The sequence below is a fragment of the Comamonas sp. Z1 genome, from assembly GCF_008121555.1.
GTDB classification, from domain to species: Bacteria; Pseudomonadota; Gammaproteobacteria; order Burkholderiales; family Burkholderiaceae_C; genus Comamonas; species Comamonas thiooxydans.
This window is the reverse complement of the sequence record NZ_VOQT01000019.1, coordinates 1-57,671: the sequence shown is the minus strand read 5'-3', so window position 1 is coordinate 57,671 and position 57,671 is coordinate 1. Positions and strand designations below refer to the sequence as shown.

The following is a 57,671-nucleotide window of genomic DNA, read 5'->3' as shown; positions in this document are numbered from 1 at the left end:
GGACTGAATTTCCGTGATGTGATGTACCTTATGGGTCTGCTGCCAGACGAGGCCGTGGAAAATGGATTTGCTGGTGCCAGCTTGGGGCTGGAGTTTTCCGGCGTGGTTAGCCGCGTGGGTGACAAAGTGCGTGAGTTGCAAGTGGGTGATGCTGTCATGGGTTTTGGCGCATCCTGCTTTGCCAGCCATGTGGTTACACCGGCACATGCAGTGGCTAATATGCCAGCGCACTGGTCTTTCGAGGCCGCCGCTACTGTCCCCACTGTCTTTCTCACCGTCTACTACGCATTCAAGCAGTTGGCCGATCTCCAACCTGGCGAGCGCGTTCTGATTCATGGCGCTGCCGGTGGTGTAGGTATCGCTGCTATCCAGCTGGCACGCCACTTGGGGGCTAAGATTTATGCCACAGCTGGTAGTGACGAAAAGCGTGACTTTGTGCATCTCCTCGGTGCAGACCATGTCTTCGACTCGCGCAGCCTGTCATTTGCCGAAGATGTGATGACAGCTACCGGTGGCCAAGGCGTGGATGTGGTACTGAATTCACTGGCCGGTGAGGCCATGCGCCGCAGCCTTGATGTGCTCAAACCTTTTGGACGCTTCCTTGAGTTGGGTAAACGTGACTTCTTTGAGAACACCCCGGTGGGGTTACGCCCATTCCGTAACAACATCAGCTATTTTGGTATCGATGCCGACCAACTGATGAACGGGCGCCCGCAACTCGCAGCACGCTTGTTCAAGGAGGTTATGGCCTTGTTTCATGAACAGGTGCTGACGCCGCTGCCGTTGCGCAGTTTCAGCGCTAATCGTGTGGTGGATGCTTTCAGACTCATGCAGCAGGCACGTCATATCGGAAAGATCGTGGTGTCTCTCGATGTGTTGCCACAGCTCAGCGCTGCCGATCCTGCTCAGTCCTCATCGACATTATTCAATGATGGTGATTGTTGGCTTGTCACCGGAGGCTTATCCGGTTTTGGCCTCGAATCTGCACGTTGGCTTGTCGGCCAGGGTGTGCGCAATCTGGTGTTGGTTGGTCGCCGGGGCACACAGACCCCAGGTGCACAAGACGCCGTCGATGCGTTGACTGCTCAGGGGATTCGCGTGCTTGCTGCGGCCTGTGATGTGGCTGACGCAGCGGCACTGGCAGCGCTATTGCAATCACTTCCGGAAGATATGCCTGCGTTGACCGGTGTGTTACATGCGGCGGCGACTTTCGACGACCGCCTGTTGCACAACTTGGATGCGCAAAGTATGGAAAGCGTGCTGACGGCCAAATTGCAGGGTGCTTGGAATTTGCATTGTGCAACCGCAACCCAGCCTCTACGCCATTTCGTCTTGTATTCATCCATCACCACGGCTATCGGCAATCCGGGTCAGGGCAACTACGTGGCTGCAAATGCGGGGCTGGAAGCGCTTGCAGCATTGCGCAAGCGCAATGGCCAGCCTGCGACTTGCATGGCTTGGGGGCCTATTGGGGATGCAGGCTATCTGGAGCGTAACCAGGCGATCAAAGATGGTTTGGCGCAGAGATTGGGTAAGCCCCCGATTGCTGCAGCCGATGCACTGACCCAACTGGGTCAGGCATTGCGCTCAGATCACGCCATCGTTATGCCTGCTGATTTTGACTGGAATGTATTAGCAAGGTTGCTGCCCTCATCTACAGGCAGTCGTTTCACCATGCTCAATCGTTTGCGCGAAGAGAATTCTTCTGGTGTTGATACCACAGACATCGGAGCGCTACTGGCGAGCAAAACGCCACAAGAGGCAGCTGCCATTGTGAGCGAGATGGTGACGCAGGAGGTGGCTCAGGTGCTGTGCATACCGGCAGCAGGCATTAAGCCGCAGGCGTCGCTGCACGACCTGGGGATGGACTCGCTAATGGCTGTTGAGCTTGCATTGGGGCTTGAGCAACGCTTTGGCATACAGCTTCCGGTCATGATGCTGAACGACTCGCCTTCTGTTAGCAACGTGACTGCGCGCATCGTGGAAAAACTGGTGGATGGAGATACTGCAAACGAACCATCAACGCAGCAGGAAAGCCAGCTTGCCTTCGTGACCGCTGCACTTCAACAGCACGGCGAAGGCATGACCACCGAACAACTCCAAGCTCTGGCGCAAGAAACGCAAATGCTTGCCCAAAAGGGCGCGGCGCTTATTCCATGAACAAGTCTCCACTGGCCCGACAGGCCAAAACACAGCTAATCGATCGCATTCTTGGGCGTAAGACCAGTGCTGCTCAGCAGCCCGTAGTCGCGACAAGGTTCGCGATGCACTCATCGGTAAACCCCGCTTTTACCCGGTTTGATCGCCATCCTGGCTACGAAAAAATGCTGGTCCCGAAAGCGGTGGCCAATCGACTGGGACTGGACAACCCATTCTTCCGCATTCACGATGGTATGGCTGGTGCTACGAGTCGTATTGCTGGGAATGAGTTCATTAACTTCTCCAGCTACAACTACTTGAGCCTCTCAGGGCACCCTGATGTGAACCAGGCTGCTAAGGATGCCATTGACCATTACGGTACATCAGCATCGGCCAGTCGCCTAGTGGCAGGCGAGCGCCCAATACAACGAGAACTGGAACAAGCCTTGGCAGAGGTTTATGGCGTTGAAGACAGCATTGTGTTTGTCAGCGGTCACGCTACCAATGTCAGCACCATTGGCTACTTGTTCGGCCCTAAAGATTTGGTGCTGCACGACAGCTTGAGCCATAACAGTGTGCTGCAGGGCATTGCACTTTCCGGTGCTGCAAGGCGTCCGTTTGCGCACAACGACCTGGCAGCACTGGAGCAGATACTCATCGAGAGCCGCAGACATTATGAGCGGGTGCTTATCGTGGTTGAAGGCCATTACAGCATGGATGGGGACATCCCAGATTTACCATCACTGATTGACATCAAACGCAGGCACCAGGCATTTCTGATGGTCGATGAAGCCCATTCGCTAGGGGTTTTAGGCGCAAGTGGCAAGGGGCTGCACGAACACTACGGCGTGGATGGCCGCGATGTGGACATCTGGATGGGCACGCTCTCTAAAACGCTGGCGGGCTGCGGTGGTTATATCGCTGGAGAGCGTGCACTGGTGGAGCTCCTTAAATATGCAGCGCCTGGATTTGTCTACAGCGTCGGTATAGCTCCCAGCTTGGCTGCAGCATCACTTGCAGCTCTTCGTGTCATGCAAAAGCAGCCAGAGCGCGTGCAAAAACTACGCAGTAACACACATTTTTTTCTGCAACAGGCGCGTGCAGCTGGCCTAGATGTTGGCATGTCCCAAGGTCATTCCATCATTCCTTTGATGATGGGCAGCTCCGTCAAGGCCGCGCGTCTTTCCAGCCAGCTCTTTGAGCACGGCATCAATGTCCAACCCATTCTTCATCCAGCTGTCGAAGAGAAAGCCGCCAGATTGCGATTCTTTCTCAGTACTGAGCACAGCCAGGCGCAAATGGAATTCAGTATTCAAACCATCAAAGAATTGACTTCATGACTGCTCTTACCTTGATTCCAGTTGTACTTTGTGGTGGTGCAGGCTCTCGCCTTTGGCCTGTATCGCGTGAAACACATCCCAAGCCATTCATCCGGCTTGGTGATGGGCAAAGTTTGCTGCAAAAAGCTTTCCTGCGTGGCGCTCAACTACCAGGGGTGGCCGAGGTTCTGACGGTGACCAACCGCGAGCTGCTGTTCAAAACGAAAGATGAATATCGCGAAGTTAATTCAAATCGACTGGCAACCTCGTTCATTCTTGAGCCCTTTGGTAGAAACACTGCTGCAGCGATTGCGGCGGCTACCCTGCACGTGTCGAAGATGTATGGTGAAGAAGCCATCATGCTGGTGCTAGCAGCCGACCATCTGATTGCGGATCAGAAGGCTTTCTCCTCAGCGGTTGCTGAGGCAACTATGCTGGCGCGTCAACAAAAATTAGTGACGTTTGGTATCCAGCCGGATGCGCCTGAAACAGGTTACGGTTATCTTGAAGTCGATGGTCACGACGTATTGCGCTTTGTTGAAAAACCCTCACTGGAAAAAGCGCGTGAATACATGGACTCTGGACGCTTTCTGTGGAATTCCGGCATGTTCTGCTTTCAAGCGGGCACTATGCTGCAGGCATTGGAGGCGCATTGCCCTGAAATTCTTTCTAAAACCCAGCAATGTGTTGAGCAGTCCCGTAAAGTTGAAGGCGACGGTGTTGTTGAGCAAGAGCTGGATGCAGCTACATTTGCGGAGGTTCCAGATGACTCTATTGACTATGCAGTCATGGAGCGCGCTTCCCACGTCGCAGTTGTGCCTTGCTCCATCGGCTGGAGCGATATTGGATCTTGGGACGCACTTGGTGATCTGATAGCGCCCGATGCGCATGGCAATCGCATTAAAGGCGATACGCTCTTGCACGATGTTTCCAACTGCTTTATCCAGAGCAGCCAGCGCATGATCGGTGCGGTTGGCGTCGACAACCTAGTGATTGTCGATACTCCCGATGCGTTATTGGTTGCAGACAGAGAGCGCTCACAGGATGTCAAGGTCCTTTACAAAGAGCTGAAAGCGCAAGGCCACGACGCTCATAAACACCACCTGACTGTACATCGTCCATGGGGTACCTATACGGTTCTAGAAGAAGATCCACAATATAAAATCAAACGTATCGAAGTGAAACCGGGTGAGTCTTTGTCGTTGCAGATGCATCACCATCGCAGCGAGCATTGGATTGTCGTGAGCGGCATTGCCAGAGTGGTCAATGGGGATCAGGAATTCTTCGTCAGAACCAACGAATCTACCTATATTCCTGCAGGCCATACACATCGTTTGGAAAACCCGGGTGTGCTGGATTTGGTTTTGATCGAAGTCCAAAGCGGTCAATACCTTGGCGAGGACGACATTGTCCGTTTTGAAGATATTTATGGACGCGTCTTAGAGTCGCAGACATAAGCCAGAAAATCGCTGGTATGCGATGGAGATGATGTGCGAAGCCGCACGCGGTACAAAGTCACGACAAGGTCAAGCAGCGATGTATTAAGCCTTGTAATTGCGTTTATGAACGTCCCGAGTCCTCTTCATTCAGTGGCGCAAGGCCCGAGCTGTAATGCGCGGGTCTTGCTTGCCGCATACCCTACAACATCATTAAAAACACAGTAATTTGCGCGCCTCAATCAGGGCGCGCAACGAGGAATATCTTTTGGAAATGTCAACCCCCCCAGGCTCAAATGGGGCCCCCAATGCCATGGGGAAGTCCTTGAAACATCGCCTTTCCCGCATCAACCGACTTTTTCTTTTGACAGTTGCTGCGCCCACTGTCGTTGCAACCGTCTATTTCGGTTTGATGGCTTCGGATGTGTATGTCTCTGAAAGCCGTATTGTGGTGCGTAGCCCGGAAAAGCAGGTCGCTACTGGACTTGGCGCTTTGCTCAAAGGTGCGGGATTTTCTCGTGCCCAAGATGACAGCTACACCGTGCGCGACTATGTACTTTCTCGCGATGCGCTCAAGGAAATTGACGATGCACTTGCCGTGGGTAAGGCATTTTCCAGCACCTCAGTCGATCGAGTGAGTCGCTTTGGTGGCTTGGACTTCGATACCAGTTTTGAGGCATTGCATCGCTATTTCCAGAAAAAAGTCGACGTTCAGCAAGACTCTGCCTCCTCGATCACCACACTTACGGTGCGCGCTTATGCCGCGCAGGATGCGCAAAATATTAACCAGAAATTGCTAGAGCTGAGCGAAGGTTTGGTCAACCGCCTCAACGAACGTGGCCGCCAGGATTTGATTCGCTCTGCCGCAGTCGAAGTTGCCGAGGCTGAAAAGAAATCCAAAGCAGCGGCGCTGGCGCTTTCAGAGTATCGCAACGCAAAGGGTGTCGTAGACCCCGAAAGACAGGCTACGGTGCAATTACAGCAAGTGGCTAAGTTGCAAGATGAGCTTATCATCACTAAAACGCAGCTGGCTCAGCTTAGAACCTTTACGCCGCAAAATCCGCAAATTCCGGCTCTGGAAAAGCGGGCAAGCACCTTGCAGGCCGAAATGGAAGTTGAAAACATCAAGGTCGCCGGCGGTGAGCGCTCATTAGCGAACAAGGCAGCAGAATTCCAGCGCCTGGCATTGGAGCGTGAATTTGCCGACAAACAGCTGGCCACTGCGTTGGCATCGCTGGAGCAGGCGCGCAACGAAGCACAGCGCAAGCAGGTGTACATCGAGCGCATCGCCCAGCCCAGCCTGCCCGATATCGCGCTGGAGCCGCGGCGTCTGCGCAGCATTCTTGCAACCTTTGTACTGGGCCTGGTGGCGTGGGGTGTTTTGAGCATGCTGCTGGCTGGCGTGCGCGAGCATCAGGATTGAAGGAGTAAACGTTGGCTGACTCTCAACGCCCTTCACACTCTTCCTTGGCTGCCTCCTGGGCCATCCAGCGCCGGGTCATTGGTGCGCTGTTGATGCGCGAAGTGATCACTCGTTATGGGCGTCACAACATTGGTTTTTTGTGGCTGTTTGTTGAGCCCATGATGTTTACCTTGGGCGTGACTGCACTGTGGACTCTGGCCGGCGCAGCTCATGGCTCCAACCTCCCCATTACCGCCTTTGCCCTGACGGGCTATTCCAGCGTATTGCTATGGCGCAATATGCCTGGCCGATGCATTGGCTCGGTTGGCCCCAACTTGGCGCTGATGTACCACCGCCATGTGAAAGTGGTGGATATCTTTGCCGCACGCCTGCTGCTGGAAGCTGCGGGTGCAACTATTTCATTCATGGTGCTGAGCCTGCTCTTTATTGCTTTAGGTCTGATCAGCCCACCGGAAGACATTGGCAAGGTGTTGCTTGCCTGGTTCATGCTTGCCTGGTTTGGTTTTGCATTGGCAACACTTATGGGGGCTCTGAGCGAGCAATCAGAAATCGTGGACAAACTGTGGCATCCCGCCTCATATCTGCTCTTTCCGCTGTCTGGTGCAGCCTTCATGGTGGATGCACTTCCAACGGCCGCACAAGATCTGGTGCTACTGCTGCCCATGGTGCATGGCGTTGAGTTGCTGCGCGAAGGCTATTTCGGTTCCTCCTTCAAAGCGCACTATGACATCGGTTATATGGCGGTATTTTGCGCGGTACTGACACTGCTGGGTCTTGCAAAACTGCGTCAAATCAGCCGCACGGTGATGCCAGAATGATTCATATCGAGCATGTCACTAAGCGCTATGCCACACGCCATGGCGACGTCACAGTGCTTGACGACGTTAACCTGACCATTCGCCCCGGTGAAAAGGTCGGCATTCTGGGGCGCAACGGTGCCGGCAAGTCCACCATCATCCGGCTGATCAGCGGCGCGGAACGACCGAGCTCTGGCCTGATCCGGCGTGAAATGAGTGTGTCCTGGCCGCTGGCATTTGGCGGCGCCTTTCAGGGCTCGCTGACCGGGCTGGACAATCTACGCTTTATCTGCCGGGTATATGGCAAAAGCACCGAAGACAGAATTGCCTACGTGCAGGAGTTTTCAGAGCTCGGCCGCTATCTGCGCGAACCTGTCAAAACTTATTCCGCCGGCATGCGCGCCCGTCTGGCTTTTGCCATCAGCATGGTGGTGGAGTTTGACTGCTTTTTGATCGACGAAATCGTGGCCGTGGGTGACAGCCGTTTTCATGAGAAATGCCGCGTTGAGTTGTTTGAAAAGCGCAAAGACCGGGCCATGATCATCGTCTCTCATGACCCTGGCTATGTGCGTGAGCACTGCGACCGTGCGGCCGTGTTGGTCCGAGGCAAACTCACCACGTTTGACCACGTGGATGAGGCTTTCGCGTTTTATCAAAACCACGCCGCAGAATGAAAGCGCTTGCTTGGCAAATGCCCGCATGGGCGCTCACGCTCCTGCCCGTGCGACTCGCCCGGCAATGCCTGAATGAGCGTGCTTCAACAGCGGCAACGGCAACGGCAACGGCAACGGCACACACGCCGGCACGGCAGTTGTTGGTTGATGTGTCCGTCATTCACCAAAGCGACGCACGCACGGGCATTCAGCGCGTGGTGCGGGCGCTGCTACTGCAGCTATTGATGGCACCGCCAGCAGGCTATTGCGTGCGCCCCATTTTTGCCACGCGGCAGCACGGCTACCGCTATGCCGCCCCTGACTTTCTTGACCCCACGCCTCAAGCACCAGGCGCTGCGCTGCTGCCGATGCAGGCGGACGCGAGGGGGGGCGTGAGGGCAGACGTGCAAGCCGGGTGCGGCGACCTATTCTTGGGCCTAGACCTTGCCGCCCATCTGCTGCCCCGCCACCAGGCCCAGGTGCTGCGCTGGAAAAGAAGCGGCGTCAAAATGCACGTTGTGGTGTATGACCTGTTGCCCCTGCAGCACCCAGAATGGTTCAACCCCAAAACCGCCCGCAACTTCAAACGCTGGATCAAGTGGCTGGCCGTGCATGCCGACAGTGCCATTTGCATTTCCGAGACCGTCAAGATTGAACTGCACGCCTGGCTGAACACCCGCTTTGGCATGCCGCCCACCGCCTTGTCCACCAGCACCATCGTCTTGGGGGCGGATATTGACGCCAGCGCGCCCAGCGGCGGCCTGCCGGCGGACGCCTTAGGGGTGCTGGAGCGTCTGCGCGGCACCTCCGCCGTGTTGATGGTCGGCACGCTGGAGCCGCGCAAGGGCCACGACCAGGCGCTGGCTGCATTTGAGCTGCTTTGGCAACAGGGCAACACATCGCTATTAGTCATCGTCGGCCGCCCGGGCTGGAAAACCCAGGCACTGCAAGAAAAACTGCGCCGCCATCCACAGGCAGGCCAGCGGCTTTTCTGGCTGGAAGACGTCAGCGATGAATACCTGGCACAGCTCTATGACGCATGCAGCGGTGTTCTGGTGGCGTCTCGAGGCGAGGGGTTTGGTCTGCCCTTGGTTGAAGCCGTCCAGCATGGCAAGCTGGTTTTGGCGCGCAAGATTTCAGTGTTTCAAGAACTCAATCTTGCAGGTGTTACCTACTTCCACGGCGAATCAGCAAACGATCTTGCCACTGCGATTGTCAATTGGCTACAGCCTGCTTGGGGTGCACCTGTTTTAGGGTCACAAAGTCTCGCTAGGCCATTGTTCCCAACATGGCAGCTTTCCGCTATCCAGCTGTTGCATACCTTGGGCTTGCAACAACAACTGCCAGAGCCCCATCACAACGCTGTTGCCCTCAAGGCAGACATCTGCACTTCCTGCCCCGTGGGATCGATCGCATGAATATCACTTCGTACGCGCAAAATTTTGAGGACGTCATGCTATGGCGAGCACTGGGCCATATTGAGCGAGGCTTGTATATCGATGTAGGTGCCCAGGACCCAGTCATCGACTCTGTCAGTCTTGCATTCCATGAGCACGGCTGGCAAGGCATTCATGTGGAGCCCACACCACACTATGCTGCACTGCTCAGGCAGAAGAGGCCCGGTGACAAGGTTATCCAGGCTGCAGTTGGATCAGACTCAGCCGTACTGCATTTTTTTGAAATACTGGATACAGGCATTTCAACGGCAGATGCAGAGATAGCAGCGCAGCATCGCGCACGTGGCTTCGACGTGCGCGAAACCAATGTGCCTTGCATTCCCCTCTCTGCCGTTTTTCAACTATGTGCAGAGCAAGAAATACACTGGCTCAAGATAGACGTAGAAGGTTTTGAGCAGCAAGTGCTGTCAAGCTGGGGCACGTCAACGGCGCGGCCTTGGGTTGTAGTGGTGGAAAGCACGCTACCGCTCACACAGATCGACACCCACCAAAGTTGGGAATCCATACTGGTTGGCTATGGCTATACCTCGGTTTATTTTGACGGCCTGAACCGGTATTACGTTTCAGAGACACATTCAGAACTGAAAGCTGCTTTCGCTGCGCCCCCCAATGTTTTTGACGGCTTTGCCCTCAATGGCACCGCCAGCGCCCCCTTTCATCAACTCATTGCGGCACGCTATCAAGAAAAGATCAGCGAGGCTGAAAAGCAGCTCGCCGCATTGGCACTCAGCCACAGCGAGCAAGAACGTACGATGCAAGAGCATCAAGCCGAGCGGGAGCAGGCGCTGCAGCAAAAACTGCAGGCCCTGCAAGCACAGCTGGATCGCCTGCAGCAAGAACGTGCAGCGCGTGAAACGCTGCTGCACGCGCAAAACAGCCAGTCACGCCAGGAGCTGGAAAGGCTTTTGCGCCAACTCGTGGAGCGCGAGCAGGAAGTGGCAGCACAACTGCTCCAAACCCAGCAACAGGCCGAGCGCGAAAAAACAGAGCTGGCCCACCGGCACGCAGAACATGCCACGGCTCTGCAGCAGCAGTACGCCGAGCTGGAGCAGGCGCTGCAGCAAAAACTGCAGGCCCTGGAAGAACAGCTGGATCGCCTGCAGCAAGAACGTGCAGCGCGTGAAACGCTGCTGCATGAACAAAACAGCCACTCACGCCTGGAGCTGGAAAGGCTGTTGCGCCAACTCGTTCAGCGCGAACAGCAAGTGGCAGCACAACTGCTCCAAACCCAGCAACAGGCCGAGCGCGAAAAAACAGAGCTGGCCCACCGGCACGCAGAACATGCCACGGCTCTGCAGCAGCAGTACGCCGAGCGGGAGCAGGCGCTGCAGCAAAAACTGCAGGCACTACAAGAGCAACTACTCCAAGCCCAGCAGCACGCAGAGCAGCAAAGGACAGAGTTGTCACACATGCACAGTGAGCAAGAACGTGAAATGCGCGATGAATTTACGCTCAAGACACTCAGTTGGATGGAAGAGAAAAAGGCTAATGAACAGGTGCAGTTGGCTTTGCGAGAAGAATTTAGGGAAAAAGAGCAAGAGCTGATCGAAGTAATAAATAGACAGCGTGAATTTCAAGAGTCTTTTATCAATTCTCAGCGTCAGTTAGAAGAGCTGCGCGATGATTTTAAATTAAAAGAGATTTTCATAAAAAATAAATATGAGATTAAAATAAAGGCGATACAAGAAGAATTAAATAAAGTCAATTCTGATATTTTTTCATTGGAATATCGACACGTTCAGCAGGTTAACTTCTTCGTCAATGAGCTTCAGCGTTTGAAATCAAGAAATTCAAATCTCAATCGAATAAAACGTGAGTCTTTACTTGAAGTTTTAGGGTTGATGAGTTCCAATTTTTCTGAGGTTGTTACGCATCAGACGATAGAGCTTATTTCTTCGACGGCTAATGTAAATTTTTGGAAACACGAACATTTAATGGATTTGCCTATGTACGCAAAGAACAATTATCAACCAACCTTTGAGTTAAATCAGAGTGGCGTTTATCATGTGAATGATTTTCTAAAACTTTATGATAGAAATTTTGTTAAGGCTGCTTATCAGGCTATCCTGAATAGAGATCCAGATGCAGAAGGTGAGGATCATTATGTTTCTAAGGTTCGTAGTGGAGTAAGTAAGCTATATATTATTGAGAATATATTAAAATCCCCAGAAGCTGGTTCTAGAAAAATCAGAATTTGCGGATTTCGTTCGCAATTAATTTTTTTGAAGATATGTGATTTTCCTATTGTAGGGAATTTTATGTCTGGGGTTATATTTTTTCTTGGTATAAAAAGCTATTTAAAAGATTTAAGGGCAATGGAGAATCATATTGTCAGAGTAGCGGAAGAGACTCAGGCTTTGCATGAGTTCAATATTAAAAAATTAGAAAATCTGATCAATAAATGAGTTATATTATATGAATATAATTACTTTGAGTACATACCCTATAGCTATGCCTCAGCATGGTGGTCAACATCGATTGTTTAATATAGTTGAGTTTTATAGATCTGCTGGCCATAATGTACAAGCGATAGGGGTATTAGGAAGTTCTCAATATTCTGAAGAGCCTGGATTTGTTAATTATCCTGGCGAGAAGCCTTTCCTTCAGTTCATAGAAAATCCATTTCTTATGGAAGATTGGGCGATTGGTGAGCTCTTTTATAAGAATAATAAATATTTCGAGGAATTGGCATCATGCATTTCTATGGATGTAGATGTTATTCACGTGGAGCAGCCTTGGCTTTTTCGATTTGCCCAGCGTTATGTTTCATCTGTTAATAAGAAAATAAAGATAGTATATGGATCTCAAAATATTGAGCACCAGCTAAAAAGAAAAATATTAAGCAACTATCTTTCTCGAGAAGAGGTTGTTAATGGTGAAAATTTGGTTTTGAATTGTGAGTTGAATGCAATTAAATCTGCAGATGGGGTTTATTGCGTATCTCAACATGATGCAGATTGGGTGCGAGAGAATACATCAGTTACATGTCTAATAGTCGCGAACGGAGTTCAAGATAGGATTGGTACAATTGAAGGAATAAAGAAGGCAAATAATTTTAGTGGGAACCATAAGTTTGGATTATATTGCGCGAGTGCACATTTGCCGAATGTAGTTGGTTTTGTTGATATGTTTTCTGCTGGAATAGGGTGTCTATCGCCTGATGAAAGAATATTGCTGGCTGGTGGTGTTGGTCCAAGTTTACAAGGCTATGAAAAGGCAAAGAGTATTGCTGGTTTTAATAAGTTTGTTGTTGCATCTGGAATGGTTGATGAGGAGTGCTTACAAGGATTTATTGAGACAGCTCATGCCATTATATTGCCAATCACCCAAGGTAGCGGAACAAACCTTAAAACAGCTGAAGCTCTTTGGAGTGGAAAGCATATAGTTGCAACAAGTACAGCGATGCGAGGATTTGAAAATTTCTCTAGCTCTTGTGGAGTTCACGTAACAGATAATCCATCTGATTTTCAGCATTCTATTAGGAGGGTAATGAGCGAGCCTCCTCTGATTTTGTCCAAAGAGTCTCGAGCAGAGCGTGAGGTTGTTTTGTGGGAAAATACGCTTCTGCCTCTCAAAAAAATGTTATTCGAAGTTCAAGGTATATTATGAGTGCTAAACTAAAAAATGATGATTTTGTAGTTTGGATGAATGTGACTACGAGTGCTAATTGGAATCGGCCGCCAGTTGGAATAGTGCGCGTTGAACAGGCTTTGTGCGAAGAGCTTGGGAAGATTTTTGGAGAAGATAAATTCAAACAGTGTATCTGGCAGGATGGACAATTTGTCGAATGGATTCCATTAAAAAATAGTGAAAAATCAAAATTTGAAAAAGCTGCAGACGTAATTCTGCCAAAACTAGCATCGTTTGATGTTGGGCGCTCGTTCTTGATGCGCGCATTGAGGATGTTTGAAAAAGACAGCTTTAATAATACAGTTAATCTGTCAATTCCAATTGATAAGGTGAGGAGTTATGGTCCAAGATCTGGCGATGTTTTAATATCTGTTGGATTGGATTGGGATGGAGCATACTCTTCAAGTTTTTATAATTTGTCAAAAAAAAATGGAGTTCATGTATTAACCTGTTGTTATGACTTGATACCTGTTTTATTTCCACAATATTGTGTGGGGGATGTCTCTAACAGGTTTAAAGAGTACTTCAATATGCTGACATGGGGGTCAGCAGGGGTTTTATGTATCTCAAAACAAACAGAAGCAGATTTTCTGAATCTGTGTCATGAAATTGGGGCGCCTAAAAAACCTACTTGCATTATTCCTTTAGGGGATAATGTGCCAGATGGGACGGGTGTGGCCTCTTTGGATGTTCAGGAAGTTGTCGCTCAACCATTCATTCTTTTTGTGTCAACTATCGAGCGTAGAAAAAATCATGAAGTCTTGTATAGGGCATATCATCTACTGTGCCGGGCAGGACATGCAAAAAAATTACCGAAGCTAGTTTTTGTCGGAATGCCTGGTTGGGGGGTTAGCGATTTACTCAAAGATATCGAATTGGACCCGTTGACGCGAAATTTGATTGTTCAACTAAATCATGTTTCTGACGCGGATCTTAATACGTTATACAAAAGTGCCTACTTTTGTCTTTACCCGTCTTTTTATGAGGGTTGGGGATTGCCCGTTGGGGAGGCTCTTGCTTTTGGCAAGGCGTTATTGGTTTCTGATCAAGGGTCTTTGCCAGAAGTTGGCGGTGATTTGGTACAGTATATTTCACCGTGGAGTCCTGAGGCATGGGCAGAAGCTATTATTGATTTTGTTGATCATCCGGAGAAAATAAAAATAATTGAAGAACGGGTTAGAAATAATTATAAAATCAGAAAATGGTCTGATACGGCAAAATCGGTTTTTGATTTTACGCAAAATGTTTTGTCAATGGCGAGTAAAGGCGCTATTGAACTTTTTCCTGGGTATGATCTTAGCACTCAAGCGGGTATTCATGTTGGGGCCAATCTTCAAAGCACGGGCGAAGGTGGGTATTTGATGTTTGGTCCTCATCGATCACTGCGGCCCGGCACATACATGGTTGAGATATTTGATAATCGCGAAATGCGTTCTGGTGGGCAAATAACTATTGATATGGTTGCAAATCAAGGTTCCTCAGTATTTTGGAGTGGAGGGATTTCTGTCAATCCAGGCGATTCTGCTGAGGATGCTCCGTTGGTTACATTTGAAGTCAATATTGATGAATATGTGAATGATTATGAAATTCGATGCATCGTTGATAATTCAATTGTTTCTTTGAAAAAGATTAATATTATCCCAATTTAAATAGGAGAGCTAAAAATGAAAACGGCAATCATTACAGGTATTACCGGCCAAGACGGCGCTTATCTCGCCGAACTTCTGCTCGAAAAGGGCTACAAGGTGTATGGCACCTACCGCCGCACAAGCTCCGTAAATTTCTGGCGCATTGAAGAACTGGGTATTGTAAAGAGCCCCCATCTGCATTTGGTGGAATATGACCTGACCGATTTGTCGGCCAGCATTCGCCTGCTGCAGACTACGGGGGCTACCGAGGTTTACAACCTGGCTGCGCAGAGTTTTGTGGGCGTATCGTTTGAGCAGCCGCTGACCACCGCAGAGATTACGGGTATTGGCGCGGTGAACTTGTTGGAAGCCATCCGCATCGTCAATCCCAAGGCGCGCTTCTACCAAGCCAGCACGTCCGAAATGTTTGGCAAGGTGCAGGCCATTCCGCAGATTGAAAGCACGCCTTTCTACCCGCGCAGTCCTTATGGCGTGGCCAAGCTCTACGCCCACTGGATGACGGTGAATTACCGTGAAAGCTATGGCATCTTCGGCAGCAGTGGTATTTTGTTCAATCACGAAAGTCCGTTGCGTGGGCGCGAGTTTGTGACCCGCAAGATCACCGATAGCGTTGCCAAGATCAAGCTGGGGCAGATCGATTGCATGGAGCTTGGCAACCTGGATGCCAAGCGTGACTGGGGCTTTGCCAAGGAATATGTGGAGGGTATGTGGCGCATGCTGCAGGCCGATGAGCCAGACACCTTTGTGCTGGCCACCAACCGCACGGAAACTGTGCGCGACTTTGTGCAGATGGCGTTCAAGGGCGCTGGCATTGAGGTGGAATTCAAGGGCCAGGCCGAAGGCGAAACCGCTGTCGACACCGCTACCGGCAAGACCGTGATGCGCATCAACCCCAAGTTCTATCGCCCGGCGGAGGTGGAGCTGCTGATCGGCAACCCCGAGCGCGCCAAGGCCAAACTGGGCTGGGCACCGACAACCACGCTGGAACAACTGTGCCAGATGATGGTGGAAGCCGATATCCGCCGCAACCAGGCTGGCTTCTCGTTCTAAGTCTCTCTCTCCCCAGTCCCGTCATGGGCAGGGAACGATGCGCTTTGCCGCGGTCAATGCGATTGGCATGCACGGGCCGCGGCGGCTTGACGTGGGGCATTGAATAAAGAGGCGAGGATGGCTCTTCGTCACTCCCTTGCTGCCCCACTTTGTGTTCATTTTTCAACGGATCAAAGCCCTTAAGGACATGAGTTTTCGCAAAAAAGCCTTCCCTGGAAGACTGATTTTTGATCACTTGCCCAAAACCGCTGGGCAGGCCATTAATGCCTGGATGGTGGAGGAACTGGGGGCAGGATGCGTAACGACCAACCTGATTGGCGATCATTCCGACCTGATTTGCCAGTATGGTGGCCTGTATTCGGTGATCAGCGCGCACGTCGGTTTTAAGGATGGCGAAGGTCTGGACCCGCGCTATCAATATATGACGCTGTTTCGCGACCCTGTGGACAGGGTGGTTTCGTGGTTGTTCTTTGTCATCAACAACCATGATGATGTCCAGCTTCCTGGCTTAAGGCAGGCCGCCATCCAATTCCTTCAGGAAGAAGAAAATTCTCTTGCTGATTATGTTGAAAATGCCTATGTGAAGCATTTTTGTGGCATTGAAGGCAATGGCGCGGAAAGCGACGATCAAAAAATTGCCAATTCGCTTGCAGTGATCAAAAAATATGATGTGGTGGGCCTTTATGACGACATGCCGCAGTTTCTGGCCGAAGCGGCCGCACTGATAGGGGTACCTGAGCCGAAAAAACTGGGCAAAGTGAATGTCACCACGCAGCGCCCCCAGGTCGATGAAATCACACCGGCATTGCGGGAGCGCATTATCGCTTTGAACTCACTGGATATACGTCTTTTTGAAGAGGTTGTTGCCTGGAAAAAGTCTCTTCCCCAAAAATCAAGCTCCACCAGCGTGCCTCCGATCACCGAATCGCTGTGGACAAAGCGCGAGCCTTTGCCTGGCCGGGCGCTCACAACCACCGATGTAGTCGTTGCCGCGCCATCATTGCGTGAAGGCTTCAGCATTGCCCATGGCCAATTGGTGACGCTGGAGATGGATATTTTTCTGGCGCGGGAAATACATGACCTCGAAATGGGCATCCATATCTTCGATGTCCATCGACGATTGGTATTTGGAATCAACAACACCTTGCTGGGGCAGTCGCATCGCGCGGTCTCTGGTGGCGCTTACCAAGTCAGCCACCATATCATCGCCAATCTTCCCGCCGGAAGGTACACAGCGGGGTTCGCTTTTGCTGAGCGATTGCCCGAGGGCGTCAAGGAGCTTTTCTGGCGTGACGCGATGTGTGAATTCGAGGTTTCGCGCCCCGCTGGCAAAATCTTTGCAGGAAATGTATGCCTGCCCGCTGGGATCAGCTTCCGTCCCGCATTAGGCGCCACAGCGCGTGCACTGGCAGAAATTGTCGTCACGCAGCATGCGGGCTGCTTGCTGGCCCCCCAGTCTTTACCGCCGCTGACGGCCGGGGCAGTGACCAGCATTGATATTGAAGTGCGCAATCACAGTGACCAGGCCTGGGTCGGGGATGATTTTCGTCCCATCAGCCTCTCTTACCACTGGTTGAATACATCGGGAGAGGAGGTGTTGTTCGATGGTTTACGCACCGCCCTTCCAGCCGGCGGCATTGCCGCCCATACGTCGCGCCATGCGAGCATGCAGGTTCAAGCACCGCTTGAAGCGGGGGCCTATATTTTGGTGCTGACGCTTGTTCAGGAGGGAATTGCATGGTTTGAAAGCAAGGGATTTGAAATGGGTCAGCTTTCCATTGAGGTCGTCCATGCATAAATCGACAAACGTAGTTTGGCATCAGGCAACCGTCACCCGCAGCAGGCGCGAAAAGCTTAATTCGCACAAGAGCGTGCTTTTATGGTTTACCGGGCTTTCTGGCTCGGGAAAGTCAACGCTCGCCCATGCCGTAGAAGAGCGCTTGCATGTCGCGAAGCGGCACACTTTTGTTCTCGACGGCGACAACGTGCGCCATGGCCTGTGCGGTGATCTTGGTTTCTCTGACCATGACCGCATCGAGAATATTCGCCGTATTGGTGAAACTGCCAAATTGTTCCTCGAAGCGGGGGTCATCACACTCACGGCATTCATTTCGCCCTTCAGGACCGATCGTGAGCGCGCAAGATCCATCTTCCCTCATGGTGATTTTCTCGAAATTTTTTGCAATTGCCCCTTGACGGTTTGCGAAACGAGGGATGTCAAGGGTCTGTATGCAAAAGCCAGGTCAGGGCAGATCAAGAATTTCACCGGCATTTCTTCGCCATATGAAGCGCCTGAAGCTCCAGAGTTGCAAATTGATACTAGCCTTTTGACCCTGGATGAATCGGTAGATGCTGTGTGCGATTTGTTGCGTTCGCGCGGAATCATTGAATTTGATCAGGCCTTTGCTCCGGAAACCTGCTGAAAGCGTGTCGGCTATCTCTTGATAGCGGCGACAATCGGGATTTAGCGTTCGCTCCCTAGGTTGCTGGTGTCACGCTAGGAACAAAAGTATGAGGTAGATCAATGAGCAGAATTTTGGTGACTGGAGCGAACGGCTTCACCGGCCGTTACCTTGCAGCGGCGCTGCAGGATGCGGGCCATGAAGTGCATGGCTTGGTGCATAAATCCGTTGTTTCGGGCAAGGTGCCGGGGGTCAGTGCATTGCATGTGGCCGATTTGTCCGATGCCGCAAGGCTGGCTGCGGTGGTGAATGAGGTGCAGCCCGATAAGGTGGCCCACCTTGCCGCCATTGCTTTTGTGGCGCATGGCGATATAGAAGCCATCTACCGCACCAATCTGGTGGGCACGCGCCATCTGCTGGAGGCGTTGGCCCAAAGCAATGCACCGCTCGATGCGGTTTTGCTGGCCAGCAGCGCCAATGTGTACGGCAACTCGGTGGGCGGCGTGCTGGACGAAAACACCCCGCCCGCGCCAGCCAACGACTATGCCGTGAGCAAGCTGGCGATGGAGTATGCCGCGCGCCTGTATGCGGGCCGCCTGCCGCTCATCACGGTGCGGCCTTTCAACTACACCGGCGTGGGGCAGGCAGAGAGCTTTCTGATTCCAAAGATCGTCAACCATGTGCGCAGGCGTGCCCCGCTGATTGAACTGGGCAACCTGGATGTGGCGCGTGATTTTTCTGACGTGCGCAATGTCGTGCAGCTGTACCGGCGGCTGCTTGAGGTGCCGGCTGCCGTGGGGCAGACTTTCAATGTGTGCTCGGGCCAGGCATGGTCTTTGAACGACGTGCTGGCCATGGTGCGCGAGATTTCAGGGCAAGACTTTGAAGTACGTGTGAATCCGGCTTTTGTGCGGCAAAACGAGGTCAAGACGCTGCTGGGCAGCCGGGGCAGGCTGGATGCGGTGGTGGGGGCGGTGCCCGAGATCGCGCTGCGCGACACCCTGCGCTGGATGCTGGAGGCGTGACGTTGAAGCTTGTTCTTTCTGTGGAAGCCTTGTCCCCCTGCCTCACAGGGATTGGCCGCTACACGTGGGAGCTGTCGCAGCGGCTGCCTGCGCACACACAAATGCAGGATGTGTGGTTTTACTGCAATGGCCGCTGGATCGAAGAGCCTGCGCGTTTGCTGCAGGCCCCCGCAGTGGCTGCGCCTGCCCAAGCCAGAAAGCCACTTTTCAGGATCAAGCAACCGCGCTGGCTGCGCGACTGGCAGTCATCTGTCAGATGCAAAGACCGTGTCTTTCACGGCCCTAATTTTTTTCTACCTGATTGCGCGGAGGCGGGCGTGGCCACTGTGCACGATCTGTCGGTGTTCAAATACCCGGAGACGCATCCTCAGGAGCGCATTCTGCATTTCGAGCGAGACTTCAAGGATTCCATGGCGCGAGCCAGTCACTTGATTACAGATTCCGAAGCGACCCGGGCTGAAGTCATGGATTTTCTGTCTTGGCCTGCTGACAAAATTACAGCCGTTCCGTTAGGTGTTTCTTCAAAATTTTCTCCATCATCTTTTGCTGAAGTGACTCCAACCTTGGAGAAATACCATTTAGCATACAAAAAGTATGCGTTGTGTGTTTCCACCATGGAGCCTCGCAAGAAGATTTCCAATCTGCTGCTGGCCTATGAATGCCTGCCGCTTGCCGTGCGAGAGAGGTACCCATTGGTTTTGATCGGGGGGTGTGGCTGGCTGAGTGATGAGTTGCACCAGAAGATTGAACATCTCGCGGCACGCGGATGGCTACGTTATCTTGGGTTTGTACCAGAGGGGGACTTGCCTGCGCTTTATGCGGGAGCCCATTCTTTCATTTACCCATCTATCTACGAAGGATTCGGACTACCTGTGCTGGAGGCCATGGCTTCTGGTGTTCCGGTTGTAGCCTCCAAGTTCACTTCGCTGCCTGAGGTGACGCAAGGCGCTGCGCTGTTGGTGGATCCTGAGGATATTGATGCACTGTCCCATGCTGTTCATAAAAATCTTTGTGATGAGAACTGGCGTGCAGCGGCGAGCACGGAAGGTGTATCCATAGCTCAGGGGTTCACATGGAGCCGCTGCGTTGACAGAACCATGGATGTGTACCGTAAGGCAATGCGCTGATAGTGCGCTGTTTTGATGAATGTAGATTCCAGCTTTGAAAGTGGATTTGCATTGAAAAGTGAAAGATGGAAATGATTTCTGGTGTGAAGATAGCCCGCAATATTGCGTCTGTGAAATTCGATCGAAGAATAGCTCGAGTGGGTAGAGGATGCACAGCCTCCGCCTTACTGGCATTTTTCTTGACCGGATGCTCCTCCTACCCTGCGTGGCTGCCTGCGTCAGGACCTAGCGCGGAAGAAGTGACGGTGCAGGAGGCAGCGGCGCTTCCGATACCTGTCATTGATGTGACGGAAGGCGTCGCCCGTCAGGCGGCGGAAGTCGATCGTCGTGATCGATTTGGACAAGTTTTTGCCGACAACCAACCAATAGGTTATCGCGTAGGCCCCGGAGATGTGCTGGAGGTGTCGATCTGGGAGGCTCCGCCTGCTGCATTGTTTGGTGTGACGTCATTGGACCCCCGCTCCGGAGCAATGAGCTCACGAGTGGCTGCGTTGCCGGAGCAGATGATTTCCCATGAGGGGCAGATCAATGTTCCCTTTGCTGGGAGCATTGCGGCTGCAGGTAAATCACCGCAGCAGATTGAGGCAGAAATCGCTCGCCGCTTGAAGGGTAAAGCCAACCAGCCGCAGGTGATGGTGCGCGTGATCCGCAATGCTACGTCCAATGTGACTGTGGTTGGAGAAGTCGCCCAGAGTCAGCGCATGCCGCTGACTGCCAAAGGAGAGCGCCTGCTGGATGCCATTGCCGCTGCCGGTGGCGTGCGTCAGCCGGTGAATAAAGTGACGGTGCAGTTGGTGCGTGGTACGAAAGTGGCCAGCATGCCCTTGGATCGTGTGGTTCAAGCACCTGGGGACAATGTGCTGTTGGCGCCTGGCGATGTGGTGACGGTCAACTTCCAGCCTTTGAGCTTTACGGCGCTGGGTGCAACGGGCAAGAACGAGGAAATCAACTTTGAAGCCCAAGGTATTTCACTGGCGCAGGCATTAGCGCGTGCTGGCGGAATTCAAGATGCTCGTGCGGATGCCCGTGGCGTCTTCGTTTTCCGCTTTGAGGATCCAAAGGCGTTAGATGCCCGCTTGCGCGTGGGGCCTATGACGCCTGATGGACGTGCGCCAGTCGTATATCGGCTTGATCTGAAAAATCCTGCTTCTTTACTGGTTGCGCAGAATTTTCCGATTCGCAATAAGGACGTGGTTTACGTCGCTAATGCACCAGCGGCGGAGTTGCAGAAATTTATGAATATTGTGACTTCGTCAGTCTTCTCCGCTGCGAATCTTATTAATCTGACGAAATAATGGGTTCGGTCTGGTGAATGCATGCATCGTGATTGATATCACCCGTGCGCTTGACCGTGCCTTGCAGGGGCGGCTGCCGACTGGCGTGGATCGTGTGAGTCTGGAGTATGTGCGGCATTTTGGTGCCGATGCTCAAGCTTTGGTGCGATTTGGCGGGCGCTGGATTTTTATGTCGCTACGACGCTCTCGTAGGGTGTTCGATGCGCTGCTGCGTAATCCCCGGAAGGTGGATAGGGCTCGCCTGCGCTGGTGGGTTGGGTGCAGTTATGTGCAGGATTGGCGTCAGCCTGCGGCTGCCAGTGTGCTGCTGAATACTGGCCACAGTGGATTACAGGATGCCGGTTATGCAACTCGGGTTCAGAGATTGGGTCTACGGCCTCTGTATTTTTTGCATGATCTGATTCCTATTACGCACCCTGAGTATTGCCGCCCCGGGGAGGCCGCCAAGCATGAGCAGCGTCTGACGACGATGCTATCCACAGGCTGTGGCCTTCTTGCCAATTCAGCGGCCACTGCGGAGGAACTGCGGGGGTATGCACAGCGTATGGGTAGTGCGGTGCCACCGCTGGCGGTGGCATTGTTGGCGCCGGCGCGGTTGGCGCGCCCCCGGGCAGAGCGGCCATGGATGCCGCCATATTTCGTGATGCTGGGAACGATTGAGCCGCGAAAAAACCATTTGCTGCTGCTGAATGTGTGGCGGGCTTTGGTGCAGCGGGATGGAGAACGCGCTCCGCGTTTGGTCATTGTGGGTCAGCGGGGCTGGGAATGTGAGCAGGTGCTTGATCTGCTGGATCGCTGCGAGGCGTTGCGCGGCTTTGTGCTGGAGCGCCAAGGCTGTGATGACACCGAACTGGCGACTTTATTAGCTCATGCCCAGGCTTTGCTGTTTCCATCGTTCGCAGAGGGGTACGGTATGCCGTTGGTGGAGGCGCTGGCGGCGGGCGTGCCGGTGTTGGCCAGCGATCTGCCGGCATTTCGTGAAGTGGCCAGTGATGTGCCTGAATATCTAGATCCTCTGGATGGCCCTGGCTGGATACGTGCCATTGATGACTATGTGCACACGAATGGCACAAGGAGACGGGCGCAGTTGGCACGCATGCATGGCTGGCGAGCGCCGACGTGGAAGGCCCATTTCGATCAGGTCCACACACTGATGCGCCGCTGCTTGAGTACGGATTCGTTGTGATCCAGGACAGCATTTTGTATGCCCTGGGTTTTGCGTGGCGCAAGCGTGTTTTTTTGCGCGCCTGCTTCCCGGGGTTGAGCCTGGTGTTCGTGGATGCGCCTGAAGCGGTGCCGCCGGGTGCGCTGCTGGCGGTTTGGGGTGTGCCAGCGTTGCCGCTATTGGCTCCAGGTGTGCGGCTGGTGCGAGTTGAAGATGGTTTTCTGCGCTCAGTCGGCTTGGGGGCGGACTGGGTGCGCCCGATGTCGTGGGTGCTGGACCGACGAGGCATGTATTTCGATGCCACGGCTCCATCGGACATGGAGACGCTTCTGGCCACTACAGTGTGGAGTCCAGAGTTGTTGCAGCGTGCGGCGGCACTGAGGGAGATGATCGTTCATGAGGGGCTGACCAAGTACAACGTCGGTGTTGGCCAATGGTCTAGACCTGAGCGAGGGCAGCGGGTAATCCTGGTGCCGGGTCAGGTGGAGACGGATGCCTCCATCCGCTATGGCTCGCCAGTCGTACGCACCAATCTGGAGTTGCTGCGCAGGGTGCGGGTGGCTCATCCGGATGCCTATGTACTGTACAAGCCGCACCCTGATGTAGTAGCTGGCCTGCGTTTGCGGGGCGAGGCGGAGTCACGGGCGGTGGACTTCTGTGATGAATTGTTGGTGCATGTACCCATGCACTATTTGTTGGAACGTGTGGACGAAGTGCATGTAATGACTTCTTTGGCAGGGTTTGAGGCTCTGCTGCGTGGGCGCAAGGTTGTGTGCCACGGGCAGCCTTTTTATGCCGGTTGGGGATTGACCCAAGATCTGTTGCCTATGCCCCGGCGAGGACGTGAATTGTCCCTGGATGCGCTGGTTGCTGGCGCATTAATTCTCTATCCGCGTTATTTCGATACCCAAGGCGCGGCGTGTGGCACGCCGGAACAGACGCTGCAGGAACTCCTGACATGGCGCGATCGCTCGCGGGGAAGGCTGTCGTGGTCGCAACGTCTGTGGCGCCCTGTGCTGCAGTTGCTTGCGTGGTGGCAGGATGGCAAGCGTAGGAGAAGCGCGTGATCAAGGCACAGGTTTACGAGTCGATTCGCGAGATAGATCCTGCGGTCTGGGATGCGTTGCTCGATGCGCGTTCGTTGACGGTTACGCATGCGTTCTGGACGATTGTCGAGGAGTCGGGCCTCAATGATTTTCAGTATCGCTATGTGGTGTTCACCGATGAGGATGGTCAAACGGTGGGGCAGACGACGTTCTACATGGTGACCACTGATATCGCTATTTTTGCTCCGCAGTGGCTGCGCCGCACGCTGGAAAAGGTGCGCCTGGTCTTCCCGAGCTTTCTGAAGCTGAAGATGCTGGAGTGCGGTACGCCCATCATCCTGAATAGTCCACCACTGGTGCTGCATCCCGATCTGGCGTTGCAAGACATTATTCCGGTCTGGCACCGTACGCTGCAGGCGTATGCCCGTCGCAGCCGTGCGCTGGTGATGGTGCTGCGCGATTTTGAGTCGGAAGAGGCAGGCTGGTTGCATTTGCTGCGCGGCTGCGGCTACCACATCGTGCCGGGTCTGCCCAATACGTATTTGGATGTGCGCTGGGACACGATTGATGAATATCGTGATGACTTGAAAAGCTACTATCGCAGCAAGATCAACAACCACCTGCGCAAGAATGTGCAATTACAGGTTCGGCATGATCTGGTCGAGGACTTTGCCCCTTTGGCCGATGAGCTGTGCCGCCAATGGCTGATCGTGCATGAAAGGGCCAATGAGTTTCAGCGAGAGGTGTTGACGCCGACCTTTTACCGTGAGTTGTCGTCGGGGCTGGAAGGGGCCGCCAAGGTACTACGCTTTTTTCGTGACGATGTGTTTGTTGGGCATGCGTTGTTGCTGCATGACCGGGATACGCTGCGCTGGCTTTACTTTGGCCGCGCGGAGCCCGTCAACGACAGCTTGTACCTGTATGTTGCACAGGCGGTGATTGAAACGGCGATCAATTTGAAGGTGCGGCGTCTGGAGATGGGGTTGACCACCTATTCCGTCAAGCAAGACGTTGGGGCACGCCTGGAGTCCATTCATTTTGCGATTCGCTGTCCATGGGCTTTGCTCAATCCGTTTTTTGGCCTTGGCTATGCGCTGCTTAACAAACCGGCCAAGCTTGAGAACAAGATGATCTTCAAGTCCTCGCGGGTCAAGGAGGGCTGATGGATAGATCGCAGGATGCGAAGCCATGGATGCAGGCATATGCGGGTGTGCCCGTTGCGCTGACGGGAGCCTCGGGCTTTGTCGGCAGGCAATTGTTGCGGCGGCTGCAAGAGGTGGGTGCGCTCGTGACAGTGCTGGCTCGCGAGCCGGCCAGATTGGATCCTCAATTGGTGAGTCGTTGTACCGTGGTGCAGGGGGATTTGCTGGATAGGGCGGCGCTGGCGCGGCTGCTTTCCGGCGCGGTTCATGTCTTTCATTGCGCGGCAGATGTCGCGACTTGGGGGCATTTCGAGAATTATTTGCGCACCAATGTTCAGGGGGTGCAGGCGCTGCTTGACGAACTGTGCAAACAGCGCTCTACGCTGCGGCGCCTGGTTCATATATCAACGCTTGATGTCTATGGTTTTCCACGGTTGGCTGTCAGCGAGGATAAGCCGTTGGAGCCAGTGCGTTATGGCTATGGGGAAAGCAAGCGCCTGGGAGATTTGCTGGTGCAGAGCTTTTGTCGTCAGCACGCTCTGCCTTATGTGGTGATGCGGGCAGGCAACATCGTCGGGCCAGGCAGCCCGTTCGTCTCGCGCATCGCCAGCGCATTGCGCACGGGGCCAATGCTGTGCATCGATGGTGGGCGCCATCATGCCGGTTTGCTGGATGTAGAGAATTTGTTGGATGTCCTGCTGTGGGCGGGCATCAGCACCAGCGCAGCTGGGCAGGTCTATAACGTGCGTGACCCCTGGGCAGTCTGTTGGAGCGAATATTTACGTGATTTCCGTCAGGGGAGCGGCCTCAAGGGGTGGATGTTGGATTTGGACTATAGGCTGGCAATGCCGCTGGCCAGTGCTCTTTCTGCGCCTTGGCGTTGGCTTGATTTGCAGAGTGAGCCATTGCTGCATCCACTGATCGTGCAGATCTTTGGGCGTACATGTGGTCATTCGATTGATAAGCTGCTTGCCCATGGGGGCCCCATCGGGCGTGTGGATTACGCCTCGAGCATGCGGGAAAGTCTTACCTGGCTTGCCGCACAACCGAGTTTCACCCCAAAAAAGATCTGAGTGTCGTGCGCCATTTTCTTTTTCTGCAGGGCATGCCCTGCGATTTTTTCAGGCTTGTGGGCGACGAATTGCAGCGCAACGGCCATGGTGTTTCGCGCATCAATTTGTGCTTTGCCGATTGGCTTTTTTGGCATGACCCGCGTGCCATGAGCTTTCGTGGTCGGTTGACTGACTGGGATGATTTTCTGCGACGCTTTATCGCCGCACGTGGTGTGACTGACATCGTATTGCTTGGCGAGCAGCGCAAATATCACAAGCAGGCGGTAGCCCTTGCGCATGAGCTGGGGCTTCGTGTGATGGTGACTGATTTTGGTTATTTCAGGCCAGACTGGATCACCCTGGAAGCCAATGGTATGGGCCGGGATTCCAGCATGCCGCGCAATCCTGCCGTTATTTATGCAGAGGCACGGGGATTGCCTGCAGTGGATTTCGCACCGGTTTTCAAGGACAGCGATTGGCGTATGTCGCTGGGCGATCTGCTGGGGAGCTTTGGCAATATGGTGCTGAAGTTGCTATATCCTTTTTATCAGCAATCCATTGAGCGGCCTCATCCAGTGATTTACTTTCCTGCGATGGGTTTGTCGCTGCTGTTACGGCGTCTGCGAAAAAAGCATAATGCAGAAAAATGCCGGCAGGTGGGTAAACGACCACAACCTTTTTACCTCTTCCCATTGCAGCTTGATCATGATTTTCAGATTCGAGCCTACTCTCCTTACAAGGGAATGAGAGATGCAGTGGATGAGGTGCTGAAATCGTTTGCTGAGCATGCTCCAGAAAACAGCGAGCTAGTCATCAAGATGCATCCTTGGGATCCTGGACTCATCAATTGGAAACAATGGATTGGCAGCAGTGCCAAGCGTCTGGGCATCACCGATAGGGTTCACTATCTGGAGGCTGGTGTGCTGGATGAAATGTTGGGGAAGGCCATTGGTGTTGTGACGGTCAACAGTACATCAGGGCTCAGGGCCTTGCAGTTGAGACGGCCAGTGCAAGTTTTGGGAGATGCTGTCTTCGATATTGCCGGGCTGACGCATGCAGGTGGTTTGCATGCTTTTTGGTGCAGTGCCAGTGCCCCAGATCCGAATTTGCTCGATTCATTCATCAGGTTGCTGGTTGCACGCACTCAGTTGCGGGGAGTTTTTTTTCATCCTGCTGGCAAGCGTGCCGCAGTATCCTCATTTGTCAGTCGTCTGTTGATGGCTAAATTCTGATGTATGTAGACCGATTTGCGTTAGAATATTTTTGCTTACTGAGGCAAGTAAACTGATAATGCATTAGTGCGTGTCATTGCCGGAATGATTCTTACATCGCTGGGGCGTTGTTGCATAAATCGACGCTCTTCAAGCGGTAGGCTTGCTGCATGAGTCAGCCCCGCAAGTCCCGCTACCGAACTACCAACTGGAAACAGTACAACGCAGCCCTGAAAGCTCGGGGTTCTTTGACGGTGTGGCTGAACAAGGACATGTGCTGGTTTGCCACTGCAAGTGGCAAACGCGGACGCAGTCCGAAGGGCACTGTTGCATAAATTCAGTTTGAGGCGAGTTACCCCAAACCCCAGCCGTGGCTATGCCACGGCTGCCGTCTGAGGACGGCCAAGGGCGTTGTTGCATAAATCGCTGTGCCGCAGGCCGTAGGCTTGCTGCATGAGTCCATCCAACAAAACTCGCTATCGAACCACGAACTGGAAGCAATACAACGCAGCCCTAAAAGCTCGTGGCTCTCTGTCGATTTGGCTGGACAAGCGCATAACCTGGTTTGCCGCTGCCAGCGGCAAACGCGGGCGCAGCCCGAAGTTCTCTGATGCTGCCATCCAGTTTTGCTTGACGCTCAAGAACCTGTTCGGGCTAGCTCTCAGACAAACCACCGGCTTGGTGGAGTCGGTGCTACAACTGTGCGGCCTTGCATGGCCAGTTCCTGACTTCAGCACCCTGTGCAGGCGGCAGCGAGACTTGAATGTTCAGATCCCGTACTCCGCCAGCAAAGCAGGCTTGCACCTTCTAGTTGATTCCACGGGCATCAAGTTTCTTGGTGAGGGTGAATGGAAGTGCAAAAAGCACGGTGCTGAATACCGTCGTCAGTGGCGCGAACTGCACATAGGCATCGATGCCGACACCTTGCAGATTCGTGCAATCTGCGTGACGAGCAATAACGTCAGTGATGCTTCTGCACTATCAGACTTGCTGGCGCAGTTGCCACCAGATGAAGCGCTCAAGAGCCTTACTGGCGATGGTGCCTACGACACACAGCCTGCTTACGAAGCGGTCGTCAGGCATGGAGCCATTCCCATCATTCCTCCACGCAAGAATGCTCGAATCCGCAAGGGAGCTGTGTTTAGGTATCGCAATGCAGCGATTTCCTCGTGCAGGCGACTGGGTCGGAGCATCTGGAAGCGCTGGATTGGCTACCACCGGCGAAGCTTAGTGGAAACCAAGATGAACTGCGTCAAACGATTAGGTGAACGGGTGATGTCTCGCACCTTTGAGCGCCAAGTCAACGAGCTGCATATCCGAGCAGCCATATTGAACCGATTCACTGAGCTGGGCCGTCCTCAGACGGTAGCCGTGGCATAGCCACGGCTGGGGTTGGGGGCAGCTCGTCTCGAACTTGATTTATGCAACAGCGCCACGAGCTGCACATTCGAGCAGCCATATTGAATCGATTTACAGAACTTGGCCGTCCTCAGACGGCAGCCGTGGCATAGCCACGGCTGGGGTTTGGGGTAGCTCGTCCAAAACTGGATTTATGCAACAGCGCCCTTTGTTTTTAAATATCCATTTAAATATATCAAATATATTTGATATGCAAATATCAGCATTGTTTAAAATGAGTATGCGCTTGTGTTGCACAGCGCAACCAGCCGCTCGATCATTGATCGGCCGCTTCTCTCGCTCGACATCCTGAGCTTCCCCCATGTTTTGCCGCCTGAATTGATCAGGTAGTTTGCTCGCGCATGCGTTTTGAACGCTTGTGTAGCGTAGCCGTGCCTGTCAATTTGAGGTCGTGAGCCTTGGGGAAGTATTGGGCAGCACAGGGCACTTCTTTCCCACTTTTCCCTTTTGGAGTTTTTCTATGACTGATACAGGTCAGGCCGCCGCATGCCAGAACGATTCTTCTCCTGGTTCTCAACACAAGGCTGCTGCTGGTACGCCCTTGTTTGCCCTGGGCCAGGTACTGGCCACACCTGGGGCATTGGAGCTATTGGAAACCCATCAACTGACTGCACTGCCATTTGTGCTGCGCCATGTTTCGGGTGATTGGGGCGATATTTGTGCCGAAGATCGCCAAGCCAACGCTGATGCTTTGCAGTACGGCTACAGGCTGATGTCGGTGTATGAGCTTTCCAAGACAGAACGCTTGTGGATCATCACAGAAGCTGACCGCAGTAGCACCACGCTGTTGTTGCCCGAGGAGTACTGATGCTGGGGCGGCACTTTGTGGTGCACTCGCAGCTGAGTGTGGGCCGCTCAGGTGCAATGGCCTATCAAAACAAGCTGCTGTTGCGCCAGGGCGAGAACGACATGGCTTGCGGGCACCATTGCGTGCTGATGGCATTGATGCTGTTGGGTCAGGTGTCACGCGATGCGCTGTATGAAAGCGACCTTGACGCCCGCCTGATGGAAGTGAGCGCCATGGGCCAAGCTCTGTACTTTAGCGGCTGTAGCAGCGCAGCCATCAGAGAGCAGTTTGCCCCGTTTTCTGAACAACTGCAGTGCCGCCAACTGCGCCGCAATGTCGAGGCCCGCACGGTGGCTGCATTGGAATCTGACCATGTGTGCCTGGTGCGCTTCATTTCCCCCAGCTACAGCCATTGGGTGCTGGCAGTGGGTGTGATGTATGCCGATGGCAAACCACATTCCTTGCTGGTACTCGACCCTTTGATGGACGGTGTGCCACTCACTCCCTGGAATGCCTTGCTGGAGCATTGGGGCAGCAAAAAGCTGCGCAACACCAATGCCCGCTGGTCAGAAAAAGCCACCTTGGACAAGGTGGTGCAAGTCGGTTTGCGCAGTCGCCGTGGTACGGCCATTGCGCTGGCTTGAGTTTCAGTTTCTCGCTCTCTTTCTTCTGATTTCCCTTGTGCACGTTGTGCGCCTGGTGCTTGGCTTTTGAAGCTGCACTCAGGTGCCGTTGCGGCGTGCCTGTTTTGAAAGTTTGACCATGCACCCTTATCACCTGAGGTGGTACCGCTACCGGCGTTTGTTGGCGGCGGTGATGACATTGCCTGCACTGGATGCCTGTACGCCTGTTCCGCATGAATTGAGTGGGCAGTGGCCGTGCTGCTTCAATGGCTGTGCCGAAGCTGGGCGTTATGTACATGCAGCCAAGCCGTGCATGGAGCCGCAATCGGCCATGGTGCTCGAATTGGCCGATGCGGCGTTGCAGTCGGTTGAGCCAATTAGTCAGCGCACCGCTGCATGGCAGGCATTTGCACGGTGTGCGGTGCCCCAGTTGGGCTTGGGCAGCTTTGCACGGCTGGTGGCACTGCTGCAGCAATACGGGCCTGATGAAGATGCCGAATTGGCCCTTTTGCTGTGGCAAGGTGAAATCACCCAGCAAACATCTGCCATCAAGGCCGTGCAGCGTCTGCGAAGCATCGTGGCGTTCTTGCAAAGCCAGGGCATCAAGGATGCAGCCAGTTGGTTGCAGTGGCGGGATTCGGCAGATGCGCAAGCGGTTGTGCACGGTACGCCGCATCAAGCACCAGACGCGGTTCACGCTTTGCTGTGGCACTTGGACAGCGGGCGCTGTGATGTGCCCTGGGTGCTGACGTTTGCAAGGCGGGTGCTGGGGCTGGCTCCTGCGCATGGTCACGTCATGCTGGCTATTCAAGAAATGGCCGAAGCCATGAACCTGAGTGCCAAGGCTTTGGCGAAGCGCATAGCGTGGCATGAACGGCTGTTTCAAGCTTTGGGCGATGTGCCCGAGCTTCGACTGGCGTGGTGGCGGTGCGTGAAGCGCACTTTGCAGGCTCAACTGACCAACGCTACATCAGCCAAACTGCAAGTGCAGGGAGTCAAAGAGCCTTTGCCGCTGTCACTGGCCGTGCACCTGCGCCAAGGTCAACCCACGCTGACGATTCAGCTGCCGCGTGCGTTTGGTGCTGCACCAGCATGGCCCAACTTGACCATGGTGCAGCTACGGCAAGAGAGCTGGGGGACTGGGCTGGGGCTACGCTTGCTGCTGCAAGGCGAAGGCGTGTTGCCAGCTCAGCTGCAACTAGCTATCGCCAAGCGCTGGAAAGCAGTGCAATTGCAGCCACCTGTGTTTGAGCGCATCAGTGCCGCAAAGTGGGAAGTCAGTTGCTGTTGGTGCGATGGGTTGTGGAAGCCTTCAAACCTAGATCAGGCTGAAGTTAAGACTTGGGCCATCGACACGGCGCTGCAGGTGCTGGAATATGTGCTGGTGCTCAAGGGCATGTTCGCTGAGCTTCAGGCAACAAAAAAGCCCTGAGCGGTTGGGGTTCAGGGCTTTGAGTGCAGGGTAGCTAAGGAGCGATTGCTTATATTTTATGCAAACAATTCCGTATAACCAAGCGTATAACGACATGTTGATTTTTTAAAATTCCGTTATAAATCAACAACTTACACTAGATCTTGGCGGAGGCTGTGAGATTCGAACTCACGGAAGGATCACTCCTTCGGCAGTTTTCAAGACTGCTGGTTTAAACCACTCACCCAAACCTCCGGATGGCAGGATTCTACACAAGGATTGTGCGCCGTTCGGCATTATGCGCATCTTTGCCTTATCTATGAAAACCATAGCGTATGGCGCTTGCTGTATCTCGACGGGCGCTCACTTTTCATCATGGCGTCTGCCATGAGCGTTTGCTGCGCGCGTTACAGGCCGCCGTGAATGAACGAAGGGCTCAAAGCTCAAGGCAGGGTATGGGGCAAAACAAAACGCCCCTGAGGGCGTTTTGTTGCCGCCTCGGGCGGGATGCCCGAGAGGTGCCGTTTGATCAGCTGCGCAGTGCGATGGCCTGAGCGGCTGCCAGAGCGGTCATGTTGACCACGCGGCGCACGGTGGAGGAGGGGGTCAGCACGTGGGCGGAGGCCGAGCAGCCCATCAGGATGGGGCCGATGGTAGTGCCATGGCCGCCCGTGGTCTTGAGCACGTTGAACAGGATGTTCGCGGCGTCGAGGTTGGGGCAGATCAGCACGTTGGCAGCGCCGGTCAGCGAGGACTCCAGCAGGGAGTGGCTGCGCACGTTGGCGTCCAGAGCAGCGTCGCCGTGCATTTCGCCATCGCATTCGATGCCGGGGTTGGCGGCGGCGAACAGGTCGCGTGCAGCGCGCATCTTGCGGGCCGAGCCGCGTGTGGACGAACCGTAGTTGCTGTGCGAGAGGAAGGCAACCTTGGGTGGCAGGCCGAAGCGTGCCACTTCGTCGGCAGCCATCTTGGCGATCTCTGCCAGTTCTTCGGCGCTGGGAGCGTCGTTGATGTAGGTGTCGGCCACGAACAGCGTGCCCGATTCCAGCATGACGGCGTTCACGGTTGCGAACTCGTTGGCGCCCTTCTTCAGGCCCAGCACGTCTTCCAGATGGGCCAGGTGGCTGTCGAAACGGCCCACCAGGCCGCACAGCATGGCGTCGGCATCACCCAGGTGCACCATCAGGGCGGCGATCAGGGTGTTGGAGCGGCGCACCGCAGCCTTGGCGGCTTCGGGAGTGACGCCGTTGCGGCCCATCAGCTTGTGATAGGTTTCCCAGTACTGGCGGAAGCGAGGGTCGTCTTCGGGGTTGCAGATTTCCACGTCCTTGCCCAGCTGCATGCGCAGGCCTGCCTTGGCAATGCGGGCTTCGATGACGGCGGGGCGACCGATCAGGATGGGCTTGGCCAAGCCGTCGTCCACGGCAACCTGCACGGCACGCAGCACGCGCTCGTCTTCACCTTCGGCATAGGCCACGCGCTGCAGATTGGCCTTGGCGGCTGCAAACACGGGGCGCATGAACATGCTGGTCTGGTAGACGAAGCGCGTCAGGCTTTCGCGGTAGGCGGCGATGTCCTCGATGGGGCGGGTGGCGACACCGGATTCGGCGGCTGCCTGTGCCACGGCGGGAGCGATGCGCAGGATCAGGCGCGTATCGAAGGGCGTGGGGATCAGGTAGTCGGGGCCGAAGGTCAGCTCCTTGCCCTGGTAGGCGGCGGCGACTTCGTCGCTGACGTCCTGCTTGGCCAGGGCGGCGATTTCACGCACGCAGGCCAGCTTCATGGCTTCGGTGATCTTGGTGGCGCCGCAGTCCAGCGCGCCACGGAAGATGTAGGGGAAGCACAGGACGTTGTTGACCTGGTTGGGATAGTCGGAGCGGCCGGTAGCCACGATGCAGTCCGGGCGGATGGCCTTGGCCAGTTCGGGGCGGATTTCGGGCTCGGGGTTGGCCAGGGCCAGGATGATGGGCTTGTCGGCCATGGTCTTGACCATGTCGGCAGTCAGCACGCCGGGAGCGGAGCAGCCCAGGAACACGTCGGCGCCGTCGACCACGTCGGCCAGGGTACGGGCTTCGGTGTTCTGTGCGTAGCGCTGCTTGGATGCGTCCAGACCACCGGGGCGGCCTTCATAGATCACGCCCTTGGAGTCCACCATATAGACATTGGAGCGCTTGATGCCCAGGCCCACCATCACGTCCACGCAGGCAATGGCTGCCGCGCCGGCGCCGGAGACGGCCACCTTGACGGCGCCGATGTCCTTGCCCACCAGTTCCAGGCCATTGAGCAAGGCGGCGCTGGAGATGATGGCCGTGCCGTGCTGGTCGTCATGGAACACCGGAATGTTCATGCGCTTGGACAGCTCCTGCTCGATGTAGAAGCACTCGGGAGCCTTGATGTCTTCCAGGTTGATGCCGCCCAGGGTGGGCTCCATCGAGGCAATGATGTCGATGAGCTTGTCGGGATCGCGCTCGGCCAGTTCGATGTCGAACACGTCCACGCCGGCAAACTTCTTGAACAGGCAACCCTTGCCTTCCATCACGGGCTTGGAAGCCAGCGGGCCGATATCGCCCAGACCCAGCACCGCGGTGCCGTTGGTGATCACGCCGACCAGGTTGCCGCGCGAGGTGTATTCGGCAGCAGTGGAGGGGTCCGCCTCGATGTCCAGGCAGGGATAGGCCACGCCTGGCGAGTAGGCCAGGGACAGGTCACGCTGGTTGGACAGGGGCTTGGTAGGTGTGACGGAAATCTTGCCTTTGACGGGGCTGCGGTGGTATTCGCGGGCCGCATCGCGCAGGGCTTGTTCGGCGGAGGACAGGTTTTGTGTCATACGAAATATTTATCAGCAAGTTGCTTCTCGGAGCTTACCGGATGGCAAGAAGCATTTTGAGTCAGGTCTGTTTTGCTTCAACTGTATCGACAACAAACCCCCTGGCGCACTGTGGGGCGGCAGGGGGCTTGGGCTGGCCGGTAAGCCAGCGTTCGCTTCAGGACTGGCGTTTAGTGAGCGTCAGCCTCACGTGCTGCGTTGATGGCAGCGCTGTTGTCTTTGGCGGCTCCGTTAAAGAAAAGATTCAATGCCACGGCGGTAATCGAGGACAGCAGGATACCGGATTCAATCAGCGGATGGATGGAATGGGGCATCCACTGACGGAAATTAGGGGCAACCAGAGGAATCATTCCCACGCCGATGGACACTGCCACGATCATGGCGTTGTTCTTGTTGTTGCGGAAATCCACGTTGGCCAGGATGCGGATGCCGGTGGAGGCCACCATGCCGAACATCACCAGACCCGCGCCGCCCAGAACCACGGTGGGCAGGGATTCGATCAGCGCACCCATCTTGGGCAGCACGCCCAGGACGATGAGGATCACGCCACCGGCCACGCAGACCCAGCGGCTGAGCACGCCGGTCACGGCCACCAGACCCACGTTCTGGGAGAAGCTGGTGTAGGGGAAGGTGTTGAAGATGCCGCCGATCAGGGTGCCCAGACCGTCGGTGCGCAGACCGCGGGTCAGTTCGTCCTGTGTGATGTCGCGCTTGGCCATGTCGCCCAGGGCCAGGAACATGCCGGTGGATTCGATCATCACGACCACCATCACCAGACTCATGGTCAGGATCAGGATGGGGTCGAAGACAGGCATGGCGATCTGGAAGGGCAGTACCAGCGTGAACCACTCGGCCTTGGCGACCTTCTCGAAGTTCATCAGGCCCATGGCCACGGAGATCACGCCGCCGATCAAGATGCCCATCAGCACCGAGATATTGGCCAGGAAGCCCTTGGCAAAGCGTGCGATCAGCAGGATGGACAGCAGCACGATGCCCGAGACCGCAGCGCCTTGCAGATCGGCGTACTTGGGGTTGGGCATGGTGGGCAGCACCGAGAAGCCCTTGGGGATGGCGGGCAGCGAGGAGCCGGGAGCGCCGGCCATGGCCTGGGCCTCGGCCAGCCACTTCAGGTGCTCGGGGTTTGGCACGGAAGGGGCGGTCGGGCCCACGGGGTTGCCGAAGATCCAGTTGATGCCCACACGCATCAGGCTGATGCCGATGACGGCGATGATGGTGCCGGTCACGACCGGTGGGAAGAAGCGCAGCATGCGGCTGATGAGTGGCGCAATGAGGATGGAGATCACCCCCGCGCCTATCACCGAGCCAAAGATCAGGCCTGCGCCGGCATTGCCGCCAGTGCTCTGTGCCATGGACACCATGGGGGCCACGCTGGCAAAAGTCACGCCCATCATCACGGGCAGCTTGATGCCGAACCACTGGGTTGCGCCCATGGCCTGGATCAGGGTGACCAGGCCGCAGACGAACAGGTCGGCGGATATCAGGTGCGCGACCTGCTCAGGGGGGAGGTTCAGGGCACGGCCCACGATCAGCGGCACGGCGACGGCGCCGGCATACATGACCAGAACGTGCTGCAGACCTAAGGCGGTGAGTTTGCCAAATGGCAGAACCTCATCCACGGGATGCACTTGGGATGTCATAAAAACATGTCTCCTCACTCTATATTGGCTTCAGGTTGGCATGCGATTCGCGAACGGCATGCAATCCATACAAAAAGTGTATACAGCTCATAACGCACGGCATCTAGCGGTAAACCCTGCTCAAAATTCAGTTTCTGGATGGCGTGTTAATAGTTATGTTTTTTGCGCATAACCATCTAAGGTAATTACCGATTGCTATCAAATATGTAGCTTATGAGGCTTTGTTTTTCTAATTTTCAGAATAAAACATATTGAAACCTATTGATATCAAACGGTAGGTGCTTTGTTTTTCATAGCAAATCTTGCGCGATATGCAATCGGCGCGGATCTGGCTCCGGTTATGCGCGCGCAGGTTTCGGGTCTTGAAACATCTAGTGAAAGAAAGTGCGTTGCCGTCTCGAGGCCGGTTGCATGCATTAGCGTTGAAGAAGGTGCAAAAAAAGGGCATCAAGCCCGGAATTGGTGCACCGCTGTGCAAAAGCGTGCATGGGGACCTGCAAAGAGCTCATGCCTAGTCATGGGACCTAAATTGGTGCAAAAACCATGCCGAGCTGCTGCACAAGCAAAAAAAGGCGACCTTGAGGTCGCCTTGAGAGTGGAATTCGTCTGCGCTGCTGCAGGACGGGCTGAACGCCTTGTGCCGCCTTGGCGCCTTCAGTGCATGCCCGCCGCCATGGCCGAAGCCTGAACTGGACTGCTCTGACGTGGTGCGAAGCTGGCCATGAGCAGCGCCGCTGCTGCTGGCATGGCTGCAGCCCAGGCCAGCCAAGTCAGGCTCAGGCCCTGTGCAATCACGGCTCCGCCCAGCCAAGCGCCCAGGGCATTGCCCAGATTGAAGGCCGCGATATTGAGGCTGGATGCCAGATTCATGCCGGCTTCGCCAGCCGATTGCAGCACACCCATCTGCAGCGGCGCGACAGTGGCAAAGGCGGCAATGCCCAGCAGCAGCACAAAGGCAATCGCCAGGGGCGTGCTCGCAAACATCCAGCGGCCCGCGATCAGCACCAGCATCAAGGCGGCCAGCGACACCCACAGCGCGCGCTGCACGCCAAAGCGGTCGGCCAGCTTGCCACCCGCATGGTTGCCCAGGGCCAGGCCCGCGCCGAACAGCAGCAGGGTGAACGCAATCATGCGGTTGTCCATTCCCGTGATCTGGGTCAGCAGCGGCTCTATATAGGTATAGAGGGTGAAGACGCCGGCAAAGCCGATCACCGTCAGCAGCAGGCCGCGCCACATGGGGCGATTGCGCAGCACGGTCAGCTCCTGTGTCAGGCCCTGAGGGCTGGGCATGCTCAGCTCGCGTGGCACATGGCGCAGCAGGATCAGCAGTGCGATCACACCGATGCCGCTGACGCTGGCAAAGGCCATGCGCCAGCCCCAGTGCTGGCCGATCCAGGTGCCGAAGGGAACGCCCAGCAGCGTGGCCAGGGTCAGGCCGGAAAACATCAGTGCAATGGCCGAGGCTTTCTTTTCGGGCGCCACCAGTTGCGTGGCGACGACCGCACCCACGCCGAAGAAGGTGCCGTGGGTCAGCGAGGTTAGCACGCGTGCCGCCAGCAGCCAGCCATAGCTGGGCGCCAGAGCGGCGGCGGCATTGCCGGCGATGAACAGCAGCATCAGGCTCAGCAGCAGCAGCTTGCGTGGCCAGCGGCGCGAGGCCAGCGTGAGAACGGGAGCGCCCACGGCGACGCCCACGGCATAGCCCGAGATCAACGTGCCCGCCGTGGGGATGGAGATATGAAGATCCTGACTGACCTGGGTCAGCAAGCCCATGATGATGAATTCCGTGGTTCCGATGCCGAAGGCACCGGCGGCCAGAGCAAGCAATGCTGCAGGCATGAAAACGTCCTTGTGAAAATTCCGCGAAGGGCTGAACTGTGAACCTGCAGCAGAAGGCGCGCTAGCCCTTGATGCGGACATTCATTTGTTCCTGCAGGGAATAAATCGCATCTTTATGATGTGATTCATGAAGAAATCCATGGCTATGCCTTCGCTGCAGGAGCACAGCGCGGACCGCTTTGTGGAGCTGCAGACCTTTGTGCAGGTGGCCCAGCAGGGCAGCTTCTCGGCAGCGGCGCGTCTGCGCGAGGTCTCGCCCTCTGCCGTCAGCAAGATCGTGGCCCGGCTCGAGACCCGGCTGGGCGTGCAGCTGCTGCGCCGCAGTACCCGGCGGCTGGAGCTGACGGCCGAGGGAGAGCAGTTGCTGGAGCAGGGCCGGCAGCTGCTGACGGACTGGCTGGCGCTGGAATCCTCGGTCACCCGGCAGGGCCAGCCCACTGGAGTGGTGCGCATCAATGCCAGCTCGTCCACGGGCAATCGCCTGCTGGTGCCACTGGTCGGTCCGCTCATGCAGATCTGGCCGGGCCTGCAACTGGACCTCAGCTTTACCGATCACGTCGTGGACCTGATAGCGGCTCGCGCCGATATCGCCTTGCGCTGGGGAGAGCTGCCGTCTTCGGACATGGTGGCGCGCAAGCTGGGCCACACGCGCCAGGTGATCGTGGCCTCGCCGGATTATCTGCAGCGCTTTGGCAGACCGCAGCATCCCGATGAGTTGGCAGGCCATGTGCGCATTGGCTGGAACTACCCGCGGGCCATACCGCACTGGCCGTTTGTGGTGGCGGGCAAGGCGGTGACGGTGAGCATGGGGGAGGTGCTGCGCGTCAACGACGGCGAAGCCATGGCCAATCTGGCCAAGGCCGGGGCGGGCCTGGCGAGGCTGTCGCTCTATCACGCCTGGGACGATTTGCATGCGGGCAGGCTGCAGGTGTTGTTGGAGGATTTCAATCCCGGGGATCTGCAACCCATCCATGCCGTGTATGTGGGCAAGCCCGGCCAGTTGCCAGTGAGGACGCGGGCGGTGCTGGATTTTCTGGCCAGCCATGTGGACCTGAGCCATGCCGAGCAAATGCCCGCCGGCCTGCTGGTGTTGCGCACATAAAAAAAGAGCCCGGACGAATCCAGGCTCCTTGAAAAACCTCCATCCAGACAGAAGAAGGCTAGGCGTTCAAACGGTGTTTGGTGCTCAGGCAGTCAGGTCCACCAGCGAGCGGGCCACCACCTTGGTGGCACGGCGCAGGTCTTCCAGCACCAGGCGCTCGTCGGAGCGCTTGGCATGCGATTCCAGCACGGTGCGGGGGCCGGCGCCGTAGATCACGCCGGGGATGCCGCGCTCGACATACAGGCGCACGTCGGTGTACAGAGGCGTGCCCACTGCAGGAGGCACTTCGCCGAAGATGGCTTCGCCATGCTTCTGGATGGCGTCGACCAGGGGCTTGTTGCCGTCCAGGGGGGTCATGGCGTTGGCCAGCAGCAGGCGCTTGATGTCCACGCGCACGGCGTCTTCGCCGGTGTAGCCGCCCTGGGTATTGAAGTCTTCGATGGCCTTGGCGATCACAGCACGGATGCTGGCTTCCACTTCCACAGGATTCTCTTCAGGAATCATGCGGCGGTCGATCTTGAGCATGACCTTGCCGGGCACCACGTTGGTGTTGGTGCCGCCGTCGATGCGGCCGACATTCAGGTAGGGGTGCTTGATGCCGGGCACTTGCGAAGTGACTTGCTTGTACTTGACGTTTTCGCCGTACAGAGCAGTCAGCAGCACGGCCGTGGCTTGCAGCGCGTCCACACCGGTGTGGGGCACGGCGGCGTGAGCCATCTTGCCCTGCACGGTGATTTCCATCTGCAGGCAGCCGTTGTGAGCGGTAACTACTTCGTAGCTGAAGCCCGCTGCAATCATCAGGTCGGGCTTGGTCAGGCCCTTTTCCAGCAGCCAGCCGGGGCCCATGATGCCGCCGAACTCTTCGTCATAGGTGTAGTGCAGCTCCACTGCGCCCTTGCTGGGCTTGGCCACGGCTTCCAGAGCACGCACAGCGAAGGTGAAGGAGGCGAAGTCGCTCTTGCTTACGGCAGCGGCGCGGCCATAGAGCTTGCCGTCTTCGATCTCGGCGCCGTAGGGGTCCTTGGTCCAGCCTTCGCCCGGAGGCACCACGTCGCCGTGGGCGTTCAGGGCGATGGTGCGGCCACCGTCACCGTAGGGGCGGCGCACGATCAGGTTGGTGATGGACTCCATGCCATAGGCCTTGACGTCGGCTTCGGGCACGACGTGCTTCTCGGCGTCGAAGCCGAAGCCTTTGATCAGCTCGGCAGTGCGTTCGGCGTGGGGTGCGTTGTTGCCGGGAGGCGTGTCCGTGGGCACTTGCACCATGGCCTGCAGAAACTTCACTTCTTCGTCGAAGTGCTCGTCAATCCATGCATCGATGGCGGCGTAGGTGGCTTGCTTGTCTTGATTCATATTGGTCATTGCTGTTCTTGAGCCAGTTGGTGGAGGAGGTGGGTGAAGGCATCCACGGACAGTTGCATGTCGTCGGAGGTGGAGGCTTCCAGCGGGTTGTGGCTGATGCCGGCGTTCATGCCGCGCACGAACAACATGGCCTGAGGCATGATCTCGTGCAGCTTCATGGCGTCGTGACCGGCGCCGCTGGGCATGCGGAACAGGGGCACGCCCAGTGCGTCGACAGCGTTTTCCCAGCGTTTCTGCCATTCGGGAGCACTGGGCGCAGCCGCTGCCTTCATGGACAGATCGGTGGTGTAGCGCAGGCCGCGGCGTTCGGCGATCGCAGCCATCTCGGCCATGATGTCGTTGATCATGGCGTCGCGCTGCTCGTTGGTGGGCGCGCGCAGGTCCAGCGAGAACTGGCAGCGGCCGGGCACCACGTTGACCGAGCCTGAAGGCACGTTCAGCTGGCCGATGGTGGCCACGCTGTCGCCATCCTGGTCGGCGCGCTTTTCGATGTACAGCGACAGCTCGGCCACGCCGGCTGCGGCGTCGCGGCGGCGGTCCATGGGCGTGGTGCCTGCGTGGCTGGCCATGCCGATGAATTCGCAGACATAGCGGGCGCTGCCGTTGATGGAGGTGACGATGCCCAGGGGGATGTCCAGCTCGTTGAGTACGGGGCCCTGCTCGATGTGCACTTCCACAAAGCCCAGGTACTTGGCGGGGTCACGCTCCAGCTTGGGGATGTCGTCGATGCACAGGCCCGCATGCAGCATGGCTTCGCGCAGCGTGATGCCGTCGGCGTCCTTTTGCTCCAGCCATTCCTGCTTGAAGTCGCCTACCAGGGCGCCCGAGCCCAGGAAGGTGGCCTTGTAGCGCTGGCCTTCCTCTTCCGAGAAACCCACCACTTCGATGTTGAAGGGCAGACGCTTGCCTTGCTGGGCCAGTTGCTTGACGCAGGCCATGGGCACAAAGATGCCCAGGCGGCCGTCGTACTTGCCGCCGTTGCGCACGGTGTCGTAGTGGCTGCCGGTCAGCAGGGTCTTGGCGCCTTCGGTGGCGGCCTTGTAGCGGCCCACCACATTGCCCACGGCGTCGATCTCGACCTCGTCGAAGCCGATCTCGCGCATCCAGTGGCTGATGCGCTGGGCGCAGGCGCGGTGGGCGTCGGTCAGATAGGTCACCGTCAGCTGGCCTTTTTCGGCGTAGCCGGGGTCGCTGTTGGTGGACAGGCGTTCCTGCCAGTCCCAGACTTCGTTGCCTTCGACGGGCTCGTAGCCGAACTTGTCGTTCAGGCGGATCTCGGCGATGCGGTGGATGTTGCGCAGTGCCTCGGCCTGTTCGTAGGCAGGGTGGTTGAACATGCGGCGTTCGAAGGTCGCAATGATCTCGGCCTTGCTCAGACCCAGACCGCGCGCGCCGCGCACGGCCAGGATGAAGGGGAAGCCGAAGCGCTTGCCGTATTCGGCGTTGAGCTTGCGGATGTGCTCCAGCTCTTCGGGCGTGCAGTTGGTCAGGCCAGCCTTCTTCTGCTCATTCGTCGATTCGGCGGTGAGCGTGTTGGTCTCCATCTGCTTGCCGGCCAGCTCCGGGTGAGCGCGGATCAGATCGAGCTGGGCCTGCTCGCTGGACTCGGCCAGCACCTTGGCCATGGCGTGCTTGATATGCGCCATGGACTTGAAGGGACGCTGCTCCAGTGCCTTGGCGGCAATCCAGGGCGAGTGCTCGTACAGGCCATCGAGCAGGTCGGTGGCGGTTGCCGCATCGGCGGCATTCAGTTGTTCCAGGGTCAAAGCCATGTCGCAATCAATCCTTGCAGGGGAAACGCTCGGCCCAGTGACGAGCCAAATCAATACGGCGGCACACCCACACGTTGTCGTGCTTCTGGATGTGGTCGAGGAAGCGCTGCAGCGCTGTAATCCGGCCGGGACGGCCCAGCAGTCGGCAGTGCATGCCTATGCTCATCATCTTGGGGGCGTTGTCGCCGCTGGCATTGCCCTCGGCGTACAGGACATCGAATGTGTCCTTCATGTACTGGAAGAACGGATCGGCATGCGAGTAACCCTGGGGCAGAGCAAAGCGCATATCGTTCACGTCCAGTGTGTAGGGAACGATGAGCTGGTTGTGCGTCGTGCCGTCGCTCTTGGCGACCTTCATCCAGAAAGGCAGGTCGTCGCCGTAGTAATCGCTGTAGTAGGTAAAGCGACCGGCATCGGCCACGATGCGGTGGCTGTTGGGGCTGTCGCGGCCGGTGTACCAGCCCAGGCCGTGGTCGCCGCCCGCGCCGTACAGCTCTTCAAAAATGTCCACGCATTGCTGCATGTGGGCGCGCTCGATCTCTTCGGGCACGTTCTGGTAGTGAATCCACTTCAGGCCGTGGCAGGCCACTTCGTGACCGAGCTCGTCAAAGGCCTGGGCCAGCTCGCGATGCTTTTGCAGCGCCGTGGCCACGCCGAACACGGTCAGCGGCAGACCGCGCTTCTCGAACTCCTTGAGGATGCGCCAGACGCCGGCGCGCGAGCCGTATTCATAGATGCCGTCCATGCTCATGTGGCGGGCCGGGTAGCTGGCGGGATTGAACATTTCCGACAGAAACTGCTCGCTGCCGGGGTCGCCATGCAGGATATGGTTCTCACCGCCTTCTTCGTAGTTCAGCACGAACTGAACGGCCACGCGGGCTTTGCCGGGCCATTCGGGATGGGGCGTGTTGCGGCCGTAGCCAATCAGGTCGCGTGGGTAGGAGGCGGTGGAATCGTAAGTCATAGGGATACGGATGAAAGTGCCATCGACAAATCGTTCGTTGGCAAATCGCGGTCGAAGGTCAGGCCTGCTTCCACGTGGTCCAGGTGCAGCTGCATCAGCTGCACCGCATGTTCGGCATCGCCCGCAGCCAGCGCGGTCACGATGTCGGCATGTTCTTCGTGCGAATGCTCGGCCGCCGATGCAGACTGGTACATCAGGGTGATCAATGCGCAGCGGGAAATCAGCTCGCCCAGCAGCTGAGCCAGCACCTCGTTGCCCATGAGCTCGGCCATGCGCACGTGGAAGTCGCCCAGCAGCTCGGTGCGCTGGCCCACGTCATTGGCTTCCATGGCCTTCTTCTCGGCAGCCACATGCTGCTTGAGGGCGCGAATCTTGGCGGCGCTGCTTTGTTTGACAAAGCTGCGCACCATCTCGGCCTCGAGCATGCGGCGCACGGCAAACACCTGGCGTGCCTCGTCCACAGAAGGCGTGGCCACAAAGGCGCCGCGGGCGGGCTCGAGCCGGATGAGACGGTTTTGCGAAAGCTGAAACAGGGCCTGGCGCACCAGGGTGCGGGAAACTCCAAAGTGGTCGGCCAACTTTTGCTCGGCCAGCTTGGTGCCGGGCATCAGGCGATGCTCGACGATGGCCTTGGTCAGGCTTTCGACAATGAAACTGGTGGTGGAAGTTTCCATAAATCCATCATAGCGGTTGAAGACAAGTTTTGTATACAGTTTCTGTTCACCAAACATGGTGTTTGTATCGATGTTCAGGCGCAGAAAGCTGTGCGCAAGCGCGCAAACCCAATGGGAGCAAGGGCTTGCAACATTGGTATTGCAAAGATCAGCAGTGTTGTGACTGTGGGGGCTCTGTAAGGGAAAAAAGCCCGAATGCACAATGCGCAGCTATGCAAGCACAGAATACATCCTCGCGCGCGCAGGCCGCGGCAACGCCTGTTCCCCAGCAAGACCCGGCTGGCTTTCTGCGTCATCTGTATGACGTGGCGGTGCGCAATGCCCTGCCCATCGAGGGTCTGGCGCGTCATCTGCCCAAGCCGCCCAAGGGCCGCACGCTGGTGCTGGGCGCCGGCAAGGCCGGCGGCTCCATGGCGCAGGCGCTGGAAGCTCTGTGGCCGCAGGATGCCCCGCTGTCGGGCCTGGTGGTGACGCGCTATGCGCATATTCCCCCACGCCCCGAAGGGCTGGCCCAGCGCCTGGAGGTGGTGGAAGCCGCCCACCCGGTGCCGGACGCGGCCGGTCTGGCTGCGGCCGAGCGCATCCTGGCGCTGACCGAGGGTCTGACGGCCGACGATCTGGTGATCTGCCTCATCTCCGGCGGCGGCTCCTCCCTGCTGACGCTTCCCGCCGAAGGCATCGACCTGGCCGAGAAGCAGCGCATCAACAAGGCGCTGCTGGAGAGCGGCGCGGCGATTGGCGAGATGAACTGCGTGCGCAAGCACCTCTCGCGCATCAAGGGCGGTCGTCTGGCAGCCGCCTGCCATCCCGCCAAGGTGGTGACGCTGACCATCAGCGATGTGCCCGGCGACGATCCTTCGGTGATCGCCAGCGGACCCACGGTGCCGGACGCGTCGACCTGTGCCGACGCACTGGCCATCCTGGACCGCTACCAGATCGGGATTCCCGAGTCCGTGCGCGCTGCGCTGCAAGCCGGCGAGCTGGAGACGCCCAAGCCCGGCGATGCCCGCTTCGAAGGCCATGAGGTGCATCTGATCGCCACGCCCCAGCAGTCGCTGGAAGCGGCGGCGGCCGCTGCCCGCGCGGCCGGCATTGCCGTGCATGTGCTGTCCGACGAGATGGAGGGCGAGTCGCGCGAGGTGGGCAAGGTCCATGCGGCGCTGGCTCGTGCCGTGGCCAGGCATGACCAGCCTTTTGCCAGGCCCTGCGTGATTCTCTCGGGTGGCGAAACTACGGTGACCATCCGCCCGCGTCAGCCCGGTGCGGCCAAGGGGCGCGGCGGGCGTGCCGGCGAGTTCTGCCTGGGTCTGGCCCAGGCCCTGCAAGGCCAGGAAAAGGTCTGGGCGCTGGCGGCGGACACCGACGGCATCGACGGTGTCGAGGACAACGCGGGAGCTCGTGTCTCGCCCTGCACGCTCAGGCGCGCGGCAGAGCAGAACCTGCGCATCAGCGATCACCTGGATCGCAACGATGCCTATGGCTATTTCTCGGCTCTGGGCGATCTGGTGATCACGGGCCCGACGCATACCAATGTCAACGACTTCCGCGCGATTCTGATTCTCTGAAAACCTCAAATTGGATAGCTGCAGGCGCTGGCTATTCAAAGGATTCAGTGTGAAAACAATCTACAGCTACCGCTCAACAAGCGGTGGCTGCTATTTTTTATATAGCTGCAGTGTAAAACTGGCGCTACCTATCCCAGTGCTCCGAGCAAGAGCCGCCTCGCGGCGAAGGAGCAGTCCCCCTCCGTTAGCGTGCAGCGCGTACAGAGAGGGGAAGGCGGGGCCGCCTAGGCGCGAAGCGCCTCAGGGGGAGCTAGCCCCCTCTTGGCAGATCCTCCCACCAGGCATCGTCGAACTTGCCCTGCAAAAAGGCGATGAAGGACTGCACCTTCTGCGGCACCAGGCGTGGTGAGGGGTAGACGGCGTGGATCTCCTGCTCGGGCAGGCGGCAGGTCTTGAGCACTTCCACCACGCGGCCGTCCTTGAGCGAGTCCTGGGCCACGTAGCGCGGCAGGGCCGCAATGCCCATGTGCGAGCGGGCAGCGGCCAGCAGGGCCGAGAGATTGTTGGAGCGCAGCCGCCCGGTGACGGGAATCGACACCGGCTCGCCGCTGGCATTGCGCAGGCGCCAGATATCGTTTCCCTGCACGCTGCTGTAGATCAGCGTGGAATGCTCCTTGAGGTCCGAGGGGCGGCGCGGCGTGCCGTGCTTGCGCAGATAGGTGTTGGAGGCCACCAGCACCCAGGGATTGACGCCCAGCATGCGCGCGCCCAGCGAGGAGTCGGCCAGCTTGCCCAGGCGCAGCGCCACGTCGATGCCGTTGGCCACCAGATCGGTGTAGCGGTCCTCGAAGCTCAGATCGACCTGCACCTGCGGGTTGTGCTTCATGAAATCCATGGCCAGCGGAATGAGTACACGGCGCCCGAAGGCCACCGAGCTGCCGATGCGCAGCTGACCCTGGACCTGGGTCTGGCGCACCTTGACCACGTTCTCCGCCTCGGCCACGTCGCTGACGATGATCTTGCACTTTTCGTAGTACAGCGCGCCGGCTTCGGTCAGGCTCACGCCGCGCGTGTTGCGGTTGAGCAGGCGCACCTTGAGGCGCGCTTCCATGGCCGCGACCTGCTTGGTGACGGTGGGCTGGGTGGTGGCGAATTCCTGGGCGACCTTGGTGAAACTGCCGGTCTCCACCACGCGCACAAACATGTGCATCGCATCGAGTCTGTCCATGGGTTCATCTCCTATTTATTCTTGGGTGGAATAAATTTTATGGTCTGCAAGCGGCTTCCGGCAAGCAAGGGTCTTGACTAAAGTTCATTTCAGTTTGAAGGAGACCTCATGGCCAAAATGAAAGCAATCGAAGCCGCAGTCCGCGTGCTCGAAAAAGAAGGTGTTAGCGTTGCATTCGGCGTTCCCGGTGCCGCCATCAATCCGCTGTACGCAGCGCTGAAGGACCACGGTGGCATCGGCCACATTCTGGCCCGTCACGTCGAAGGCGCCAGCCACATGGCCGAAGGCTACACCCGTGCGGTGGCCGGCAATATCGGCGTCTGCATCGGCACCAGCGGCCCTGCCGGCACCGACATGATCACCGGTCTGTACTCGGCCAGCGCCGACTCCATTCCAATCTTGTGCATTACCGGTCAGGCACCTCGCTCGCGTCTGCACAAGGAAGACTTCCAGGCCGTGGACATCGCCTCCATCGCCAAGCCCGTGACCAAGTGGGCCACCACTGTGCTGGAACCTGCCCAGGTGCCACGTGCCTTCCAGCAGGCTTTCCACCTGATGCGCTCCGGCCGTCCCGGCCCCGTGCTGATCGATCTGCCCATCGACGTGCAGCTGGCCGAGATCGAGTTCGATATCGACACCTACGAGCCCCTGCCTGCCTACAAGCCAGCCGCTTCGCGCAAGCAGGCCGAGAAGGCCATCGAGATGCTCAACGAATCCGAGCGTCCCCTGCTGGTTTCCGGTGGCGGTGTGATCAACGCCGATGCTTCCGAGCTGATGGTCGAGCTGGCCGAGATCCTGAACGTGCCCGTGATCCCCACCCTGATGGGCTGGGGCACCATCCCCGACGATCACCCCCTGATGGTCGGCATGTGCGGTCTGCAGACCAGCCACCGCTACGGCAACGCCAACATGCTGGCTTCGGACTTCGTGTTCGGCATCGGCAACCGCTGGGCCAACCGCCACACCGGCTCGGTCGAGGTCTACACCAAGGGCCGCAAGTTCATCCACGTGGACATCGAGCCCACGCAGATCGGCCGCGTGTTCGCGCCCGACTACGGCATCGTCTCCGACGCCAAGGCGGCTCTGGAGCAATTCGTTGCCGTCGCCAAGGAGTGGAAGGCTGCCGGCAAGCTCAAGTGCCGCAAGACCTGGGTGGCCGAGTGCCAGGGTCGCAAGAACAGCGTCGAGTACCTGCGCAAGACCAACTTCGACAACGTGCCGATGAAGCCCCAGCGCGTCTACCAGTGCATGAACCGCACCCTGGACCGCGACACCACCTATGTGTCCACCATCGGTCTGTCGCAGATCGCCGGTGCCCAGTTCCTGCACGTGTACAAGCCCCGCAACTGGATCAACTGCGGCCAGGCCGGTCCTCTGGGCTGGACCACTCCCGCCGCCCTGGGCGTGCGCGTGGCCGACCCCCAGCGCAAGATCGTGGCCCTGTCCGGCGACTACGATTTCCAGTTCATGATCGAAGAGCTGGCCGTGGGCGCGCAGTTCAAGCTGCCCTATGTTCACGTGCTGGTGAACAACAGCTATCTGGGTCTGATCCGTCAGGCACAGCGCGCTTTCTCGATCGACTATTGCGTGCAATTGGCGTTCGACAATATCAACATGGATGAGGGTGATGCGACCCGTGGCTACGGTGTTGACCATGTTAAGGTCGTTGAAGGCCTGGGTTGCAAGGCGATCCGCGTTCATCGCGCCGAAGACTTTGCCCCCGCCATGCAGCAGGCCGAAGCCTGGATGGCCGAGCACAAGACCCCTGTGGTGATCGAGTGCATCCTGGAGCGTGTGACCAACATCTCCATGGGCGCCGAAATCGACAACGTGGTCGAGTTCGAAGACCTGGCGACCGAAAAGGCCGACGCGCCCAGCGCACTGGCCCTGCTGGACTGATAGGAAAACTCCCCCTGAGCGGCTCCGCCGCTTCCCCCTCTCTCTGCGCGGGAGGGGGCGACGCCTTCGCTGGGGGGGCGCGGCCGGCTTAGGCCCTTGCTTGGCGTCTAGCGCCTGCAACTATTAACGATTACCGGAGACTTTTATCATGCCCCGTTTTGCAGCCAACCTGAGCATGTTGTTCACCGAGGTGCCTTTCCTCGAGCGTTTTGAGCGTGCCGCAAACGCAGGCTTTGAAGCCGTGGAGTTTCTCTTCCCCTACGCCCATACCGTGGAAGAGATCAAGGAGCGCCTCGACGCCACCGGCCTGAAGATTGTTCTGCACAACCTGCCCGCCGGCGACTGGGACGCGGGCGAGCGCGGCATTGCCTGCGACCCCAAGCGCGTGGATGAGTTCCGCGCCGGCGTGGCCAAGGCCGTGACCTATGCCCACGCCCTGGGTGTGCCCCAGCTCAACTGCCTGGCCGGCAAGGTTCCTGCCGGTGTTGACGCTGCCGTGGTGCGCCGCACTTTCGTGGAAAACCTGCGTTTTGCTGCCGCCGCCCTGAGCGCCGCCAACATCCGCCTGCTGATCGAGCCCATCAACCCCTTCGATATCCCCGGCTTCTACCTGAACCGCACGGACGATGCCCTGTCCATCCTGGACGAAGTGGGTGCGCCCAACGCCTTTGTGCAGTACGACATCTACCACGCCCAGCGCGTGGAAGGCGAGCTGGCTGCCACCATGCAAAAGCAGCTGGGCCGCATCGGTCACATCCAGCTGGCCGACAACCCCGGTCGCAACGAACCCGGCACCGGCGAGATCAACTACCCCTTCCTGTTCGCACACCTGGATCGCATCGGCTACGACGGCTGGATCGGTTGCGAATACAAGCCCGCCAACGGCACCGAGTCCGGCCTGGGCTGGCTGCAGAAGATCGGCGGCTGGAACAAGGTCGCAGTGGCTGCCTGAATGGATGAAAAGGCCTGTGGCGCCTGCTCGCAAAGCGCCATCGGCCATCGAATTTGAGTATCAAGAAAACTGAGGAGTACAACCATGAACGCATCGTCTCTCAAGCTGGGCTTTATCGGTCTGGGCATCATGGGCGCGCCCATGTGCGGCCACCTGATTGCGGCCGGCCACCAGCTGTTCGTCAACACCGTGGGCAAGGTGCCTGCCAACATCGCAGAAACCAGCGCCACCCAGTGCACCACTGCTCGCGGTGTGGCCGAGCGTGCCGACATCATCTTCATCATGGTGCCCGACACTCCCGACGTGGAGAAGGTGTTGTTCGGTGAAGACGGCGTGGCAGCCGGTCTGAAGGGCAGCTCCGGCAAGATCGTGGTCGACATGTCCTCCATCTCGCCCGTGGCCACCAAGGACTTCGCCAAGCGCATCGAAGCCGCTGGTGCCCAGTACCTGGACGCTCCCGTCTCCGGCGGCGAAGTCGGCGCCAAGAACGGCACCCTGTCCATCATGGTCGGCGGCCCCGATGCAGCCTTCGAGCGCGTCAAGCCCCTGTTCGACAAGATGGGCAAGAACATCACCCTGGTGGGCGGCAACGGCGACGGCCAGACCGCCAAGGTGGCCAACCAGATCATCGTGGCGCTGAACATCGAAGCCGTGGCCGAAGCCCTGCTGTTTGCATCGCGCGCCGGTGCCGATCCAGCACGTGTGCGTGAAGCCCTGCTGGGCGGTTTTGCCTCTTCCAAGATCCTGGAAGTGCATGCCGAACGCATGATCAAGCGCACCTTCGACCCTGGCTTCCGCATTGCCCTGCACCAGAAGGACCTGAACCTGGCCCTGTCCAGCGCTCGTCAGCTGGGCGTGTCCCTGCCCAACACCGCTCAGGCACAAGAGCTGTTCAACAGCTGCGTGGCCCACGGCGGCGCTGCCTGGGATCACTCGGGCATGGTGCGTGCCCTGGAAATCCAGGCCAACTTCGAAATCGGTCAGAAGGCTGAATAAAGAGAGGTGGGGAGGGCGGCCACTGGCCACGCGTACGGCCAGCAGCCGCCTCAAGTGAAAGCCGCGCTCGGGGGAGCGCGGCTTTTTTTGTTCAGCGTCAGTACCCCATGGTCTTTCCGTCGGGGTTGCGCGGATCCGAAGCGCCGCGCAGCAGGCCGTCTCGGATCTCGATGGTCTGAGTGCGGCCCATGGATGCCTTCAGTGCCACCTTGTGGCCCCATTGCCTGAGCAGGGCCAGCGTATCGGGGCTGAAGCCTTTTTCAACGCGCAACTCGTCTGGCGTCCACTGGTGATGAAAGCGCGGCGTGGCCGCAGCCTCGGCCGGGTTCATGCCGAAGTCGATGTGATTGACGACCTGCTGCAGCACCGTGGTGATGATGCGCGCTCCTCCCGGGCTGCCGGTGACGAGAACCGGCTTGCCGTCCTTGAGTACCAGGGTCGGTGTCATGGATGACAGCGGCCGCTTGCCGGCCTGCACGGCATTCGCGTCGCCGCCCACCAGACCATAGGCATTGGCCACGCCGGGCTTGGCCGAGAAGTCATCCATCTCGTTGTTGAGCAAAATCCCCGTGCCCCTGGCGACGATGCCGCTGCCGAAATTGGTGTTCAGCGTGTAGGTCACGGCCACCGCGTTGCCGGCTTTGTCCACCACGGAGTAATGGGTGGTCTGGTCGCTTTCATAAGGCTGGGGCCTGCCGGGCCGGATGTCCTTGCCGGGCCTGGCCTGCTGGGGTTTGATGCTTGCGGCCAGCTCGCTCGCATAGCTCTTGGAGATCAGCCCCTTGAGCGGAATCTTCACGAAGTCCGGGTCGCCCAGATACTCGGAGCGGTCGGCATAGGCGAGCTTCATGGCCTCGGTCATGTAGTGCACGCTTTGCGCGCTGTCGGCACCCCACTGATTCATGGGCCAGCGCTCCATCATGTTCAGGATCTGAATCAGGTGCGCGCCTCCCGAAGAGGGCGGAGGCATGGTCACGATCTGGTAGCCGCGATAGCTGCCGCGCACGGGCTCGCGCTCGGCCACCTTGTAGTCGCGCAGGTCTTGCAGGCTAAGGGCCTTGGCGTGCGGCGCCATCTCCGCCACGATCTTCTGCGCGATCGCGCCCTCGTAGAAGGCCTTGGCACCTTGCTGGCTGATCAGGCGCAGGGACTGCGCCAGATCCTTTTGCACCAGCCTCTCGCCGCTTTGCAGCGGAGCGCCGTTCCTCCAGAAAACGGCCTGGGTGGCGGGCCAGCGGCCCATATTCTTTTTTTCCTGCTCCAGGGTCTTGGCCAGGGTGACGCTGACGGGATAGCCCTTGTCCGCCAGCGCAATCGCGGGAGCCATGACCCTGGCCAGCGGCATGCTGCCCCAGCGCGAGAGCGCGTGCGTCATGCCGGCCACGGTGCCGGGCACGCCTACGGCGTAATGGGTGTAGAGCGATTTGCCGTCGATGACCTTGCCGGCGGCATCCAGATACATATTGCGTGACGCGCCCCTGGGTGCCACTTCGCGGAAGTCCAGTGCAATGTCCTTGCCGCTCCGCGCGTCGTGCACCATCATGAAGCCGCCGCCGCCGATATTGCCGGCATTGGGCAAGGCCACGGCCAGCGCAAAGCCTACGGCCACGGCGGCATCGACGGCATTGCCGCCCGCCTTGAGAATATCCACGCCGATCTGCGTGGCCAGCTCCTGCTCCGAGGCCACCATGCCGTTCTTGGCGATGACGGGGTGAAAGACATCCAGCTCGAAGTCATAGGCAGCAGCGGCTGCTTGGGCGGCGGCGGTCTGGGTGACGGCAGGCGCTGCAGCCTGAGCGGTGGCATCGTGACCGATGGCCGCGCGTTCGTTGCGGGCGGGCTCTAGCGTGGCCGTGCTGCTGCAGGCGCTCAGGCCGGCCAGAGCGATGAGCAGGCTGGCTGCCAGGGCGGTGGTGCGCAATTGCATGCGTTGTCTCCTGTTCGCTTGATGAATCGGGCCAGTGTATAGAGGCTGAAAAGAAGCCAACCGGGCAGTGCTGGCTATGTGCCTGAAAGTCAAGGCAGAAAAGCCTTTGATGGAGTACAGAAACTGTATACACTTTAGCGATCAAAGCGCTGCGCTCACGCGCGCGCAGGCTTTGTGATGGCATAGATGTTTCAGGGCTTACGCAAACAGGAATGCAACAACGGCCTGCCTTCTGAGGGGTAGGCCTGCCTGAACCCGTTTTGCGTAAGTCGTGTGTTTGATACAACCAAGGGCAGTGGCAAACTGCCTGTGAGGAGATTTCCATGGGCCTGAGCACCCACGTTCTCGACACCATGAATGGCTGCCCCGCCGCAGGCATGGCTGTCGAGCTGTTTTCCACTGAAGGCGACAAGGCCACGCTGATCAAGAGCCTGGTGCTCAATCATGACGGCCGCACCGATGCGCCGCTGTTCGACAACAACACGCTCAAGGTCGGCACCTACCGCCTGACCTTTGACGTTGCGGCCTACTTCAAGGCCCGTGGCGTGCAACTGCCCGAGCCCAGCTTTCTGAACAAGGTGAGCCTGGACTTCGGCGTGGCCAATGTGGAGCAGCACTACCACGTGCCTTTGCTGGTCAGCCCCTGGAGCTACTCCACCTATCGCGGCTCCTGAGCGGGACGTGAGTCTCTCGAAGCGGGAGACATGGCAAAAACAAGAGCGGCTTGCGCACGTCATTTCAAGGTTTCAGCATTAAAAGGCATTGAAACCAAGATATGACAGGCGCAAGCCGCTCTTGTTTTTAAGGACTTATTTGCCCTTGGAATAAGCCATGGCCACGACCAGGGCGCTCACGAAATAAAAGGCCTGCAGCTCCAGCGCCCAGCCGCCGGTGTTGTTGAGCATCAGAATCTGCCGGGTGTGCATCAGCGCAAATGCCACCACCATATTCACCGCAATCACCAGTGCGGCGGGTACCACCCACAGGCCCACCAGCAACAGCAAGGGCGCGACCACTTCGCCCAGATAGACCGCATAGGCGAGAAATCCCGGTGCACCCAGACTCTCGATCTTCGCCTCTATGCTGCCTATGCCATAACGAATCTTGGCCCAGCCGTGCAGCAGCATGAGCAGGGCCAGGGTGACACGCAGCACAACCAGAGCTGCTTTGGGGTGGTGAAAGTAATTCCAGAACTTCATGAATTTCCAGTCGTCCGCGCGATGCTTATATCAACAATGCTAGCGCCTGTTTCAGACAATTCGTCTGATTGCCTATGGATGAGGCCAAGTGTTGTCTTGTGTTCATGTTGTAGGTCTTTTTCGACAACTGCTCTTGCCTTCTGTAGGCCAATGGCGCAAGCTGTAACCGCTGAGTTTTATCGGCAACGCTGCGCACTAGCATCGTGCCAACCCTGTTTCTGACAGCTTTGCATCGGGGGGATGTGCAAAAGCGACCCAATGTCGGACTGCAGGACCTTCTACCTCTGAAATGTGTCTACACATTCATCCCATGAAAGGATATAGGTATGCGTCAAATTTCTCTGCGTTCTGTTGCGATGGCTGCTGCACTGGCTGCCGGTGCCTTGACCATGACGGCCTGCACCACGACCAAGCCTGACACGGCATCGGCTCCCCGTGCCGATTCCACAACGGTCAATACCCGTGCCAATGCAGCTCTGGAGCGCCTGTACCAGACCGCACCAGGATCCAAGGAAATGGTGCAACGCGCCAAGGGTGTGCTGATCTTCCCGTCGGTGATTGGCGGCAGCTTTGTGGTCGGGGTGGAGCATGGCCGCGGCGTGCTGCGCGTGGGCGGTCACAACCGTGGCTTCTACAGCACGACAGCGGCCTCTATCGGATGGCAAGCTGGTGGTCAGTCCAAGGCTGTGATCTATGTGTTCAACACACAGGAAGCACTGGACAAGTTCCTCAAGAGCGACGGCTGGTCCGTGGGGGCTGATGCCACCGTGGCAGCAGGCAAGATCGGTGCCAATGGCAGCGTGGACACCACGACCGCCCAGGCTCCGGTCACCAGCTATGTGCTGACCAACGCGGGCCTGGAGGCTGGCGTATCGCTGCAGGGCACGAAGATCACCAAGGTGGTCGAATAAGCCTCGCCTGGCTTGTCGCAACAAAAAAACCGGCCTTGGCCGGTTTTTTATTGTCCGATGCAGCGGGCTGCATCGCTGTGCGCTTTTACTGGCCCAGCTGACCTTCGGTCAAGGTGTCGAGCTGGAAGCGTCCCGACTTGTCCCACAGCCAGGTGTCGGTATAGGTCACGCTACGACCCGGGGCCGGGAAGGGGGCGGCGGAGCGCACGGCTCGCTCGATCTCGGCCACCACTTCGGGGGCATGACCTGGCTTGCGCATCCAGTGCAGGTTTTTCACGCGGCCCTGGCCGTCGAGCTGAACCTGCAGCACGCCGATCGCATACAGCATAGGCGGCAGCATGCCCTGGTAGATGCGGCCGGAGTTGCGTTCATACAGATGCTGGGCAGCCTGCTTGCGATAGCCGGGGCTGGCCTTGTCGGCAGGCGTCGTGCCGATGGATGGGCTTTGAGGTGCGATCTGACAGGCGGTCAGCACCGCTGCAACGGCAGCCATCATCCCGGTCCGCAGCCAGTTCAGGGGGCGGCGGGCTGTTGTGGCGCGGGTGGGGTCGTGGGTTTCAGACATGACGCCAAGCGTAGCCGCAAATGGATGGAGGCAGCGGCCTGGGGACGCAATTCTGACGCCTCCTCGTGAAAAATCTGCAACGACTCGTCAAATCCGGTCCGGATATGCATCCGATTAATGTGCTCATACGCTTGTCTGTCTATTGCGACTCGCAAAATGCATGAACATCGGTCATCAAAGCAATCGGCGTTCAGTCATGTGGAGCGAAACACAGCAAGGAATCTTGAACCGTCTGGCGCAGCAGCCGCTGTGCTGGGTGCAGGTACAGGCCACTCGTGGCTCCGTGCCCCGCGAGGAGGGGGCCTGGATGGCGGTGTTCGCCGATGAGGTGATGGGGACGATCGGCGGCGGTCATCTGGAATGGCAGGCCATTGCCCAGGCGCGCCAGTTGCTGGCGCAGTGGGACGCAGACCCAGCAGCCTTGCGCGAGCATATCCAGCGGTATGCGCTTGGACCCAGTCTAGGGCAATGTTGCGGCGGTGCGCTGGAGCTGCACTTTGCATGGTTTGACGCCCGCGATGCTCAACGTCTGCGGGCCTTGATGCCCGAGCCGTCGCAATGTGTGGCCTTGTTCGGCGCGGGCCATGTGGGGCATGCGCTGGTGCGCATTTTGCGCAGCTTGCCGTACCGCGTGATCTGGGTGGACAGCCGTGATGCAGTCTTTCCCGTGGAGGAGCAGATAGGGGTGCAGTGCGAGCATTCCGATCCGGTGCAGGCCGCGGTGGCAGAGTTGCCGCCGCAGTCGCAGGTGCTCATCATGAGCTTCAGCCATGCCGAAGACCTGGAGGTGGTGGCGCAATGCCTGCTGCGCCAGCGCGAGCGAGGAGATCTACCTTTTGTGGGGTTGATTGGCAGCAAGACCAAATGGGCCAGTTTCAGCAGCCGCTTGCGCAAGCGAGGGTTCAGCGATGCAGAGTTGGCTCACATCACCTGCCCGATCGGCGTGCCTGGCATTACCGGCAAGGAGCCCGAGGTGATCGCTGTGGCGGTGGCGGCACAGCTTCTGCAGCGCTTGTCTGCGAGCTGATGGTGCAATGAATGCCCTGATCTGGTGCGTGTGGCCGCAAACATGCTGTTACCTGCCCTAAAAATCAGGCCCGATCCTTGCATATCGCTCTTGTATTAGGGAAATCTCTAGGGTGGTTTATCCCTGATTCGAGAGTTGCGGTAGCAAAAATTGCATACACTTTCGGTCGACAGAATGGTCGCAGCGGTGCCCCGTGTGTAACGTCCGGGAGCGCGGCCTTTTCTTCTGCTCAGAGCGCCCGCAGTGGTGAGCAGGTTGTTCGGCAGCCCCACGCTGCCAAGGTTGAGAGCTATGGAAAGCTACATTCTCGACTGGGCCGGCCTGCTGTTGCGGTGGCTCCACGTCATTACCGCGATCGCCTGGGTCGGTTCCTCCTTCTACTTTGTGTTCCTGGACAGCAGCTTGACGCCGCCCGTGGATGACGACCTGAAGAAACAGGGCGTTAACGGCGAACTCTGGGCTGTGCACGGTGGCGGTTTCTACCACCCCGTCAAGTTCAATGTGTCTCCTCCCAAGATGCCGGATCACCTGCACTGGTTCTACTGGGAAAGCTACACCACGTGGCTGTCCGGTTTTGCCCTGCTGACGGTCTCCTACCTCTGGAACGCCAACATCTATCTGGTCACTCCCGGCGACCCCAATGCCATGAGCACCGGCGCTGCCGTGGCTTCGGCTCTGGGCTTCCTGGTGGTCTTCTGGCTGCTGTATGACTTCATCTGCCGCACTTTCGGCCAGAAGAAGAATGGCGACGCCACCGTCGGTGCCATGGTTCTGGTGCTGGTGTGTATCGCCGCCTACCTGGCCTGCCACATTTTCCCCGGCCAGGCAGCCTTCCTGCTGATGGGCGCGATGATTGCGACGTCCATGAGCGCCAACGTGTTCTTCTGGATCATTCCTGGCCAGCGCAAGGTGGTGGCTTCGCTCAAGGCTGGTGAGCCTGTGGACCCACGTCACGGCCAACGTGCCAAGCAGCGCAGCGTGCACAACACCTATTTCACGCTGCCCGTGCTGTTCGCCATGCTGTCCAATCACTATGGCTGGCTGTACAGCCACAAGCTGAACTGGCTGGTGCTGATCGGCATGATGTTTGCCGGTGCTGCCATTCGCCAGTTCTTCGTGATGCGCCACGGCTACAAGCTGGGTCGTAACAGCCACCCCTGGCCTTACGCTGCTGTCGGCGTAGCTGCTCTGCTGGCTGTGTTCGTCTGGCTCAAGCCTGCACCTTTGGCAGCAACTGCTCCGGTAGCGGCTGCTCCAGCGGCACCCGCAGCTGGGCAGGCTGCAACTCCCGCTGCCCCTGCAGCTGAAGTCGCAACTCCTGCAGCCGAAGCCGCGTCACCTGCTGCTGCTCCCGCAGCCGCTGGCGGAGAAGGCTTTGCCAAGGTCAATGCGATCTTCCAGCAGCACTGCGTGGTGTGCCACGGCACGGCCATCCAGCAAAAGGCTGTCCGTCTGGACTCCCCCGAAGCGGTGAAATCGCACGCCCAGCAGATCTACCAACAGGTGGTGCAGCTGAAGAAGATGCCTTTTGGCAACCCTGCGGCTCTGTCGGATGACGAACGCAACCTGATCAAGACCTGGTACGAGTCCGGCGCTGCCGTGAACTGACCATCAGCTATTGTTCTGGGCCATTAAAGTCGTAAACTGGCAAACAAAGTCGTAAACCTGGGGGCTAGCATTCATGCGGGTTGACGAAGCGGTGACTTGTAACGGTAAAGTCGTAAACTTGAGCTGCTCGTAGTGATCTTGAATGGGGAAATACGGCTGCTTGGTGCACCACTGGTGCAGTCCTTGCTATGAAAAGAGCGTTCACATAGAGCGCTCTTTTTCTTGCGTGAACGCGACTGCTTGAGGCTGTGCATTCTTTGGTTAATTTAGAGGGCGTGTCCGAATTTTTGTGTAAACGGTTCGGACTTCAATTGACGGAGATGCGGTCTCCGAACTGAATGGTAAAGCGGGTCAGCGCAGCCTTCCAATCCCGGATGGGCATGGTCCACTTCTGACTG

45 protein-coding genes, 1 tRNA gene and 1 pseudogene (1 of these 47 running past the window's edge) are annotated in these 57,671 nt (G+C 57.5%); 35 read left to right on the top strand and 12 right to left on the bottom strand.

Annotation, left to right across the window (positions count from 1 at the left end; all coding sequences use genetic code 11):
• The 26 genes and pseudogenes from FSY45_RS23210 to FSY45_RS28375 form a co-directional block, all read left to right on the top strand.
• Positions 1 to 2,160, top strand: the end of a protein-coding gene (locus FSY45_RS23210; RefSeq protein WP_255443413.1) for a type I polyketide synthase. The gene continues 5,409 nt to the left of window position 1, outside the view; only the last 2,160 of its 7,569 coding nucleotides appear in the window; the start codon falls outside the window, past its left edge; it ends in the stop codon at positions 2,158 to 2,160.
• The gene (locus FSY45_RS23205) at positions 2,157 to 3,479 is read left to right on the top strand and encodes an aminotransferase class I/II-fold pyridoxal phosphate-dependent enzyme (RefSeq protein WP_148748420.1); all 1,323 of its coding nucleotides are present in this window, start codon (positions 2,157 to 2,159) and stop codon (positions 3,477 to 3,479) included. Before FSY45_RS23210 ends, FSY45_RS23205 begins: the two co-directional genes overlap by 4 nt.
• Positions 3,476 to 4,915, top strand: coding sequence for a mannose-1-phosphate guanylyltransferase/mannose-6-phosphate isomerase (locus FSY45_RS23200; RefSeq protein ID WP_148748419.1), 1,440 nt, complete (start codon positions 3,476 to 3,478; stop codon positions 4,913 to 4,915). The genes FSY45_RS23205 and FSY45_RS23200 overlap by 4 nt, the downstream gene beginning before the upstream one ends.
• Positions 4,916 to 5,168: 253 nt before the next feature.
• Positions 5,169 to 6,317 (top strand): hypothetical protein, encoded by a 1,149-nt coding sequence (locus tag FSY45_RS23195; protein WP_148748438.1) that lies wholly within the window; start codon positions 5,169 to 5,171, stop codon positions 6,315 to 6,317.
• 11 nt (positions 6,318 to 6,328) lie between these two features.
• Positions 6,329 to 7,135 (top strand): ABC transporter permease, encoded by an 807-nt coding sequence (locus FSY45_RS23190; protein ID WP_255443412.1) that lies wholly within the window; start codon positions 6,329 to 6,331, stop codon positions 7,133 to 7,135.
• Entirely contained in the window at positions 7,132 to 7,788 is a 657-nt protein-coding gene (locus FSY45_RS23185; protein WP_148748418.1) for an ABC transporter ATP-binding protein, read from the top strand. The genes FSY45_RS23190 and FSY45_RS23185 overlap by 4 nt, the downstream gene beginning before the upstream one ends.
• Positions 7,785 to 9,185 carry a glycosyltransferase family 1 protein gene (locus tag FSY45_RS23180; protein WP_255443411.1) on the top strand — a complete coding sequence of 467 codons (1,401 nt, stop codon included), beginning with the start codon at positions 7,785 to 7,787 and terminating at the stop codon, positions 9,183 to 9,185. Before FSY45_RS23185 ends, FSY45_RS23180 begins: the two co-directional genes overlap by 4 nt.
• Positions 9,182 to 11,629, top strand: coding sequence for an FkbM family methyltransferase (locus FSY45_RS23175; RefSeq protein ID WP_187427598.1), 2,448 nt, complete (start codon positions 9,182 to 9,184; stop codon positions 11,627 to 11,629). Before FSY45_RS23180 ends, FSY45_RS23175 begins: the two co-directional genes overlap by 4 nt.
• Positions 11,630 to 11,639: 10 nt before the next feature.
• A complete protein-coding gene (locus FSY45_RS23170; protein WP_148748416.1) occupies positions 11,640 to 12,833 on the top strand; it encodes a glycosyltransferase in 1,194 nt (397 codons plus the stop codon).
• Positions 12,830 to 14,503, top strand: coding sequence for a glycosyltransferase family 1 protein (locus FSY45_RS23165; protein WP_255443410.1), 1,674 nt, complete (start codon positions 12,830 to 12,832; stop codon positions 14,501 to 14,503). The genes FSY45_RS23170 and FSY45_RS23165 overlap by 4 nt, the downstream gene beginning before the upstream one ends.
• A gap of 15 nt (positions 14,504 to 14,518) precedes the next feature.
• Positions 14,519 to 15,553 carry a GDP-mannose 4,6-dehydratase gene (gene gmd, locus FSY45_RS23160; RefSeq protein WP_148748415.1) on the top strand — a complete coding sequence of 345 codons (1,035 nt, stop codon included), beginning with the start codon at positions 14,519 to 14,521 and terminating at the stop codon, positions 15,551 to 15,553.
• A 187-nt stretch (positions 15,554 to 15,740) separates the two neighbouring features.
• Positions 15,741 to 17,351, top strand: coding sequence for a Wzt carbohydrate-binding domain-containing protein (locus tag FSY45_RS23155; RefSeq protein WP_148748414.1), 1,611 nt, complete (start codon positions 15,741 to 15,743; stop codon positions 17,349 to 17,351).
• Positions 17,344 to 17,976, top strand: coding sequence for an adenylyl-sulfate kinase (cysC, locus tag FSY45_RS23150; protein ID WP_148748413.1), 633 nt, complete (start codon positions 17,344 to 17,346; stop codon positions 17,974 to 17,976). Before FSY45_RS23155 ends, cysC begins: the two co-directional genes overlap by 8 nt.
• Positions 17,977 to 18,077: 101 nt before the next feature.
• Positions 18,078 to 18,980 carry a GDP-mannose 4,6-dehydratase gene (locus FSY45_RS23145; protein ID WP_148748412.1) on the top strand — a complete coding sequence of 301 codons (903 nt, stop codon included), beginning with the start codon at positions 18,078 to 18,080 and terminating at the stop codon, positions 18,978 to 18,980.
• Positions 18,977 to 20,107: a glycosyltransferase family 4 protein gene (locus tag FSY45_RS23140; RefSeq protein WP_370512849.1), complete on the top strand. Its 1,131-nt coding sequence runs from the start codon at positions 18,977 to 18,979 to the stop codon at positions 20,105 to 20,107. The genes FSY45_RS23145 and FSY45_RS23140 overlap by 4 nt, the downstream gene beginning before the upstream one ends.
• A gap of 71 nt (positions 20,108 to 20,178) precedes the next feature.
• Positions 20,179 to 21,402, top strand: coding sequence for a polysaccharide biosynthesis/export family protein (locus FSY45_RS23135; RefSeq protein ID WP_148748434.1), 1,224 nt, complete (start codon positions 20,179 to 20,181; stop codon positions 21,400 to 21,402).
• 28 nt (positions 21,403 to 21,430) lie between these two features.
• Complete coding sequence (locus tag FSY45_RS23130) at positions 21,431 to 22,588, top strand: glycosyltransferase family 4 protein (RefSeq protein WP_370512848.1); 1,158 nt, start codon at positions 21,431 to 21,433, stop codon at positions 22,586 to 22,588.
• Entirely contained in the window at positions 22,585 to 23,634 is a 1,050-nt protein-coding gene (locus FSY45_RS23125) for a beta-3-deoxy-D-manno-oct-2-ulosonic acid transferase (protein WP_148748410.1), read from the top strand. Before FSY45_RS23130 ends, FSY45_RS23125 begins: the two co-directional genes overlap by 4 nt.
• Complete coding sequence (locus tag FSY45_RS23120; protein ID WP_148748409.1) at positions 23,631 to 24,776, top strand: GNAT family N-acetyltransferase; 1,146 nt, start codon at positions 23,631 to 23,633, stop codon at positions 24,774 to 24,776. Before FSY45_RS23125 ends, FSY45_RS23120 begins: the two co-directional genes overlap by 4 nt.
• The gene (locus FSY45_RS23115) at positions 24,776 to 25,828 is read left to right on the top strand and encodes an NAD(P)-dependent oxidoreductase (RefSeq protein ID WP_148748408.1); all 1,053 of its coding nucleotides are present in this window, start codon (positions 24,776 to 24,778) and stop codon (positions 25,826 to 25,828) included. The genes FSY45_RS23120 and FSY45_RS23115 overlap by 1 nt, the downstream gene beginning before the upstream one ends.
• Positions 25,829 to 25,833: 5 nt before the next feature.
• Positions 25,834 to 27,039, top strand: coding sequence for a capsule biosynthesis protein (locus FSY45_RS23110; RefSeq protein ID WP_148748407.1), 1,206 nt, complete (start codon positions 25,834 to 25,836; stop codon positions 27,037 to 27,039).
• 149 nt (positions 27,040 to 27,188) lie between these two features.
• Positions 27,189 to 27,335 (top strand): annotated as a pseudogene (locus FSY45_RS23105) (IS5/IS1182 family transposase); the annotation flags it as partial.
• Positions 27,336 to 27,471: 136 nt separating this feature from the next.
• Positions 27,472 to 28,398 carry an IS5 family transposase gene (locus FSY45_RS23100; protein WP_148748406.1) on the top strand — a complete coding sequence of 309 codons (927 nt, stop codon included), beginning with the start codon at positions 27,472 to 27,474 and terminating at the stop codon, positions 28,396 to 28,398.
• 499 nt (positions 28,399 to 28,897) lie between these two features.
• A complete protein-coding gene (locus FSY45_RS23095; protein WP_148748405.1) occupies positions 28,898 to 29,245 on the top strand; it encodes a type I restriction endonuclease subunit M in 348 nt (115 codons plus the stop codon).
• Positions 29,245 to 29,868, top strand: a complete 624-nt coding sequence (locus tag FSY45_RS23090; protein ID WP_148748404.1) for a hypothetical protein — start codon at positions 29,245 to 29,247, stop codon at positions 29,866 to 29,868. The genes FSY45_RS23095 and FSY45_RS23090 overlap by 1 nt, the downstream gene beginning before the upstream one ends.
• 793 nt (positions 29,869 to 30,661) lie before the next feature.
• The gene (locus FSY45_RS28375) at positions 30,662 to 31,279 is read left to right on the top strand and encodes a hypothetical protein (RefSeq protein ID WP_255443409.1); all 618 of its coding nucleotides are present in this window, start codon (positions 30,662 to 30,664) and stop codon (positions 31,277 to 31,279) included.
• Between the two features lie 144 nt (positions 31,280 to 31,423).
• Here the strand turns inward: FSY45_RS28375 and FSY45_RS23080 are convergent.
• The 4 genes from FSY45_RS23080 to FSY45_RS23065 all read right to left on the bottom strand — a co-directional run bounded on the left by FSY45_RS23080 (position 31,424) and on the right by FSY45_RS23065 (position 37,582).
• A tRNA-Ser gene (locus tag FSY45_RS23080) sits at positions 31,424 to 31,513 on the bottom strand.
• 274 nt (positions 31,514 to 31,787) lie between these two features.
• Complete coding sequence (locus FSY45_RS23075; protein WP_003063708.1) at positions 31,788 to 34,085, bottom strand: NADP-dependent malic enzyme; 2,298 nt, start codon at positions 34,083 to 34,085, stop codon at positions 31,788 to 31,790.
• Between the two features lie 170 nt (positions 34,086 to 34,255).
• Entirely contained in the window at positions 34,256 to 35,743 is a 1,488-nt protein-coding gene (locus FSY45_RS23070; protein ID WP_003063711.1) for a nucleobase:cation symporter-2 family protein, read from the bottom strand.
• A 654-nt stretch (positions 35,744 to 36,397) separates the two neighbouring features.
• The gene (locus FSY45_RS23065) at positions 36,398 to 37,582 is read right to left on the bottom strand and encodes an MFS transporter (RefSeq protein ID WP_046462231.1); all 1,185 of its coding nucleotides are present in this window, start codon (positions 37,580 to 37,582) and stop codon (positions 36,398 to 36,400) included.
• 127 nt (positions 37,583 to 37,709) lie between these two features.
• On the opposite strand from FSY45_RS23065, the gene FSY45_RS23060 reads away from it, so the two are divergent.
• Positions 37,710 to 38,684 (top strand): LysR family transcriptional regulator, encoded by a 975-nt coding sequence (locus FSY45_RS23060; protein WP_046462230.1) that lies wholly within the window; start codon positions 37,710 to 37,712, stop codon positions 38,682 to 38,684.
• 84 nt (positions 38,685 to 38,768) lie between these two features.
• Here the strand turns inward: FSY45_RS23060 and FSY45_RS23055 are convergent, their stop codons facing one another.
• From FSY45_RS23055 to FSY45_RS23040, 4 genes are read right to left on the bottom strand one after another with little or no spacing between them, the layout of a single operon-like run.
• Complete coding sequence (locus tag FSY45_RS23055) at positions 38,769 to 40,046, bottom strand: M20/M25/M40 family metallo-hydrolase (RefSeq protein WP_003063718.1); 1,278 nt, start codon at positions 40,044 to 40,046, stop codon at positions 38,769 to 38,771.
• On the bottom strand, positions 40,043 to 41,818 hold the full coding sequence (uraD, locus tag FSY45_RS23050; RefSeq protein WP_046462229.1) for a 2-oxo-4-hydroxy-4-carboxy-5-ureidoimidazoline decarboxylase: 1,776 nt from the start codon (positions 41,816 to 41,818) through the stop codon (positions 40,043 to 40,045). Before uraD ends, FSY45_RS23055 begins: the two co-directional genes overlap by 4 nt.
• Positions 41,819 to 41,825: 7 nt before the next feature.
• Positions 41,826 to 42,782, bottom strand: coding sequence for an allantoinase PuuE (puuE, locus tag FSY45_RS23045; RefSeq protein ID WP_148748403.1), 957 nt, complete (start codon positions 42,780 to 42,782; stop codon positions 41,826 to 41,828).
• Complete coding sequence (locus tag FSY45_RS23040) at positions 42,779 to 43,456, bottom strand: GntR family transcriptional regulator (RefSeq protein WP_019043607.1); 678 nt, start codon at positions 43,454 to 43,456, stop codon at positions 42,779 to 42,781. Before FSY45_RS23040 ends, puuE begins: the two co-directional genes overlap by 4 nt.
• 212 nt (positions 43,457 to 43,668) lie before the next feature.
• On the opposite strand from FSY45_RS23040, the gene FSY45_RS23035 reads away from it, so the two are divergent.
• Positions 43,669 to 45,021 (top strand): glycerate kinase, encoded by a 1,353-nt coding sequence (locus FSY45_RS23035; protein ID WP_046462663.1) that lies wholly within the window; start codon positions 43,669 to 43,671, stop codon positions 45,019 to 45,021.
• 250 nt (positions 45,022 to 45,271) lie between these two features.
• On the opposite strand, the gene FSY45_RS23030 is transcribed toward FSY45_RS23035, so the two are convergent.
• Positions 45,272 to 46,189, bottom strand: coding sequence for a LysR family transcriptional regulator (locus FSY45_RS23030; RefSeq protein ID WP_003052436.1), 918 nt, complete (start codon positions 46,187 to 46,189; stop codon positions 45,272 to 45,274).
• A 108-nt stretch (positions 46,190 to 46,297) separates the two neighbouring features.
• On the opposite strand from FSY45_RS23030, the gene gcl reads away from it, so the two are divergent.
• The 3 genes from gcl to glxR all read left to right on the top strand — a co-directional run bounded on the left by gcl (position 46,298) and on the right by glxR (position 50,036).
• The gene (gene gcl / locus FSY45_RS23025; protein ID WP_046462664.1) at positions 46,298 to 48,088 is read left to right on the top strand and encodes a glyoxylate carboligase; all 1,791 of its coding nucleotides are present in this window, start codon (positions 46,298 to 46,300) and stop codon (positions 48,086 to 48,088) included.
• A 148-nt stretch (positions 48,089 to 48,236) separates the two neighbouring features.
• A complete protein-coding gene (gene hyi, locus FSY45_RS23020) occupies positions 48,237 to 49,040 on the top strand; it encodes a hydroxypyruvate isomerase (protein ID WP_003063993.1) in 804 nt (267 codons plus the stop codon).
• A gap of 84 nt (positions 49,041 to 49,124) precedes the next feature.
• Positions 49,125 to 50,036 carry a 2-hydroxy-3-oxopropionate reductase gene (gene glxR / locus FSY45_RS23015; protein ID WP_003063991.1) on the top strand — a complete coding sequence of 304 codons (912 nt, stop codon included), beginning with the start codon at positions 49,125 to 49,127 and terminating at the stop codon, positions 50,034 to 50,036.
• 97 nt (positions 50,037 to 50,133) lie between these two features.
• On the opposite strand, the gene ggt is transcribed toward glxR, so the two are convergent.
• Positions 50,134 to 51,963 carry a gamma-glutamyltransferase gene (ggt, locus tag FSY45_RS23010; RefSeq protein ID WP_046462665.1) on the bottom strand — a complete coding sequence of 610 codons (1,830 nt, stop codon included), beginning with the start codon at positions 51,961 to 51,963 and terminating at the stop codon, positions 50,134 to 50,136.
• 323 nt (positions 51,964 to 52,286) lie between these two features.
• On the opposite strand from ggt, the gene uraH reads away from it, so the two are divergent.
• Entirely contained in the window at positions 52,287 to 52,637 is a 351-nt protein-coding gene (gene uraH / locus FSY45_RS23005) for a hydroxyisourate hydrolase (RefSeq protein WP_003070903.1), read from the top strand.
• Positions 52,638 to 52,772: 135 nt separating this feature from the next.
• Here the strand turns inward: uraH and FSY45_RS23000 are convergent, their stop codons facing one another.
• A complete protein-coding gene (locus FSY45_RS23000; protein WP_003052449.1) occupies positions 52,773 to 53,162 on the bottom strand; it encodes a DoxX family protein in 390 nt (129 codons plus the stop codon).
• A 326-nt stretch (positions 53,163 to 53,488) separates the two neighbouring features.
• On the opposite strand from FSY45_RS23000, the gene FSY45_RS22995 reads away from it, so the two are divergent.
• On the top strand, positions 53,489 to 54,073 hold the full coding sequence (locus tag FSY45_RS22995; protein ID WP_039048395.1) for a YSC84-related protein: 585 nt from the start codon (positions 53,489 to 53,491) through the stop codon (positions 54,071 to 54,073).
• A gap of 85 nt (positions 54,074 to 54,158) precedes the next feature.
• Here the strand turns inward: FSY45_RS22995 and FSY45_RS22990 are convergent, their stop codons facing one another.
• Positions 54,159 to 54,569, bottom strand: a complete 411-nt coding sequence (locus tag FSY45_RS22990) for an energy transducer TonB (protein ID WP_080746019.1) — start codon at positions 54,567 to 54,569, stop codon at positions 54,159 to 54,161.
• A 265-nt stretch (positions 54,570 to 54,834) separates the two neighbouring features.
• Here FSY45_RS22990 and xdhC point away from each other — a divergent pair, with 265 nt between their 5' ends.
• Positions 54,835 to 55,665, top strand: coding sequence for a xanthine dehydrogenase accessory protein XdhC (xdhC, locus tag FSY45_RS22985; RefSeq protein WP_046462667.1), 831 nt, complete (start codon positions 54,835 to 54,837; stop codon positions 55,663 to 55,665).
• A gap of 291 nt (positions 55,666 to 55,956) precedes the next feature.
• Positions 55,957 to 57,273: a urate hydroxylase PuuD gene (locus FSY45_RS22980; RefSeq protein WP_046462668.1), complete on the top strand. Its 1,317-nt coding sequence runs from the start codon at positions 55,957 to 55,959 to the stop codon at positions 57,271 to 57,273.
• Positions 57,274 to 57,671: the final 398 nt, after the last annotated feature.

What these genes read in the sequence shown, in the direction of transcription:
- FSY45_RS23175 (WP_187427598.1), top strand. Translation starts at nt 9,182, where the DNA reads ATGAATATCACTTCGTACGCGCAAAATTTTGAGGACGTCATGCTATGG.
- FSY45_RS23180 (WP_255443411.1), top strand. Translation starts at nt 7,785, where the DNA reads ATGAAAGCGCTTGCTTGGCAAATGCCCGCATGGGCGCTCACGCTCCTG.
- FSY45_RS23000 (WP_003052449.1), bottom strand. Translation starts at nt 53,162, where the DNA reads ATGAAGTTCTGGAATTACTTTCACCACCCCAAAGCAGCTCTGGTTGTG.
- gmd (WP_148748415.1), top strand. Translation starts at nt 14,519, where the DNA reads ATGAAAACGGCAATCATTACAGGTATTACCGGCCAAGACGGCGCTTAT.
- gcl (WP_046462664.1), top strand. Translation starts at nt 46,298, where the DNA reads ATGGCCAAAATGAAAGCAATCGAAGCCGCAGTCCGCGTGCTCGAAAAA.
- FSY45_RS23055 (WP_003063718.1), bottom strand. Translation starts at nt 40,046, where the DNA reads ATGACCAATATGAATCAAGACAAGCAAGCCACCTACGCCGCCATCGAT.
- FSY45_RS23095 (WP_148748405.1), top strand. Translation starts at nt 28,898, where the DNA reads ATGACTGATACAGGTCAGGCCGCCGCATGCCAGAACGATTCTTCTCCT.
- FSY45_RS22980 (WP_046462668.1), top strand. Translation starts at nt 55,957, where the DNA reads ATGGAAAGCTACATTCTCGACTGGGCCGGCCTGCTGTTGCGGTGGCTC.
- xdhC (WP_046462667.1), top strand. Translation starts at nt 54,835, where the DNA reads ATGTGGAGCGAAACACAGCAAGGAATCTTGAACCGTCTGGCGCAGCAG.
- FSY45_RS23205 (WP_148748420.1), top strand. Translation starts at nt 2,157, where the DNA reads ATGAACAAGTCTCCACTGGCCCGACAGGCCAAAACACAGCTAATCGAT.
- FSY45_RS22995 (WP_039048395.1), top strand. Translation starts at nt 53,489, where the DNA reads ATGCGTCAAATTTCTCTGCGTTCTGTTGCGATGGCTGCTGCACTGGCT.
- FSY45_RS23195 (WP_148748438.1), top strand. Translation starts at nt 5,169, where the DNA reads ATGTCAACCCCCCCAGGCTCAAATGGGGCCCCCAATGCCATGGGGAAG.
- FSY45_RS23075 (WP_003063708.1), bottom strand. Translation starts at nt 34,085, where the DNA reads ATGACACAAAACCTGTCCTCCGCCGAACAAGCCCTGCGCGATGCGGCC.
- glxR (WP_003063991.1), top strand. Translation starts at nt 49,125, where the DNA reads ATGAACGCATCGTCTCTCAAGCTGGGCTTTATCGGTCTGGGCATCATG.
- ggt (WP_046462665.1), bottom strand. Translation starts at nt 51,963, where the DNA reads ATGCAATTGCGCACCACCGCCCTGGCAGCCAGCCTGCTCATCGCTCTG.
- FSY45_RS23070 (WP_003063711.1), bottom strand. Translation starts at nt 35,743, where the DNA reads ATGACATCCCAAGTGCATCCCGTGGATGAGGTTCTGCCATTTGGCAAA.
- FSY45_RS28375 (WP_255443409.1), top strand. Translation starts at nt 30,662, where the DNA reads ATGGCCGAAGCCATGAACCTGAGTGCCAAGGCTTTGGCGAAGCGCATA.
- FSY45_RS23035 (WP_046462663.1), top strand. Translation starts at nt 43,669, where the DNA reads ATGCAAGCACAGAATACATCCTCGCGCGCGCAGGCCGCGGCAACGCCT.
- FSY45_RS23145 (WP_148748412.1), top strand. Translation starts at nt 18,078, where the DNA reads ATGAGCAGAATTTTGGTGACTGGAGCGAACGGCTTCACCGGCCGTTAC.
- FSY45_RS23165 (WP_255443410.1), top strand. Translation starts at nt 12,830, where the DNA reads ATGAGTGCTAAACTAAAAAATGATGATTTTGTAGTTTGGATGAATGTG.
- FSY45_RS23115 (WP_148748408.1), top strand. Translation starts at nt 24,776, where the DNA reads ATGGATAGATCGCAGGATGCGAAGCCATGGATGCAGGCATATGCGGGT.
- uraD (WP_046462229.1), bottom strand. Translation starts at nt 41,818, where the DNA reads ATGGCTTTGACCCTGGAACAACTGAATGCCGCCGATGCGGCAACCGCC.
- FSY45_RS23060 (WP_046462230.1), top strand. Translation starts at nt 37,710, where the DNA reads ATGAAGAAATCCATGGCTATGCCTTCGCTGCAGGAGCACAGCGCGGAC.
- FSY45_RS23030 (WP_003052436.1), bottom strand. Translation starts at nt 46,189, where the DNA reads ATGGACAGACTCGATGCGATGCACATGTTTGTGCGCGTGGTGGAGACC.
- FSY45_RS23040 (WP_019043607.1), bottom strand. Translation starts at nt 43,456, where the DNA reads ATGGAAACTTCCACCACCAGTTTCATTGTCGAAAGCCTGACCAAGGCC.
- puuE (WP_148748403.1), bottom strand. Translation starts at nt 42,782, where the DNA reads ATGACTTACGATTCCACCGCCTCCTACCCACGCGACCTGATTGGCTAC.
- FSY45_RS23155 (WP_148748414.1), top strand. Translation starts at nt 15,741, where the DNA reads ATGAGTTTTCGCAAAAAAGCCTTCCCTGGAAGACTGATTTTTGATCAC.
- FSY45_RS22990 (WP_080746019.1), bottom strand. Translation starts at nt 54,569, where the DNA reads ATGATGGCTGCCGTTGCAGCGGTGCTGACCGCCTGTCAGATCGCACCT.
- FSY45_RS23200 (WP_148748419.1), top strand. Translation starts at nt 3,476, where the DNA reads ATGACTGCTCTTACCTTGATTCCAGTTGTACTTTGTGGTGGTGCAGGC.
- FSY45_RS23065 (WP_046462231.1), bottom strand. Translation starts at nt 37,582, where the DNA reads ATGCCTGCAGCATTGCTTGCTCTGGCCGCCGGTGCCTTCGGCATCGGA.
- FSY45_RS23090 (WP_148748404.1), top strand. Translation starts at nt 29,245, where the DNA reads ATGCTGGGGCGGCACTTTGTGGTGCACTCGCAGCTGAGTGTGGGCCGC.
- FSY45_RS23135 (WP_148748434.1), top strand. Translation starts at nt 20,179, where the DNA reads ATGATTTCTGGTGTGAAGATAGCCCGCAATATTGCGTCTGTGAAATTC.
- FSY45_RS23100 (WP_148748406.1), top strand. Translation starts at nt 27,472, where the DNA reads ATGAGTCCATCCAACAAAACTCGCTATCGAACCACGAACTGGAAGCAA.
- hyi (WP_003063993.1), top strand. Translation starts at nt 48,237, where the DNA reads ATGCCCCGTTTTGCAGCCAACCTGAGCATGTTGTTCACCGAGGTGCCT.
- uraH (WP_003070903.1), top strand. Translation starts at nt 52,287, where the DNA reads ATGGGCCTGAGCACCCACGTTCTCGACACCATGAATGGCTGCCCCGCC.
- FSY45_RS23185 (WP_148748418.1), top strand. Translation starts at nt 7,132, where the DNA reads ATGATTCATATCGAGCATGTCACTAAGCGCTATGCCACACGCCATGGC.
- cysC (WP_148748413.1), top strand. Translation starts at nt 17,344, where the DNA reads ATGCATAAATCGACAAACGTAGTTTGGCATCAGGCAACCGTCACCCGC.
- FSY45_RS23170 (WP_148748416.1), top strand. Translation starts at nt 11,640, where the DNA reads ATGAATATAATTACTTTGAGTACATACCCTATAGCTATGCCTCAGCAT.